The 54,655-nt window shown below is 60.8% G+C and carries 62 protein-coding genes, 1 tRNA gene and 5 pseudogenes (2 of these 68 only partly in view); 39 read left to right on the forward strand and 29 right to left on the reverse strand.

Annotated features, from left to right (window positions below; all coding sequences use genetic code 11):
• On the reverse strand, window positions 1-101 hold the start of the coding sequence (locus tag N181_RS04900) for a hypothetical protein (RefSeq protein WP_060563277.1). It extends 412 nt beyond the left edge of the window; only the first 101 of its 513 coding nucleotides appear in the window; it begins with the start codon at window positions 99-101; its stop codon lies off the left edge, out of view.
• Window positions 98-328 (reverse strand): helix-turn-helix domain-containing protein, encoded by a 231-nt coding sequence (locus N181_RS04905; protein ID WP_060563278.1) that lies wholly within the window; start codon window positions 326-328, stop codon window positions 98-100. The genes N181_RS04900 and N181_RS04905 overlap by 4 nt, the downstream gene beginning before the upstream one ends.
• Before the next feature lie 219 nt (window positions 329-547).
• Between N181_RS04905 and N181_RS04910 the strand changes: the two genes are divergently transcribed.
• From N181_RS04910 to N181_RS04920, 3 genes are read left to right on the forward strand one after another with little or no spacing between them, the layout of a single operon-like run.
• Entirely contained in the window at window positions 548-796 is a 249-nt protein-coding gene (locus tag N181_RS04910) for a hypothetical protein (RefSeq protein ID WP_060563279.1), read from the forward strand.
• Window positions 793-1,173: a hypothetical protein gene (locus tag N181_RS04915; RefSeq protein WP_060563280.1), complete on the forward strand. Its 381-nt coding sequence runs from the start codon at window positions 793-795 to the stop codon at window positions 1,171-1,173. The genes N181_RS04910 and N181_RS04915 overlap by 4 nt, the downstream gene beginning before the upstream one ends.
• Entirely contained in the window at window positions 1,170-1,448 is a 279-nt protein-coding gene (locus tag N181_RS04920) for a hypothetical protein (RefSeq protein WP_060563281.1), read from the forward strand. Before N181_RS04915 ends, N181_RS04920 begins: the two co-directional genes overlap by 4 nt.
• Before the next feature lie 92 nt (window positions 1,449-1,540).
• Here N181_RS04920 and N181_RS04925 read toward each other — a convergent pair.
• Window positions 1,541-1,616 (reverse strand) — tRNA-Lys (locus N181_RS04925).
• 270 nt (window positions 1,617-1,886) lie between these two features.
• On the opposite strand from N181_RS04925, the gene N181_RS04930 reads away from it, so the two are divergent.
• The 4 genes from N181_RS04930 to N181_RS04945 all read left to right on the forward strand — a co-directional run bounded on the left by N181_RS04930 (window position 1,887) and on the right by N181_RS04945 (window position 5,856).
• On the forward strand, window positions 1,887-2,657 hold the full coding sequence (locus N181_RS04930; RefSeq protein WP_037397200.1) for a Stf0 family sulfotransferase: 771 nt from the start codon (window positions 1,887-1,889) through the stop codon (window positions 2,655-2,657).
• A 171-nt stretch (window positions 2,658-2,828) separates the two neighbouring features.
• Window positions 2,829-3,839: a glycosyltransferase family 2 protein gene (locus N181_RS04935; RefSeq protein WP_050984085.1), complete on the forward strand. Its 1,011-nt coding sequence runs from the start codon at window positions 2,829-2,831 to the stop codon at window positions 3,837-3,839.
• Between the two features lie 128 nt (window positions 3,840-3,967).
• On the forward strand, window positions 3,968-4,960 hold the full coding sequence (locus tag N181_RS04940) for a TIM44-like domain-containing protein (RefSeq protein ID WP_080577606.1): 993 nt from the start codon (window positions 3,968-3,970) through the stop codon (window positions 4,958-4,960).
• Between the two features lie 143 nt (window positions 4,961-5,103).
• A complete protein-coding gene (locus N181_RS04945) occupies window positions 5,104-5,856 on the forward strand; it encodes a pentapeptide repeat-containing protein (RefSeq protein WP_014328806.1) in 753 nt (250 codons plus the stop codon).
• 17 nt (window positions 5,857-5,873) lie between these two features.
• On the opposite strand, the gene N181_RS04950 is transcribed toward N181_RS04945, so the two are convergent.
• From N181_RS04950 to N181_RS04965, 4 genes and pseudogenes are all read right to left on the reverse strand, one after another.
• Complete coding sequence (locus tag N181_RS04950) at window positions 5,874-6,368, reverse strand: hypothetical protein (protein WP_037397235.1); 495 nt, start codon at window positions 6,366-6,368, stop codon at window positions 5,874-5,876.
• Window positions 6,369-6,402: 34 nt separating this feature from the next.
• Window positions 6,403-6,681 (reverse strand): hypothetical protein, encoded by a 279-nt coding sequence (locus N181_RS04955; protein WP_037397205.1) that lies wholly within the window; start codon window positions 6,679-6,681, stop codon window positions 6,403-6,405.
• Entirely contained in the window at window positions 6,678-7,004 is a 327-nt protein-coding gene (locus N181_RS04960) for a hypothetical protein (protein WP_037397208.1), read from the reverse strand. Before N181_RS04960 ends, N181_RS04955 begins: the two co-directional genes overlap by 4 nt.
• Before the next feature lie 173 nt (window positions 7,005-7,177).
• Window positions 7,178-7,866: pseudogene (locus N181_RS04965) on the reverse strand (LexA family transcriptional regulator).
• A 316-nt stretch (window positions 7,867-8,182) separates the two neighbouring features.
• Here N181_RS04965 and N181_RS04970 point away from each other — a divergent pair.
• The 3 genes from N181_RS04970 to N181_RS31100 all read left to right on the forward strand — a co-directional run bounded on the left by N181_RS04970 (window position 8,183) and on the right by N181_RS31100 (window position 10,103).
• Window positions 8,183-8,803 carry a hypothetical protein gene (locus tag N181_RS04970; RefSeq protein ID WP_037397210.1) on the forward strand — a complete coding sequence of 207 codons (621 nt, stop codon included), beginning with the start codon at window positions 8,183-8,185 and terminating at the stop codon, window positions 8,801-8,803.
• Window positions 8,804-8,989: 186 nt separating this feature from the next.
• On the forward strand, window positions 8,990-9,481 hold the full coding sequence (locus tag N181_RS31095; RefSeq protein WP_014328797.1) for a BA14K family protein: 492 nt from the start codon (window positions 8,990-8,992) through the stop codon (window positions 9,479-9,481).
• 220 nt (window positions 9,482-9,701) lie between these two features.
• Window positions 9,702-10,103: a BA14K family protein gene (locus tag N181_RS31100; RefSeq protein ID WP_080577609.1), complete on the forward strand. Its 402-nt coding sequence runs from the start codon at window positions 9,702-9,704 to the stop codon at window positions 10,101-10,103.
• 28 nt (window positions 10,104-10,131) lie between these two features.
• On the opposite strand, the gene N181_RS04975 is transcribed toward N181_RS31100, so the two are convergent.
• The 4 genes from N181_RS04975 to N181_RS04990 form a co-directional block, all read right to left on the reverse strand.
• Complete coding sequence (locus tag N181_RS04975; RefSeq protein ID WP_014328794.1) at window positions 10,132-10,311, reverse strand: hypothetical protein; 180 nt, start codon at window positions 10,309-10,311, stop codon at window positions 10,132-10,134.
• A 206-nt stretch (window positions 10,312-10,517) separates the two neighbouring features.
• The gene (locus N181_RS04980; RefSeq protein ID WP_014328792.1) at window positions 10,518-10,712 is read right to left on the reverse strand and encodes a hypothetical protein; all 195 of its coding nucleotides are present in this window, start codon (window positions 10,710-10,712) and stop codon (window positions 10,518-10,520) included.
• A gap of 1,143 nt (window positions 10,713-11,855) precedes the next feature.
• Window positions 11,856-12,296, reverse strand: a complete 441-nt coding sequence (locus N181_RS04985; protein WP_014328791.1) for a hypothetical protein — start codon at window positions 12,294-12,296, stop codon at window positions 11,856-11,858.
• 126 nt (window positions 12,297-12,422) lie between these two features.
• Complete coding sequence (locus N181_RS04990) at window positions 12,423-12,830, reverse strand: hypothetical protein (protein ID WP_060563287.1); 408 nt, start codon at window positions 12,828-12,830, stop codon at window positions 12,423-12,425.
• Between the two features lie 278 nt (window positions 12,831-13,108).
• Between N181_RS04990 and N181_RS04995 the strand changes: the two genes are divergently transcribed.
• Window positions 13,109-13,507: a hypothetical protein gene (locus tag N181_RS04995; RefSeq protein ID WP_037397240.1), complete on the forward strand. Its 399-nt coding sequence runs from the start codon at window positions 13,109-13,111 to the stop codon at window positions 13,505-13,507.
• Here the strand turns inward: N181_RS04995 and N181_RS05000 are convergent, their stop codons facing one another.
• Window positions 13,508-13,912 carry a hypothetical protein gene (locus tag N181_RS05000; protein ID WP_060563283.1) on the reverse strand — a complete coding sequence of 135 codons (405 nt, stop codon included), beginning with the start codon at window positions 13,910-13,912 and terminating at the stop codon, window positions 13,508-13,510.
• A 322-nt stretch (window positions 13,913-14,234) separates the two neighbouring features.
• Here N181_RS05000 and N181_RS31105 point away from each other — a divergent pair, with 322 nt between their 5' ends.
• On the forward strand, window positions 14,235-14,390 hold the full coding sequence (locus N181_RS31105; RefSeq protein ID WP_014328787.1) for a DUF3309 family protein: 156 nt from the start codon (window positions 14,235-14,237) through the stop codon (window positions 14,388-14,390).
• A gap of 144 nt (window positions 14,391-14,534) precedes the next feature.
• Here the strand turns inward: N181_RS31105 and N181_RS05005 are convergent, their stop codons facing one another.
• Window positions 14,535-14,876 carry a GFA family protein gene (locus N181_RS05005; RefSeq protein ID WP_014328786.1) on the reverse strand — a complete coding sequence of 114 codons (342 nt, stop codon included), beginning with the start codon at window positions 14,874-14,876 and terminating at the stop codon, window positions 14,535-14,537.
• Window positions 14,877-15,050: 174 nt separating this feature from the next.
• Between N181_RS05005 and N181_RS05010 the strand changes: the two genes are divergently transcribed.
• The 14 genes and pseudogenes from N181_RS05010 to N181_RS05075 all read left to right on the forward strand — a co-directional run bounded on the left by N181_RS05010 (window position 15,051) and on the right by N181_RS05075 (window position 28,629).
• Window positions 15,051-16,481, forward strand: a complete 1,431-nt coding sequence (locus N181_RS05010) for a terminase large subunit domain-containing protein (protein ID WP_060563284.1) — start codon at window positions 15,051-15,053, stop codon at window positions 16,479-16,481.
• Entirely contained in the window at window positions 16,481-18,535 is a 2,055-nt protein-coding gene (locus N181_RS05015; protein WP_014328784.1) for a portal protein, read from the forward strand. The genes N181_RS05010 and N181_RS05015 overlap by 1 nt, the downstream gene beginning before the upstream one ends.
• A gap of 548 nt (window positions 18,536-19,083) precedes the next feature.
• Complete coding sequence (locus N181_RS05025) at window positions 19,084-19,320, forward strand: hypothetical protein (protein ID WP_014328783.1); 237 nt, start codon at window positions 19,084-19,086, stop codon at window positions 19,318-19,320.
• A gap of 159 nt (window positions 19,321-19,479) precedes the next feature.
• Entirely contained in the window at window positions 19,480-20,433 is a 954-nt protein-coding gene (locus tag N181_RS05030; RefSeq protein ID WP_014328782.1) for a hypothetical protein, read from the forward strand.
• Window positions 20,434-20,594: 161 nt separating this feature from the next.
• Entirely contained in the window at window positions 20,595-21,590 is a 996-nt protein-coding gene (locus tag N181_RS05035) for a DUF5309 domain-containing protein (RefSeq protein ID WP_014328781.1), read from the forward strand.
• Window positions 21,591-21,656: 66 nt separating this feature from the next.
• The gene (locus N181_RS33955) at window positions 21,657-21,833 is read left to right on the forward strand and encodes a hypothetical protein (RefSeq protein WP_014328780.1); all 177 of its coding nucleotides are present in this window, start codon (window positions 21,657-21,659) and stop codon (window positions 21,831-21,833) included.
• Entirely contained in the window at window positions 21,830-22,153 is a 324-nt protein-coding gene (locus N181_RS05040; RefSeq protein ID WP_014328779.1) for a hypothetical protein, read from the forward strand. The genes N181_RS33955 and N181_RS05040 overlap by 4 nt, the downstream gene beginning before the upstream one ends.
• Complete coding sequence (locus N181_RS05045; RefSeq protein WP_014328778.1) at window positions 22,150-22,746, forward strand: phage adaptor protein; 597 nt, start codon at window positions 22,150-22,152, stop codon at window positions 22,744-22,746. The genes N181_RS05040 and N181_RS05045 overlap by 4 nt, the downstream gene beginning before the upstream one ends.
• On the forward strand, window positions 22,743-23,345 hold the full coding sequence (locus N181_RS05050) for a hypothetical protein (protein ID WP_014328777.1): 603 nt from the start codon (window positions 22,743-22,745) through the stop codon (window positions 23,343-23,345). Before N181_RS05045 ends, N181_RS05050 begins: the two co-directional genes overlap by 4 nt.
• Entirely contained in the window at window positions 23,345-24,955 is a 1,611-nt protein-coding gene (locus N181_RS05055) for a hypothetical protein (protein ID WP_037435746.1), read from the forward strand. The genes N181_RS05050 and N181_RS05055 overlap by 1 nt, the downstream gene beginning before the upstream one ends.
• Window positions 24,952-25,404 (forward strand): GNAT family N-acetyltransferase, encoded by a 453-nt coding sequence (locus tag N181_RS05060; protein WP_014328775.1) that lies wholly within the window; start codon window positions 24,952-24,954, stop codon window positions 25,402-25,404. Before N181_RS05055 ends, N181_RS05060 begins: the two co-directional genes overlap by 4 nt.
• A gap of 59 nt (window positions 25,405-25,463) precedes the next feature.
• Entirely contained in the window at window positions 25,464-26,822 is a 1,359-nt protein-coding gene (locus N181_RS05065; RefSeq protein WP_037435736.1) for a tail fiber domain-containing protein, read from the forward strand.
• A gap of 114 nt (window positions 26,823-26,936) precedes the next feature.
• The gene (locus N181_RS05070; RefSeq protein WP_014328773.1) at window positions 26,937-28,148 is read left to right on the forward strand and encodes a hypothetical protein; all 1,212 of its coding nucleotides are present in this window, start codon (window positions 26,937-26,939) and stop codon (window positions 28,146-28,148) included.
• A 2-nt stretch (window positions 28,149-28,150) separates the two neighbouring features.
• Window positions 28,151-28,629, forward strand: a pseudogene (locus N181_RS05075) (hypothetical protein).
• Between the two features lie 129 nt (window positions 28,630-28,758).
• Here N181_RS05075 and N181_RS05080 read toward each other — a convergent pair.
• A complete protein-coding gene (locus N181_RS05080; protein ID WP_037397226.1) occupies window positions 28,759-29,601 on the reverse strand; it encodes a glycosyltransferase family 2 protein in 843 nt (280 codons plus the stop codon).
• 384 nt (window positions 29,602-29,985) lie between these two features.
• Between N181_RS05080 and N181_RS05085 the strand changes: the two genes are divergently transcribed.
• The 5 genes from N181_RS05085 (at window position 29,986) to N181_RS05100 (ending at window position 32,756) form a co-directional block, all read left to right on the forward strand.
• Window positions 29,986-30,744, forward strand: coding sequence for a TylF/MycF/NovP-related O-methyltransferase (locus N181_RS05085; protein ID WP_014328770.1), 759 nt, complete (start codon window positions 29,986-29,988; stop codon window positions 30,742-30,744).
• Between the two features lie 490 nt (window positions 30,745-31,234).
• Window positions 31,235-32,053, forward strand: a complete 819-nt coding sequence (locus tag N181_RS05090) for a lysozyme family protein (protein ID WP_037435734.1) — start codon at window positions 31,235-31,237, stop codon at window positions 32,051-32,053.
• Complete coding sequence (locus N181_RS31115) at window positions 32,050-32,295, forward strand: hypothetical protein (protein WP_153451468.1); 246 nt, start codon at window positions 32,050-32,052, stop codon at window positions 32,293-32,295. The genes N181_RS05090 and N181_RS31115 overlap by 4 nt, the downstream gene beginning before the upstream one ends.
• Window positions 32,195-32,425, forward strand: coding sequence for a hypothetical protein (locus tag N181_RS34580; protein WP_234885858.1), 231 nt, complete (start codon window positions 32,195-32,197; stop codon window positions 32,423-32,425). Before N181_RS31115 ends, N181_RS34580 begins: the two co-directional genes overlap by 101 nt.
• Entirely contained in the window at window positions 32,418-32,756 is a 339-nt protein-coding gene (locus N181_RS05100) for a DUF1515 family protein (RefSeq protein WP_014328767.1), read from the forward strand. The genes N181_RS34580 and N181_RS05100 overlap by 8 nt, the downstream gene beginning before the upstream one ends.
• A 178-nt stretch (window positions 32,757-32,934) precedes the next feature.
• Here N181_RS05100 and N181_RS05105 read toward each other — a convergent pair whose 3' ends face one another.
• The 4 genes from N181_RS05105 to N181_RS05120 all read right to left on the reverse strand — a co-directional run bounded on the left by N181_RS05105 (window position 32,935) and on the right by N181_RS05120 (window position 34,381).
• Complete coding sequence (locus tag N181_RS05105) at window positions 32,935-33,225, reverse strand: hypothetical protein (protein ID WP_037395332.1); 291 nt, start codon at window positions 33,223-33,225, stop codon at window positions 32,935-32,937.
• 83 nt (window positions 33,226-33,308) lie between these two features.
• A complete protein-coding gene (locus N181_RS05110; protein ID WP_037395334.1) occupies window positions 33,309-33,581 on the reverse strand; it encodes a hypothetical protein in 273 nt (90 codons plus the stop codon).
• A gap of 145 nt (window positions 33,582-33,726) precedes the next feature.
• Window positions 33,727-34,023: a hypothetical protein gene (locus N181_RS05115; RefSeq protein ID WP_014328764.1), complete on the reverse strand. Its 297-nt coding sequence runs from the start codon at window positions 34,021-34,023 to the stop codon at window positions 33,727-33,729.
• Window positions 34,024-34,090: 67 nt separating this feature from the next.
• Window positions 34,091-34,381, reverse strand: coding sequence for a hypothetical protein (locus N181_RS05120; RefSeq protein WP_014328763.1), 291 nt, complete (start codon window positions 34,379-34,381; stop codon window positions 34,091-34,093).
• A gap of 438 nt (window positions 34,382-34,819) precedes the next feature.
• Here N181_RS05120 and N181_RS05125 point away from each other — a divergent pair, with 438 nt between their 5' ends.
• From N181_RS05125 to N181_RS05140, 4 genes and pseudogenes are all read left to right on the forward strand, one after another.
• Complete coding sequence (locus N181_RS05125; protein ID WP_014328762.1) at window positions 34,820-36,595, forward strand: SLC13 family permease; 1,776 nt, start codon at window positions 34,820-34,822, stop codon at window positions 36,593-36,595.
• A 167-nt stretch (window positions 36,596-36,762) separates the two neighbouring features.
• Window positions 36,763-37,323 carry a DUF924 family protein gene (locus N181_RS05130; RefSeq protein ID WP_014328761.1) on the forward strand — a complete coding sequence of 187 codons (561 nt, stop codon included), beginning with the start codon at window positions 36,763-36,765 and terminating at the stop codon, window positions 37,321-37,323.
• A gap of 120 nt (window positions 37,324-37,443) precedes the next feature.
• Window positions 37,444-37,906, forward strand: a pseudogene (locus tag N181_RS05135) (GFA family protein).
• Window positions 37,907-38,267: 361 nt separating this feature from the next.
• Window positions 38,268-38,738, forward strand: a complete 471-nt coding sequence (locus tag N181_RS05140; protein ID WP_014328759.1) for a hypothetical protein — start codon at window positions 38,268-38,270, stop codon at window positions 38,736-38,738.
• 47 nt (window positions 38,739-38,785) lie between these two features.
• Here the strand turns inward: N181_RS05140 and ppk2 are convergent, their stop codons facing one another.
• The 4 genes and pseudogenes from ppk2 to N181_RS05160 all read right to left on the reverse strand — a co-directional run bounded on the left by ppk2 (window position 38,786) and on the right by N181_RS05160 (window position 43,124).
• Window positions 38,786-39,652 (reverse strand): polyphosphate kinase 2, encoded by an 867-nt coding sequence (gene ppk2, locus N181_RS05145; protein ID WP_014328758.1) that lies wholly within the window; start codon window positions 39,650-39,652, stop codon window positions 38,786-38,788.
• A gap of 43 nt (window positions 39,653-39,695) precedes the next feature.
• Window positions 39,696-41,392, reverse strand: a pseudogene (locus tag N181_RS05150) (SulP family inorganic anion transporter).
• Between the two features lie 16 nt (window positions 41,393-41,408).
• Entirely contained in the window at window positions 41,409-42,638 is a 1,230-nt protein-coding gene (locus N181_RS05155) for an HlyD family secretion protein (protein WP_014328756.1), read from the reverse strand.
• Between the two features lie 3 nt (window positions 42,639-42,641).
• Window positions 42,642-43,124 (reverse strand): hypothetical protein, encoded by a 483-nt coding sequence (locus N181_RS05160; RefSeq protein WP_014328755.1) that lies wholly within the window; start codon window positions 43,122-43,124, stop codon window positions 42,642-42,644.
• Window positions 43,125-43,315: 191 nt separating this feature from the next.
• On the opposite strand from N181_RS05160, the gene N181_RS05165 reads away from it, so the two are divergent.
• Window positions 43,316-46,018 carry a mechanosensitive ion channel family protein gene (locus N181_RS05165; RefSeq protein WP_369986493.1) on the forward strand — a complete coding sequence of 901 codons (2,703 nt, stop codon included), beginning with the start codon at window positions 43,316-43,318 and terminating at the stop codon, window positions 46,016-46,018.
• A gap of 265 nt (window positions 46,019-46,283) precedes the next feature.
• Here the strand turns inward: N181_RS05165 and N181_RS05170 are convergent, their stop codons facing one another.
• Window positions 46,284-46,916 (reverse strand): TerC family protein, encoded by a 633-nt coding sequence (locus tag N181_RS05170; protein WP_014328752.1) that lies wholly within the window; start codon window positions 46,914-46,916, stop codon window positions 46,284-46,286.
• Window positions 46,917-47,273: 357 nt separating this feature from the next.
• On the opposite strand from N181_RS05170, the gene N181_RS05175 reads away from it, so the two are divergent.
• The gene (locus N181_RS05175; protein WP_037395347.1) at window positions 47,274-47,537 is read left to right on the forward strand and encodes a hypothetical protein; all 264 of its coding nucleotides are present in this window, start codon (window positions 47,274-47,276) and stop codon (window positions 47,535-47,537) included.
• 66 nt (window positions 47,538-47,603) lie between these two features.
• Here N181_RS05175 and N181_RS05180 read toward each other — a convergent pair whose 3' ends face one another.
• The 5 genes and pseudogenes from N181_RS05180 to N181_RS05200 all read right to left on the reverse strand — a co-directional run bounded on the left by N181_RS05180 (window position 47,604) and on the right by N181_RS05200 (window position 51,186).
• Entirely contained in the window at window positions 47,604-48,023 is a 420-nt protein-coding gene (locus N181_RS05180) for a CBS domain-containing protein (protein ID WP_014328750.1), read from the reverse strand.
• A 141-nt stretch (window positions 48,024-48,164) separates the two neighbouring features.
• A pseudogene (locus N181_RS05185) lies at window positions 48,165-48,795 on the reverse strand (dihydrofolate reductase family protein).
• Window positions 48,796-48,975: 180 nt separating this feature from the next.
• Window positions 48,976-49,383 (reverse strand): GFA family protein, encoded by a 408-nt coding sequence (locus N181_RS05190; RefSeq protein ID WP_014328748.1) that lies wholly within the window; start codon window positions 49,381-49,383, stop codon window positions 48,976-48,978.
• 69 nt (window positions 49,384-49,452) lie between these two features.
• Window positions 49,453-49,695, reverse strand: a complete 243-nt coding sequence (locus N181_RS05195) for a hypothetical protein (RefSeq protein ID WP_014328747.1) — start codon at window positions 49,693-49,695, stop codon at window positions 49,453-49,455.
• Between the two features lie 81 nt (window positions 49,696-49,776).
• Window positions 49,777-51,186, reverse strand: a complete 1,410-nt coding sequence (locus N181_RS05200; RefSeq protein ID WP_037395351.1) for an adenylate/guanylate cyclase domain-containing protein — start codon at window positions 51,184-51,186, stop codon at window positions 49,777-49,779.
• A 187-nt stretch (window positions 51,187-51,373) separates the two neighbouring features.
• On the opposite strand from N181_RS05200, the gene N181_RS05205 reads away from it, so the two are divergent.
• Both N181_RS05205 and N181_RS05210 read left to right on the forward strand, forming a co-directional pair.
• On the forward strand, window positions 51,374-52,207 hold the full coding sequence (locus N181_RS05205) for a response regulator (protein ID WP_014328745.1): 834 nt from the start codon (window positions 51,374-51,376) through the stop codon (window positions 52,205-52,207).
• Between the two features lie 285 nt (window positions 52,208-52,492).
• Window positions 52,493-53,824 (forward strand): GGDEF domain-containing protein, encoded by a 1,332-nt coding sequence (locus tag N181_RS05210; RefSeq protein WP_037395355.1) that lies wholly within the window; start codon window positions 52,493-52,495, stop codon window positions 53,822-53,824.
• Window positions 53,825-53,874: 50 nt separating this feature from the next.
• Here the strand turns inward: N181_RS05210 and N181_RS05215 are convergent, their stop codons facing one another.
• On the reverse strand, window positions 53,875-54,655 hold the 3' portion of the coding sequence (locus tag N181_RS05215) for a GlxA family transcriptional regulator (RefSeq protein ID WP_012708387.1). 224 nt of this gene lie beyond the right edge of the window; only the last 781 of its 1,005 coding nucleotides appear in the window; its start codon lies off the right edge, out of view; its stop codon occupies window positions 53,875-53,877.

A 54,655-nucleotide genomic window follows, 5' to 3' on the forward strand; every position in this document is an offset into this window, starting at 1 on the left:
AAGTGGTCATAGGTTTCCTTCGACCAGAGGAGATATCGCTCGCGGGCTTTCTCGTCTGCCCAGAGGTCGGCGAAGTGTGTATTGCCGTCTTCGTCGATCATCGGAGCCTCACGCCAAGCCCACCGCCGGCTGACGTCTCACCATCCGCGATAAAGACGAGGCCGGCGTCTTCCATGGCTTTCTGCATCTTCTCAACGCTGCTCACGCGAGCGTCTTGACCAGCCTCAAAGCGGTTGACGGTGTTGGGCCCCAAGCCCGCCCTGCGAGCGAGTTCCTGAGTGCTCCAATTGAGGGCTGCACGGCCCATGCGGCATTGATTTGGCTTCATATGGTGCTTTTATCACCAAATCTGGTTGACAGCAAATCGGTAATGATATTATCGTTAGTGGTGTAAATATCACCATTAGGAACACAAACGGGAGACCCGGTCATGTTCGAAGCTCTCGCCATCACAGTGATCGCCTTCGCGGTCGCTTGGTTCATGCAGGACATCTACCTGGCCTGATAGGCCGCACACTACGCAACCATACAATCCGGAGTATCTGAAATGCTTGATCGACCGATTCAGGCAGCCGCCGAAGGCTTGCCGAAAAACCGCATCTCATCCACCGATCTGCTTGTCGTCGACGACCTCCTCGGCGCCATCGCCTGCTTGAATGACGCCATGTTCCTGGCCGCCGGCTCGATCGAGGAGCCCCGCCATTGCAATGCCCTGCAGGCACTGTCGATGCAGATCAACAAGGACATCGCTTCGTTGCGCGACCGCATCGAAGATCTGAGGGAGTTGCTGAAATGAACGAGCTGATATTCGCGCCGATCCCGGCTGAGAACGTCCGCTCCGACAAGCTCCGCGTCCATTTGGTCGACGGCGACGGTATGGAGCCTACGCTGATGAACAAGCGCGACTATGTGTTGTTGGCGCCGATCTCGCAGTTTGTCGGCGACGGCGTCTACGCGATTGTCTCCCACTTCGGTGTTATCGACCTCTTTCGCGTCCAGTGCGTTTTCGACGGCAAAGGTAGCGTGATGCTCTTTCGGGACAACAAGCGATACGAGACTAAACACGTCTTGAGCGTTCAAGAGTTCGAGGAAGTCGTCGCCGGTTATGTGGTCGCGGACATCAAAGTGAAGGACCATCGCTTCCTCCGGATGGCAAGGGAGGGCCAGCTATGACCGATCTTCCGACCGTCCAGGCGCTGATAGACGCCCACAAGGCAGCTATGCAGCGCTACGACGACCTCCCGGACGGCGACGTGCCCGATGAGGTCGACGCTGAAATGACGAAGGCTGCTGAAGCTCTATGCACCTATCGCCCTGCCACGATCGAGGGCGTCCACCGTAAGGCGGAATACATGATGAGCTGTGACGTCTTCGTAGGTGGTGAAAGCGGGGAACCCGAATTCACCCAGGCGCAATTGATCAGCGGATTCTTGCCAGTAGGGGCTTAGCGACGTTGATCTCTGGTTACCCGAGGTGTTACCCCGACGCGAAATTGCATCAAGCTTTACATGAGGTGTTGGCAGCAAGCCTTTGAAAAATTTGGTGGGTGATCACGGGCTCGAACCGTGGACCCGCTGATTAAGAGTCAGCTGCTCTACCAACTGAGCTAATCACCCGTCCAAGACCGCGTCGCAGCGGTCTGGTGGGGCGTATAATGGCCTTCGCCTGGCTTGTCCAGCACCCTCTGCAAAATTCTTGGGAAAAATTATCGTCCTCATTGGGCGAACCGACGGGCGAGTGCGCGCTCCGATTTTCGTGACTGGCCCCAACGCTCCAGATCGGCAGTTCAATACCTTTGGCGAACACGATGCGCCCCAAAAATCGCCGACATTTCTCTTTAGCACCCGGCCGGCTGGAGCGTTGCAAGACGGATCTGACGGAGAATTATGCGCGGGTATCTACTTTTGACCGAGGCGAGAAGCGGCTCGAATTGGCTTGGCTCCCTCATCAATAATTCGGGAAACATGGGGCGGTCGAGCGAATGGCTGTCGCCAAAAATCCATCGTCTCGACACCAGTTCCTTGTCGTGGGAGGAATTCTTCGAGGAAATCATCAGAAAGAGTTCTACCGAAAATGGTAATTTCGGGCTGAAGATATTCCCCAACCATCTTTTCATCACCCGTGAAGTCTACGGGATGGACTTCATTCAATATTGCCTTTCCGTACACGATGTGGCGCTTGTCTTCCTGCGACGCGACGACACCCTACGACAAGCCATTTCCTATGCCAGGGCAAGACAAACCCGCAGTTTCGCTGCCCATATTGGGGGAAATTCTGATCCACAATACGATTTCGAAGAGATCGCGAAATGCTTTTTCTATATTCGCGACAGCTATAGTTTCTGGAGGAGCTATCTGGAACTTACGGGCGCGAAGTCTACCGAGTTTGTTTACGAGAACCTGGTCCCGGACCCTTCGCCTTTCGTCTCTTGCGTTGCGGAACACCTGGGGGTGCCCGCGCCGGGCGCGCTCCAAACGACGATGGCGGTTCAGCGCGACGGGGTGACCGATGAATGGGTTGCCCGCTTCGACGAGGATCGCAGATCCGCACACTTGCTGGACGCCTATGATCGCCGGGAACACATACCCGGGAAGGTCAAGAACTTCTTCAAACTGGCGACGCGGAGCCTTGAGCCGCGATATCCGTTCGCGTTCTGACGGACGGGTTCGGATCGTTTGGCTGGCGGGCAGCGTGTGGAGTTGAATTCTCGAGGCGATATCGATACACGCTGGTATCGTGGCGGCCGACTGGAGCGCATATTGGGCGATCTTCACTATCCTTTTCGTCTTTCTGACACCCGGCGAAACCACAGGAGTCTTCTAGATCGGTTGATGACCCGGTATGAGACTTACAAACTCGCCGCTCGAGTGCGTAAAAGGAAACGCGAGATCGCGATGGTCTGCCTGCGGGAAGGTGGTCAACGACCCCTCGCCAAGGATGATATTCCGCTCGTTTTCAATACGCACAACGACCTAAAGCTGATGCCGCCCTTCCTGGCGCATTACAGGAAGCTCGGCGTTTCCCGTTTCATCTGTGTCGATGACGTCTCATCCGATGGCACACGCGAATACCTGCTTTCTCAAGTGGACGTCGACGTGTGGAGTTCGCCTCTGCGTTATCGCGATGCTCGCCGCGGCCGTGAGTGGCGCGAAGCCCTATTCGACCGCTACGGGGGGGATAGGTGGTATCTCAATGTCGATTCAGATGAATTTCTGATCTATCAGGACTCCGAGCATCAGCGCCTCGACAAGCTGATCCAGGTACTCGAACGGCGGGGCGACAAGCGTCTCGCTGCTCCCATGCTCGACATGTATCCGACCGGGCCGCTCGGTTCGGCCACGCTCGACACCGACGATCATCGCATGCCGTGGGAAATCGCCGACCATTTCGACGGCGTCGGGTATGAAATCAGTTACACCAAACGAGCCATAAGCATCACGGGCGGCCCGCGGAAGCGCAAGTTCGCGCATGTGCTGGAGCTCATCAAATATCCGCTGATCTTTTGGGACAGGAATTGCAGTCTTAGTGTCAGCATTCATCAGCCGCTGCCGTGCGAGAGAAACTTCCTGGACATTTCCGGGGTGCTGCTACACTTCAAATTCTTTTCCGATTACCGTGAGAAGATAGAGCAGGCGGTAAGCGACGGACAATATTTCGACGGGGCGGCCATCTACCGCAAAATGTTGAATGACCTGCAGAAAACCGGCGAATTCGATTTTGCCGATGAGCATTCCGTTCGGTTTTCCGGGTCAAGGCAATTGCTTGAGCTCGGTTTCATCGCGCCTATTCCCTTTGCATCGGAGCCGACCGCGCCGCGGGAAGCAAGCAAGCAGGTGTGACGTCGCGATTGTTGCGCTCCGCGTCCTTTTATAATTGGTACCAAAACCCTTAAACTCTCGCCCCGCAAGCGCTATATGCGCCTTGCATGGCCGCATCGCGGTCGGGAGTTGAAATGGGAAGCACAAAGATGCAGCGTATTCTGTCGTTAATGGCGGTTGCCCTCGTGGTCATGTTGGCGGTGGTTGACGTCGCCGAAGCCCGGCGCGCCGGCGGTGGATTCGGCTCGCGTGGCAGCCGGACCTTTTCCACCGCACCGGTAACGCGCACGGCGCCCACTTCGGCCGCGCCGATCGAGCGGACCATGACGCCGCGGCAGAACGCGCCGAGCGCCGCCAGCCCGACCACGCAGAACCGGACGGCAAACCGTCCCGGCTTCTTCAACAGTTTCGGCGGCTCGATGCTGGGCGGACTGCTGATGGGCGGGCTGTTCGGCATGCTGCTCGGTCACGGGTTTGGCGGCGGCATCGGCTTCCTGGGCCTGCTGCTGCAGCTTGGCCTGATCTTCCTCGTCGTTACCTTCGCGATGCGGCTGTTTGGCCGCGGGCGGAGCCCGGCCTATGCGGGGTCTTCGGTACAGTCTTCAGCAGCCGCAACAGCGCCGTCGTCCTTCCGCATTCCAGGAATCGGCGAGGGGTCGGGTGGCCTCGGTGCGAGCGCCGCCGCGGCCTCTACGACAGCGTCCGCGTCCGCCGTGGGAGCGCAGACGGACGAGATCGGCATCGAGCAGCGCGATCTCGACCGGTTCGAAACGATGCTGAAGGAATTGCAGGCGGCCTACGCGGCGGAAGACTATGCCGCATTGCGCCGGCTGACGACCCCGGAGGCCATGTCCTACCTTGCTGAAGAGCTCGGCGAAAACGCGACCAATGGGCTTAAGAATGATGTCCGCGACGTTCATCTGGTTCAGGGCGATGTCGCCGAGGCCTGGAACGAGAGCGGCGCCGACTATGCAACTGTCGCCATGCGCTATGAGAGCATCGACGTGATGCGGGATCGGGCAACCGGCCGGGTCGTCAGCGGAGATGCCGAGCATCCGACCGAAGCAGTGGAGTTGTGGACTTTCGTGCGCAAGCTGCGCGGCGACTGGCAGGTTTCCGCGATCCAGGCGGTCGAGGCATAGGGAAGCGGCAAGAGCCGCGATGGGTACTCCCAATCCGGCGGATGCTGGACGCCTTGGTCATCCTTTTCTCGGCACAGGAAGGCAACCGGCTTTCGTCGCAGCGCGTTGGATAATAAAATGACATCCCTTGGGGGCGGATTGACATGGTCTTGTGGGCAGCGGCATCGACCAAGCATGCAGGGGGGGCAAGCGGGGCCGTGAAACGGCGCGGCATCATTTTATGCCTGGTCGCGCTCGCCGCATCGGGCCTTGCCCGCAGCGCGGAGGCAGCGGATTGCAAGAGCCTACCGGGACCTGGGGCGGATTGGCAGGATTGCAACAAACGGCAACTGATGCTCGGCGGCAGCGATCTGAAAGGCGGCAATCTGGTCGATACGGATTTTGCCTCCACGGACCTGAACGGCGCTGACCTCACCGCGGCAAATCTGGAGAAGGCCACATTGGTGCGGGCCTCGCTTGCCGGCGCCAAGGCCGATAAAGCGAACTTTTCCAGAGTCGAGGGCTATCGTGGCGACTTCTCCGGCATTTCCGCCGAGGGTGCGTTGTTCGTCAGTTCCGAGTTGCAGCGCGCCGATTTCACCGGGGCGCGGCTGACGGGAGCCGATTTCGAGAAGGCCGAACTCGGCCGCGCCAATTTCGGCAAGGCCGTTGTGACCGGAACGCGCTTCTCCGTGGCCAATTTGTCGCGTGCCGATTTGAGCGGCGCAGTTTTCGAGGGCCCGATCGATTTCGACCGCGCCTTTCTGTTTCTGACGAGGATTGAGGGGCTAGACCTTTCGGCTGCAAAGGGTCTTACGCAGGATCAAGTCGATCTCGCTTGTGGCGATGCTGCAACGAAGCTTCCCGCTGGCCTTACTGCGCCTGACAAGTGGCCGTGCCCTCCGGACGATGACTGACCGACCGGAACTTTAGGCTAGTTGATGCGCTTGCTAAAGGAACTCTCGGGGAACAGGCAGAACACCGGCTTCTGCCGTAGGGCGACGGCTGATTTCGCGCTGGAGGCCAGCCATCGACGCACGGCGTCCTCGGCGCTTTCGCCGCTGACCACTTCGATCGATCGGCCCATGACATCAAGGCGGCGGCCGGAATAGCCGAGATCGTCGGGATGTCTGCCGAAGCGCGTTGGGCCGAGATCGCTGCACCATCGTTTCCTGTGCGGAAACGGTTTTGCGGGACCGGCCTCGAAGTAGGCCCAAACGTCGAAATCTTTTATGCCGTTCGTGCCGTTGAGGTAGTGGAGCGCGCTTCCCTGCGCGAGGGCCAGCAGGAGCAGACGATTGCGATAGAGGCCGGCCACTCTCGCGCGATCAAACACAGCATTGAGACTTTGCATGGCGGCCGAGGCAATCATCCTCAGATCCGCTAATGCCAATGGTTCGTAGGATCTTTCCGAGACGTCGCCGATCATGTCCGCTCCAGCCGCGACCTTGGACATGGCGCAACTATATCTCAATCTTCCTTTCATGAGGCATGGGCACGAGCCTCAGGCCGGGATGGGCAGAAAAGCAACCTTCCTTAGGGTCGTCTACGGCTTTATCGGTGCATACGGCCGTGGCCACTTCGTATCCCAATGCGGCGGCGACCTTCTTCAGCATCTGGCGCGCGCGAAACTCGTGGCGGGCGGCAGCTTCCTCCTCGGTGACATAATAGGCGGCGCTAATCGCCTCGATGAGGTTCAAGGCGGCGAGATTGACGACGGCATAGGTCTCGGCGCGCATCAGAAGGACCTCCCGAACTGCTGACGATGATTATGTGTTCCATGTGAGCTTTCGGCGTTGTCGGCCCGCGCGCCTGCAAACTCGCGCTCGCGGACTATTTCAAAGAAAGCGTCGTCGGTGATTTCCGACGCGGGTACGGCTTCGCGCTGAAAAACGTCACCGTCGGCGCCCAAATGCCATGCCAGGGAGGCGAGGCTCGAATAGGTGGAGGAGAGAAACGTCCTTAGCGCCGACTGGTTTTCGGCGTCGCTCGATCGCAGCAAATCGGCCGAGAAGAGTTCCTCCACGTGATCGTGGAGATTGGATTTTATGCGTGGGATGGACATCTGCCGTTCCTCCTTGTCTCAGCCGGCAGCGTCCGCTCCGCGGCTGTGATGTTTGTTCATCAAGAGGCAACATCGATTACAACACGAATAATGTCAACACGTTTTGTGTTGTATCACCATGAGTGAGGATTGCAAAGCGTGAAAGTTGCATGGCGCGAGAGACGCAATGATCTTCAGGCGTTGCCGGCGAGCGCGATGTAGTGGACGGAGTGCACCGTGTGGGCTTCGAAACGCAGTTCTTTCTGAGGATTGAACTGCTCAAGCACCAGTTCGGAACTGTTGTGTCGAATGAACTTCTTGACGTAAGCGAGCGGGGCGCCGCCTTCTTCCAGGCGAATCTGGGCGATCACATAGTCGCCCCTCTTCACGCGACGACTGGGGTCGACGAAACAAACTTCGCCGTCTTCGTAACGGGGAGACATCGAATCGCCGGATATCGAGACCGCATAGGCTCCGGAGATGTCCGAAAGGATCGGTGGCGCAAGGACATCGTACAACACATTGCCATTCATCAGAAATTCACCATCTACACCGCCTACGGCCTGGCCGAAGACAGGGATTTTCCTGGCCTGTCCGACCACCTTTTCGATAACGGTGGCGTTCGGTGGATCGACCGCTCGCGGTTTAGGGGTCGGGATCGGGATGCCGATCTCTGCGCCCGCTGCGTCACCCATGAGCCAAACGGGATCGACGTTAAACTTGCGCGCGTAGATCTTGGCCTCGGCAAACTCAAATTCGTTCTGGCCGTTCTCGTGGGCGCGATAAGTCGAGGCGACGATGCCAAGGGCGTTCGCCGCATCGGAGGCAAAGCGGTACCCCGCAGTAATGCGTGCCTGGCGCAATGTTCAGCTTTTTCGTTCATGACATGAAGCATAGCAACACGTGTAACATAAATCATGTTGACATTACAACATGCATGGTGTCATTCATGGGTGGAACGGTCAAGGGGAGACAATCGCCTATGAACTACCCATATCCGATCTCCATCTTTCATCGCGACCACACGACGGTGCTCGCAGCCGTGAATCGCCCTGTGCCGTGATCGGCCGCCCATCGCCGCTTTAAAGCAATTCATCACCTGCAGCGCATCCTGATGCCCGCCGGCTCCCGATTTAGAGCGCGCCGGGGACCCGGTCGCGCTTTCTTCCTCGCCCCGATAATATCGAAAGGACAAATCAATGATGAGCAAGGCTCAGAAACTCCGTGCGAAGCGCAAGGCGCAGCTCGGACGTCCGCGCAAATCGAATGCCGAGCGCTTCGCCTGCGGCAAGATCAAGCCGGACTGGTCAAAGCGCGAAAGCGAGAAGGAGGCCATGGCGGTCGCGCTGGCGGCGAGGAAGCGCATGCATGGGCTCGAAACGAGCAGCTGCTTTGCCGGCTACACGCTGGGACGCCTCTTCCTCGATGGGCGGATCACGGAAGCGCAGCGGGCAGCGGGCGATGACTATGGGAGAGTGATGGCAAGATACTATCACCTGACCGGCATCCCTTTCCCGAGCATACGCGCTCAAGCGATCGACCGGGTACAGGGGCATCCCGCCGAGACGACCGAGGAGCACCATCGTCAGATAAAGCGGGCGACAGAAAGAATGATGCGGCTCGATGGCGTGTTGCTCGGGTGCGACGAGGGGCGGCAGGTCAAAACCACGGTCTTCAACGTCTGCGTGATGGACTACGAAGGCCTGCGAATGATGCCGGAGGCACAATTGCTGTGGCTCAAGCGGGGTTTGAACGCCCTCGTCTTCGAAAAGGGCCTGTGCGATTACGGGGAGAGGGATCATTTGCTTGCGCAAGAATAGGATTATTATCCTATTTCAATGCTGGTGCGTGTGCCGGACTGAAGGCTGAACCGAACCAGTCCGGTCGAGCCAACGGTAATGAGGGAGATCAACACTTCGTGATCGCTCTCCAAGCGCTGGCACAAATGCGGAATTCAGCCATTCTCTCTTTCGAAGGGATGACAGATCCTAAGAAAGGTGATGGCAATGAAGAGGCTAGCAATCATTGCCCTGTCGCTGGCGACGGCGATGAGCAGCGTTCCGCCGCCCGCAGGGGCGTTTCCCACCATGCCGACGGTAAAATCGGAAACCGCCGATGTTCAGCGGGTTCAGTTCTCCTATGAACGGGGTGAACAATTCAAAGGGAGCGGGTGCCGATATCCCTGTTTTCGCGGGCGCGACTATCGGCGTGGGCATTATAGCAACCGGTACTATCGAAACGGATACCGCCGCCATCACTACCGACACTACGATGACGACGACGATGATATAGGCGCACTGTTCGGCGGTCTTGCGGCCGGCGCGATCATCGGCGGGCTGCTGGCGCAGCCAAGGTACAATTCGGCACCGCGATATTATGCCGGAAGTAACCCCCATGTCCGCTGGTGCTATGGGCGCTATCGGTCCTATCGGGCCTACGACAACACTTATCAGCCCTATTATGGGCCGCGTCGACTGTGCGTTTCGCCTTACCTATAAGCAAGCTATAGGCGAGTCTTCGTTATAGTGACTGCCCGCCTCGGGAACGAGGCGGTCAGCGTCGTCCGTGTCGATTTGCGTTTCGGTGTCGCCGCCATGGGCCAGCTTAACAAATTGAGGGGCGGGACGGTCGACATTCTGCTACTATCGACCAAGGCGCCCTCCGGCGCGATCCCTGAAGAGGCGCGCGTAGCGGGACTGTTGCGCGAGACAGAAGCCAGTGAGAAGAGCATTTATCATTGCCTTGGCGCTTGGGAGTGCGGTGGCCGGTGCCGCCCCGGGAGGGGCTCAAACGTGCATCGGCATTTGCGGCGGGCCCTCCAAGCATGAGCTCTTCGTCGAGCGACAATACAGGGACTTTATCCTGCCGCGCTATCCAAGCTATGGCGCGTCGCGCTATCAGGGGCAAAGGCCCGACATCGGCGTAGGGCCAGGAGCGACGGTTGGCGGGCCCTTGCCGGGAACAGTCGGGCCGCGCATTCGCCCCCGCCGCGAGATTCGCCTCGATTTGAATGCCCATCTGCGCTGGTGCCTCGAGCGCTACGGCTCGTACCGTCCGGACGACAACTCCTACCAGCCGTTCAACGGCCGCCGCCGTCAGTGCAATTCGCCTTACGACTGACACGCATGGCGAACCGGTGGGGGCCGTTTCAGCCCCGCCTCTCAAGCAATTTCATCGCGGCCTGGGCCGCAGCTTGCGCCTGCAGCTGGCTGCCAAATTGGCCTTGGGCAGGGTAGGTCACGCCGCGATAGGTGAGCGCGAAGGCCCAGCGGCCGTTCATGCGCTTTTCGACCCTGATCGTCGCAGCGGGCTTCTCGTCAGAATTCAAGGCAGGCTCCCTCGCTTCTCGCGCCGGCCGGATGGGTCGGCGCCAGTACCTTGCCCATCCGCCGACGAAACGCAAGGGCACTGCAGCGCCGCGCGTCTTTTCAGACGTAGAGGTCGCTGCAGCACTTTGAATTGCTGCATCTTCTTATCCTTGAATCGGCGACGATTTAAGGAAACATGCAGGAGGGCGAGGCAGCCGTTGAGTTGCTACTCTACCGCCCTGGCAGGACCGAAGCGCTCCATCACGAAAGACGTCTGGATGGTGGGGGCTTGCAGACGACTGGTCTTTTCGAGCTTTAGGGTGACTTCCTGGACCGGCGGCGTCCGCTGCCAGGCGGTGGAGAGAAACAGTGCAGCGCCAGCGACAAATCCGATGGCGACATAGATCCAATGGTTGCGCATGTGAACAACTCCTTCTCCCGCGAAGGCAATGCGTTGAGGGCCTTTCTGTTCCCGGCGCGGCCGGGACGCGGGTAATATGTTTTGGTTCTAAAATAATTGCGGTTCGCACCGCGTCTTGGCAGTCAGTTCAAATATGACTGTCAGCTTTCAAGCGTTGGCTGCCAACAGCATTCAAATGATAGTACGGCTCGCCGGAGCGAGCATCAGGCCAGCGTCCGCAAATCGTGCGATGCCGGGGGTATTAGATAGCGTCATGCGGTTTGAAGCATTCTTCAAAAGACCTAGGCCCAGCCCTTGTGCATCAGCCGTTTGGCGATTGAAACAGAGCCTAAAGTATTATGCAAGTAGTTTATAATATACGTTTGTATAATAAGATGCTTGGACGATTTTGCTGTTTCGGCCCGGTGAGGAACGTGGATCCCATTGGGGCGGCATTCGCGATTGCGGGGTTTACACCGGAGCACAGAATTCTGTGGCTAAATCCCAAATTGAGCGTCCCGCCGCTGAACGGGGCTTGCATGAGAAGGTCTGCTGGAGTATTCCATAAATCAAGGATAGGAATTTTGTCCTCATCTCGCTGGTGCCTTCCCAGTGATTGATGCAGGCACCCCGCCTCTAGCGAGGGGCGCACCAGACTTCCTCTCAAGTGTTATCAGATCAAGCTTACGGCGACCTGCGCGTCTTGAGACGTAGCGGCGTCGTATGCGGCCGGCGATGCGCCTTTCGCGTCGACCCGAATCCGCAGGGCGGTTCGGAAGCGTTACGACGCGAGTTCATGCATGCCTTCCAAGAGGGCAGGTGAGCTAACGGCAGCATCGCCGGCCGCGACGATTGCCAGAGTGCGGATTGCGGGCGGAGAAGCAAAGCAATGGTTGTTGAGTAGGGGTAGCCAGGATTGAGAGGCATACTCTGCTTGCCCCGGGACCTGGCTATATGAGCCCGGCGGAAGCAAGGGCTTACGCTGAAAGCTTGCTTGAGAGTGCTGTTCGGACCGAACTCTTACTTGCCGGAGGGCACTGCAGCGCCGCGCGCCTTATCAGGCGCGCAAACGTGCTGTAGCACTTTGAATTGCTGCATGTCTTTGTCCTTAAATCGAAGTCGATTTAAGGAGACATGCAGTAGGAAACCTCTCGGCGCTCGTGCTTACAGGCGTAAAGCCGGCGTTACCGGATTCGGCTTGTTCAGGACCTCGACCGCAATGATAAGCCTGCCGAACTGGGTGACGCGAACTTCGCCCCGCTTATAGGGTGGGTAGAAGAGCACGGCGACACGAGGGCTACCGCTTCTGAGCCATATCTGGAAGGAGCCGTCGCGGAATATGCAGCAGGGTTTAGGCTCGGGGGGAGCGGATTTGAAGGAAAGCAGATAGCTGTCGCCCGACACCTCACGCAGTTCTATCATATGCTCCGCAATCGGAAGCAAACAGAGGTCGTTGCCATCGCACCAACCGGTTGCGTGCTCGAAACTCTTGTCGGCCTTTTGGAGCCAGGCCTTGACGAAGTAGCGCGGTTCGCCGCTCTGGTTCGCCGCGAAGGCGGGCGCGAGTGAAGCGGCCATAAGGAAGGCAGCCAAGAGCGGACGCATGTTTTCGATCTACCTATGTCGGGTGGAAGCATCGCAGACCGCTGCTTCTCGATTGAATTTGAGGGAGCATCGACATGGTCGCTATCGAAGTGCTGCCGGTTGATCAACTGCACGGCCGTTTCGACCCTAGTACAGGTCCTCGACGACGATGATGAGCCTACCGAACTTCGTGACTCCTCGGCCACCCAATATCTCCGGTCTGTAATAAAGTGTTGCAACACGAGGGTACTCGCTCTCAAGACGCGCCTCGCGGGAGCCGTTGCGGAAGACGCAGCAGGGAGTGTCCTCCGACGAAGCGGAAATGAACCTCAGATGGTAACTGGAGCCGGACAACTCGCGTAGTTCGATCATGTCCTCCCCGATTGGAAGCAAGCAATGCTGGTCGGGACCGCACCAAATGGTCGTGTGCTCGAAGGTCTTGTCGGCCTTTTGAAGCCAGGCCTTGACGAAATATCGCGGCTTGCCGGATTGACCTGCGGCGGCGGCGGAAGCGGTCGTGGCGGCAATCAAGAGGACGGCAAGTATGCGGCGCATGTTTCCCTGCTGATGGCGAAATGGTTCGACGAAGACAGGCAATGCTGGTCTTCGGTATTCAATCTGAGTCGCGATTCTGGCGCAATTATGGGTGGCGACGCGTGCATCGGATGCACGCGTCGAAAACTCCGCATACTCAGATCCTTTCATCGTTTCGCTGACACAATGAAAGGATCTAACGTCTTGAAACTACGCAATTCCGGACGGAAAGCCGTGACACACTTTTCCTGGAATTGCTCTAATGAGGCGGAGCGATGGACAACCAAGCGGAGAGCGCGATGCTTGATAACGAAAACGCCGCACCGCAGACGGAGTTGCCGGACGATGCAGCGGCTGGATCCGTCACGCCGATGGGAGCAGCCAGGTGGCGTGGCCAGTTGGGGAGCGCGTTCCTCGACGCGGTGCGGGCGGATTTCGCGGCGCACGGCGTTGGCGTGATCGCCCGCATTCGGGCGGAAAAGCCCGAGACCTACCTGAAGCTCGTCGCCTCGCTTCTGCCCAAGGATTTGAACGCGGCTGCGGGCGGCATGGACGAGCTTTCGGACGAGCAGTTGATCGAGCGGATCCGCGCGCTGGACGCGGCGATCCGGCCGCTGCTCGATGCGGGAAAAACCCGGGCGCGCCGGCCGAGGCGACCGGCGCGCGACGGTGCCTTGCGCTTGGAAAAGGCGCCCTGATCAGCGCGCCGGCGATGTTGCGGTCGTCACAGCCGCTTCGCTGTTCGAGAAGATGATAACGGCGAACAGCAGAACACCGGCAAAGGCGATGAGCGACGAAACGGCGACAATCGGCTCCATGGCGGCGTTGCCGGAGAGCAACAGGTAGAGCGACGGGATCAAGACGGCCACACCGAAGGTGTAGACGGCGTATTGGATCGATGCCAGGCGCCTAGCCGCCTTTTGCGGATTGAGCGCATGGTAGCCGCCGAAGATTGCCATCGTTACCCAGCCGAGCAGGTTGGCATGCGCATGCGCGCCGGTGGCGGCGTGATTGCCCGAGATCGACATGTGCAGGCCGATCGAGATGCCCAAGATCAAAAAGATAATGGCTGTCTTGAAATAGAGGTTCGCAATACGTGGCATTTTGACTTCCCCCCTTTTGCCAGTGAAAGTTTAGCATGTTCTCCAGGTGCCGAGAACGAACCCATAGAAATGCCTTTGGAACTTGCAAGCTGTTCCCCTCGGTACACGCAGATCAATGCCGCCTGAGGACCGAGCCCGCCCTGCGCGCGTTCCGGCCTGCTTTAAGATCGGAACCAACAGAGACCTTTCAGCATTCGATAGGATGTGAACGCAGTTTGCAGCGTTCTTCGTCCTTCAAGACGCGAGAAAATCGCTGCGGTAACTTGAATAGCTGCATGATCTTGTCGCCGTAGCAGCGAATCGTGCAGCGGAGGATCGCGATATGCTTGGAACTGTTCTTCTCGTTATTCTGATCCTGCTCCTGATCGGAGCGGTTCCGGCCTGGCCCTATTCGGCCAGCTGGGGCTATGGCCCTTCCGGGCTTCTCGGAGTGGTGGTCGTCATACTCTTGATCCTCTTGCTGATGGGCAGGATATGACGCCTACAGCGCCGCGCGCCTTATCAGGCGCGCAAAAGGTCGCTGAAGCACTTTGAATTGCTGCATGTCGTTGTCCTAAAATCGAAGTCGATTTAAGGACAAAGACATGCAGTTAGCGGGTACCATCGAGGCGCCCGCCGGCTTTCACCAAGCTGCGCCATCGATGAGGCGGTGCGGGATATCCTCCCAGACTGAGCGGTCGAACATCCGCAGGTTCACGCCCATCTTCGCCGAACCGCGGCCGATCGGCGACCAGTGCGTGGTGCAGCCGCAGATGCCGCAATGGAAAGCCGTAAGCGTCTTGTCGCCCTGCACGTAGCCGACGAGGTGCTTGTTTTCGTCACTTACCGTGACGTCGCTCGGGGCGTAGTAGCCCCAGAGCGCGCCGAGCCGGCTACAGAGCGAGCAATTGCAATCGCCCAAGGTTTCGGGACGGACCGGTACCGCGATGCGGACCGCCCTGCAATGGCAATGGCCTTCGATCATGAGCACGTCTCCTGGTCTGCGTCCGAGCGATCCGCGCCGTAAGCGCGCCGGAAACCATTATTGAACTTATTCGATCGCAGTCCAGCGGCGACACTCCCGCCGACCCTTCTTCTGATCGTGCATCAGAAATGCTCCAAGCGCGGACTCTAACCAGAAAACGGGAAATCGCCACGGATGACACCACCGAGCACATCCGGTGCGACTGCGCCCGAGATATCGGCGATGCTGAAAGAGCAGGTCGTGCTGATGGCCGAGCTCGACCGGCGGCGGCGGACAGACATTCTGACGCGCTACCGACCCTATGCCAAGCAACGGGAATTTCATGCGGCCGGAACCAGCTATCGAGAGCGGCTGTTCATGGCCGGCAATCAACTCGGCAAGACCCTGGCCGGAGCGGCCGAAGCGGCGATGCACCTGACAGGACGTTACCCGGACTGGTGGCAGGGGAGACGCTTCGACAAGCCGATCGTCATGCTCGCCGGCTCGGAGTCCTACGAGCTGACGCGCGACGGCGTGCAGCGATTGCTCGTCGGGCCGCCGCTCAACGAGGAGGATTGGGGCACCGGCTTCATTCCGAAGGCGGCGATCCAGGCCACGACACGGCGCTCCGGCGCCTCCGGCGCGCTCGACAGCGTGACGGTGCGGCATGCCTCCGGCGGAACGTCGACGCTGCTTTTCAAGGCCTATGAGCAAGGTCGCGGCAAATGGCAGGCGAACACGGTCGACTATGTCTGGTTCGACGAGGAGCCGCCGGAAGACGTCTATTTCGAGGGGATCACCCGCACCAATGCGACACGCGGCTCGATTGCACTGACCTTCACGCCGCTCAAAGGCCTGAGCTCGGTGGTGGCGAGGTATCTCATGGAGAAATCGCCGGATCGCGAGGTCATCACCATGACGATCGAGGATGCGGAGCACTATTCGCCGGAGGAGCGTCGGAGGATCATCGACAGCTACCCCGCGCATGAGCGTGAGGCTCGCACCAAGGGCGTGCCCAGGCTTGGCTCCGGCCGGATATTTCCGGTGACGGAGGAGACAATCCGCGTCGATCCGTTCGACATACCGAAGCACTGGGTGCAGATCGGCGGACTCGACTTCGGCTGGGACCATCCTTTCGCCGCCGCCGGCTGCGCCTGGGATCGTGACGCCGACGTCTTCTACGTGACCAGGATCTATCGCGAGCGCGAAGCGACGCCGATCATCCATGCGGCGGCGCTGAAACCCTGGGGCGCCTGGCTTCCCTTTGCCTGGCCGCATGACGGCCTGCAGCACGACAAGGGAAGCGGAGAGCAGCTTGCCGCCCAGTACCGCGCCCAGGGGCTGCCACTTCTTGCGGAGCGGGCGACCTTCGACGACGGCACCAATGGCGTCGAGGCGGGGCTTTCCGACATGCTGCAGCGAATGCAGACCGGGCGCTGGAAGGTGTTTTCCCCCTGCGCGGAATGGTTCGAGGAATTCCGCCTCTATCACCGCAAGGACGGCAGGATCGTCAAGGAGCGCGACGACCTGATCTCCGCCTCGCGCTACGCGCTGATGATGAAGCGATACGCGAGAGCCAACAACGGCAATGCAAACTGGAATTTCACCGCCCGAAAGGTTCTCTGATGGCCGCAATGACCGATGAACGCCTCTGCGCCCTTGTCAGCCAACTGGTCAAGGACTGCGAAAACTATCGTGACGAACTCGCCATCGATCGCATCAAGGCGATGGAATATTACGACGGCACGATGAAGGACGTGCCGGCGGATGCCAACCGTTCCAAGGTCGTCTCCCGCGACGTGCGCGCGGCGATCAAGAAGGTGCTGCCATCGTTGATCCGCACCATCCTCGGCAACGACAAGGTGGTGGAATACGCGCCGGTCAACGAGGGCGACGAGGCAGCGGCCGAACAGGCGAGCGACTACATCAACTATGTCGTCTTTCCCGAAAGCGACGGCTACGACGCCGTGCAGGATGCGGCGCATGATGCGCTGAAGCTCCGCAACGGCGTGATCCGCTGGTGGTACGAGAAGCAGACTTCGGTCGCGGTCTCGACCCACACCGGCCTCGACGAAGCGGCGCTCATTCAACTCGTTGGCGACGACGCGGTGGAGGTGCTGGAGCAATCCCGAACGACTGAAAGGATCGAGACGCCGCAAGGGGTGGTGGAACAGCCGAGCTACAGCGTGAAGATCCGCCGCCGTCTGGAGCGGGGCACGCCGCGGCTGGCGGCCGTGCCGCTCGAGGAATTTCTGATCCACCCGGAAGCTATCTCCATCGCGGACAGCCCGATTACCGGCATTGCCACGCGGATGCGCCGCTCGGACCTCGTTGCCATGGGCTACGACCGTGATCTGATCGAAGGCTTGCCGGCCTCGACCGGCGACAGCAGGCGCGACGACGAGGAATTTGCCCGGAGACGCGACGCCTTCGAGGCGAAGGACGCCGTGCCGAAGGCGCTGGAGGAGGTGGATTACTATGAGCTCTATGTAAAGGTGGACGCCGATGATGACGGTATCGCCGAGTTGCGGCGGCTCGTCCTCGCCGGCGGCACGGGCGAGGAGCACCTGCTTTCCAACGAGGAATGGGACGAGGTGCCGTTTGCCGACCTGATCATCGAGCGGCGGCCGCACCAGCGCGAGGGCGGCTCGGTTACCGACGACATGGCGGAGATCCAGCGGGTCAAGACCGTGCTGATGCGCCAGACGCTCGACAATCTCTACTGGCAGAACAACCAGCAGCCGATCGTCCAGGAAGGGGCGATCGCCAACCCGGAAGCCGTCCTCAACCCGAAATTCGGCCAGCCGATCCGCGTCAGCCAGGGCATCGATGCGCGGGCGGCGCTCGGCTACACGATGGTGCCCTTCGTGGCGAAAGAATCCTTCGCGATGCTCTCTTATCTCGACCAGGAGGCGACCGACCGCACCGGCATTTCCGACGCTTCGAGCGGACTGGCGCCGGATGCGCTGACCAACATGACGGCACGGGCGACGGCGCTGATCGAGCAGGCGGGGATCGGCCAGACGGAACTGATGGTGCGCACCTTTGCGCAAGGCTTAAGGCGCGTGTTCAAGGGGCTGTTGCGCCTCGTCATCAAGCACCAGGACCGGCCGCGCGCCGTGCGGCTGCGTGGCCTATGGGTAACCTTCGATCCGCGCCATTGGAACGCCGAGATGGACGCGACGGTGAATACCGGCCTCGGCGCCGGCACCCGCGAGCGCGACATGATGATGATGCAGATGATTCAGCAGCTGCAGGAAAAGCTGCTGATGACGCTGGGGCCGGATAATCCCTATGTCTCGCCCGACAACCTCTATAACGGCATCGCCAAATCGGTCGAGGCGGCGGGGCTGAAATCGCCCGACCTCTACTTCACCAAGCCGACGCCGGAGGAGATCCAGCGCCGCATGCAGGCGAGTGCCAGCCAACCGAACGCCGAGATGCAGAAGCTTGAGATGCGGGCGCAGGCTGACGCCGAGAAGGCGCGGCTTGTCGCGGAAAACGACCGGCGCAGGCTGGAGATCGAGCGCGAGCTGAAGCTTGCAGAGATACAGCAGAAGGGCGCGTTGAGGCGCTACCAGATCGACGCCGAATTGGATCTGAAACGACAACAGAGCATGGCGGAGGCGGTAAGCGGCGAGTCGGTAACGGCGGTCCATATAGGAGGGCTATCAGGATGAGAACTTGGGGGGTTGAAACCTGCCACGCCTCAGAATATGGCTAGCGCATGAAAACCGTTCGCTACCTCTGCTTGTTCCTTGCTATGCTTCCGCTCGTCCTTTCGTCTTGCAGCGAATCGGCCGCGCCAGCGGTGCCCGCACGCGCATCGGTCAAGGTCCAAGCACCGGCAACCAAGACGGCCGCCAAGCCAGGCCCACGACAATGCTCGACACCGGCCCAGGTCTGCTCCTATGGCACCGGTCCCGCCGGCGAGCCATGCTCCTGTTGGGCAACCGACGGCACGCCGGATGTAGGCATCACGAAGATAGGAACGAAGCTTTCCCTCGAGCGGGACTAGAAGCGGCCCGGAGGCGGCTGGTCATCTTCGGTGCGTACCCACTCATCTTCGGCAATCGACGACGCTTCTATCCGGCTCGCATCCCCGCGCAGCGGGGGTGGCTGCACGACCCCCCTCCCGACAGCCGGCAAAAACTCAAGGCAATAAACAATCCTGCCGTGTGCCCCGCTCGGTTGGTCGGTCGGGCTGCTCGCAAGAAAGAGCGCTGAGATGAAGCCAGAGGAAAAACAGGCGGCGGCGCGGGCGCTTCTCGACAATCCGCTGTTCGAGCGATTGATGCAGGAGTTGGAGGCGGCGGCCATCAACGGCTGTATCAATGCGAAATTCACGGACCACGAAGCGCGGGCCGCCTTCGCGGCCGAAGCGCGGGCGGTCCGCAACTTCTGCGCAAAGCTGAAGTTCCTGGCGGAGCAGGCCAAGGCCGAAGGCACGAACGTGCCTGTGTGAAGCGCGCGTAGATCGAGCGCGGCAGGCCCGCCGCCCTCAAGCGCCTTATGCCAAATTGATTCATAAATAGGTGCAGCATTTTGAAAAGTCGCGAATTTCTCGCTGCGGGAAAGCGCGAAAGCGGCACCTCCGCGCTGAATTCTCTCAAGAGGTCTTTCCATGACGCACGATAGTGCCAACCCGCCTTCCGGCGGGAGCAAAACCATTGTCGGCTCGCATGAGCCTGCAAGCTTCGACAAGCTCGACTTCCGGGAGCCGCACGAGGCCAAACTGCCAGATGAGGAGCAGGACGGCCTGGACCGCGAGACCATAGAGGACGTTCACGAGCCGGATGATCCTGCCGGCGAAGGCGATGAACCAATCCTTGCTGACGAGGAGGAGGCAAACGATGAAGTCGAGAACACGATCGTCACGCTGGAGGGCGGGGAAGAGGTTTCGTTCGAGGAACTGAAGCTCGGCTACATGCGGGACCGGGACTACCGGCATAAGACACAGGATCTCGCCAACCGCGAGCGGATGCTCGAAAGCATGAGCAGCCGGGTCGCGGTTGCGGCCAATGCCGTTGCGGAACTGATCTCTGCCCAGATTCCCCCGAATCCGTCGGAGGAGCTGAGGCTTCACGATCCGGAGACCTATCAGCGACAGTGGGCGCTACACCAGGCGGGGCTAGCGCAGCTTGCGCGGGTAATGGCGCTGGGCGAAGGACCGGCTGCCGTTGCGGCCGAGCTTCAGACCGCGGCGAGTGAAAAGAGGCTGGAGGCAGAGAACGCCAAGCTCCTCGAGGCCTTTCCGCAGACCGGGCAGGATGAAGGGCGGCAAGCCTTCTTCGCAGACGCTTTCGAGGCGGCGAGAGAACTCGGCTTTTCCGACGAGGAGATTCGCGAGGTCGTCGACCACCGGCTCTTCAAGCTTGCCCATTATGCCAGGCTCGGGCTTCTTGCGGAGCGAACGAGGGCAAAGGCCTTGCAGAAGGTGGCCGTGGCACCGGCTGCGGCGCCGCGGATGAAGGCGAAGAACCAAGCACAACGTCAGCAACGTGAAAGTCGCGAGGCAATGCGGCGGCTCGTGAGAAGCGGGTCGATCCGCGACGCGATGGCGGTCGATTTCGAATAGCGACCGGAAGACCTGGGCGGACAGCGCCCCCCTTGCGTGGCGGAGGGTAGACGGCTGCGAGAACGGCTACCCAAGGCAAAGGCAACCCATCAGAATCATCGGCATCCGCGCCTCCTCGGCCGAGCGGCCGGTGCGTCTCATCATCATAGAAGGATCAGGAAGTGGCAGTTCTAACCAATACATTCCAGACGACGCAGGCCGTCGGCAATCGCGAGGAGCTTTCCGACGTGGTGTCGCGCATCACGCCGGAAGACACACCGATCTATTCGCTGATCGAAAAGGGCAAGTGCACCACCTATCACCCCGAATGGGAGACGGACGAGCTCGCCGCGCCCGGCGCCAACATCCGCGAGGAGGGCGAGGAATATGCCTTCGGCGCCATCACCCCGCCGAAGCGGCTCGGCAACTATACCCAGATCATGCGTAAGGACTGGATCATTTCCGCCACCCAGGAGGTGACGGCGGAGGCCGGCAACGTGCAGAAGCGCAAGTACCAGAAACTGAAGAAGGGCGTCGAAATTCGGAAGGACGTGGAGTTCGCGATCGTCGACACGAACGCAACGGTCGCCGGCAGTACGCGTGAATTCGGATCGCTCAGCACCTGGATCGCCAGCAACGCTTCCAGGGGCGCCGGCGGCGCCAATGGCGGCTTCAACATCGGTACGGGTCTGACCGTGGCGCCGACCGACGGCACGCAGCGTCCCTTCACCAAGGCGATCCTCGATTCCGTGATGCAGCAGGGCTACCAGAACGGCGCCAACTTCCGTCACGTCTCTGTCTCTCCCTATGTCAAATCCGTCTTCGTCACCTTCATGTCCGACAGCAACGTCGCGCCGTTCCGCTATGCGGTGTCGCAGGGCGGCGAGCGCAACACCATCGTCGCGACGGCGGACTATTACGAAGGCCCTTTCGGCACGGTGATGATCCACCCGAACCGGGTGCAGGCCGTGAATGGCGGAGTCGCCCGCAACGCCTTCTTCATCGACACCGACATGCTCTCCTTCCTGTGGCTGCGCCAGATCCAGGAGGACCGCGACGTCGCCAAGACCGGCGATGCTGACAAGGGCGTCATCATCGGCGAGGGCACGCTGAAGGTACACAACGAGAGGGGCCTTGGCGTTGCCGCCGATCTCTTCGGGCTGAGCTCCGCCAGCTAGCCCCGAGTTCCAAGTTCGGCTCAAGCGCACCGACTGCGCGTCGGTCCCTGTCTTCGGGAGAAATGAATGGCAGACACAAAGACGACCACGGTACCCGTCAGGCTTCTCTATGATACCTGGGCGATCGACGAGGAACGGATTCCAGCCGGCACCGTACTCGATTTGCCGGTCAAGGCGGCAAAGATCCTGATCGCACAGGGCAAGGCCGAACGCAACGATCCTCTTCCAGGTGACGAAGGATGATCGTGCGCGACGGCAACTGGAAGCTCTTCGATCATGATTTTCTGACCGGCCGCTCCGTCTGGGTGATGGAGGACGGCAACAGGACCCATTGGCGGACGGACTATCCGGTCGAGAACCTCGTCCGCCAGAACGAATTCAGCCGCAACACCACCGCCGGCAATGCCTTCGGCGAATGGACCAAGGTCGCCTCGATTCCGCTCAACCTCGCCCATTCCGAAAACCTGGTTCGGGCGCATTCCGAAGGTGACGACCGCTATGTGAAGCGGTGGCTCAACGACGGCGACAACCGCGCATGGCGCAGCTTCGAGGGACATCTATGATCATATCCGACTATGCGTCGCTCCTGGTCGACGCCGGCGACTATTCCGGCCGCGACGACGTCGCCCATCTCTTCCCGCGTTTTCTTGCGCTCGCGGAGCTCAAGCTCAATCGTGTGATGCGGACTGCCGACATGGAGAAGACGGCGACGGTGCCGCTGGCGGAGGGCGAGGGCAGCCTGCCGGCGGATTTCGTCGAGGCGCGGCAGGTACTATCCCCTGACAGCCGGGCGCTCCGGGCGCTGCCGCTGCAGGAACTGAGCAGCCACGTGATCTCCGACTGTCCGCCGATTGGTTATGCAATCGTCGGCAGCGCCATTCAGGTGCGGCCGAAGGGCGGCGGGGACATCCGCCTGACCTACTACGCGAAAATTCCGGCGCTGACACCCGCGGCGCCAAGCAACTGGCTGATCGAAAAGGCGCCGGACGTCTATCTCTACGCGCTCGTCGAGGAGATCGCCATCTGGGAACGCGATGCCGACAAGGCCGGCGCTGCCGAGGCACTGAAGCGCCAGGCGATGGCCGGGCTCGGGCTTGCCGACGAGCGCCTGCGCTGGGGCAACGCCGAAATCGTCATCGGAGGGCTCACGCCATGACGCTGCTGACCGTGATCAACAAAGTCTCGGACATCGTCTCGCTCGACCGCTTCGACAGCGTCTACGGGACGAATGATCCGAATGCGCAAACAATGGTGGCACTCGCCGAGGAAGCGGGCGCGGAGATCGCCCGACGCGCCGACTGGAAGCGGATGCTGAAGACGCATGCTGTCTCCGCTTCGCCGGAAATCCTGCCCGCCGACTACCAGCGGCTGGCACCCGGCGGGGGGGTGCGGGCCGCCGCCGGCGGCTTCTTCCGGCCGGTCAGCAACGGGGCGCAATGGGCGGTGATCGTCGGCGTCGGCTCGGCGGAGCCCTATTGCCACCTCAGCGGCAGGGAGATGCTCTTCTCGCCGGCTGGTTCCTCCGCAGACGCGACGATCGACTACGTCTCGAAAAATTGGGTGCTCGGCGATCCTTACGAGGAACGCGACGCGTTTCGCGCCGACGACGATACGACGCTCTTTCCCGAGCGGTTGCTGAAGAAGGGGCTGATCTGGCGCTGGAAGCGCCAGAAGGGCCTTTCCTTCGAGGACAACCTCGCCGAGTTCGAGGCGGATCTCCTGCAGGAGATCAATGCGGACAGGGGGATCTCATGATGAGAGTTCGCCCTGGCCGCCTGCCGCAAACCAACCGCGGATCGGTGAGCATCGGCCGATCGCAGGCCTCGCAATCTGTGACCTTCCCGGCGCCGAAAGGGGGACTGGTGACCAGCACCGACATGGCCTCGCAGGCACCGGGCTCCGCCACCGTGCTTACGAACTTCCTGCCGACGCTTGCCGGATGCAAGATACGCGGCGGCTCACGCAAGGTCGGGCTCGCAGCCGATGGGGGCGCCATCCGCAGCGCCTTCAGGTACAAGTTCGGCAGCAACGAAAAGCTGTTCATGGCGACGGCTACCGCGATCTACAACATGACAGCCCCCACAGTCCCGCCGGCGACGACGGCCGCGGCAGTGAGCGGGCTTGCCGGCGGCGACTGGTGCGCCTTCCAGCACACCACCGCCGGCGGCTCCTTTCTCGTCTGTCTCAATGGCGCCGACACGCGCCGCATCTATGACGGCACCGTCTGGACAACGACGCCGACGATCACCTTTTCCGACAGTACGACGATGGCGGAGCTCAACTACGGCTGGCTGTTCAAGAACCGCGAGTTCTTCCTGAAGAACGCGACGCTCGACGCTTACTACCTGCCGGTGAACGCGATCGGCGGCGCGGCTGCCGTGTTCCCGCTCGGCGGCGTGATGAAGAAGGGCGGCTCGCTCATCACCGGCTTTTCCTGGTCGCTGGAAAGCGGCGACGGCCTTTCTGATCTCTGCGTCTTCGTCTCGACGGAGGGCGAAATTGCGGTCTATGCCGGTTCCGACCCTTCGAGCGCCAACGATTTCGCGCTGAAGGGCGTCTACCAGATCGGCAAGCCGCTTGGAAAGAATGCCTGGATCCGCGTCGGCGGCGACGTGCTGATCGCGACCTCGGACGGGCTGACGCCGATGTCGCAGGTGTTTCAGCGTGACCGGCAGGCGCTGAGCCAGGTTTCGGTCTCGCGGCCGATCGAGGACGACTGGAGGCAGGCGGCGAACGCCACCGGCGCCGGCTGGACAATCAAACCCTGGGCCGAGCAGAACCTGGTTTTCGTCGCCTTTCCGGACAACAGCGTCGTCAGCGACACGACTTTCGTGTTGAATGTCTTGAGCGGGCGTTGGGCGACAATCAGCAACTGGCGGGCCAACTGCTTCGAGACGCTGCAAGGCGGGCTCTTCTTCGGCTCCCGCAATGGCTATTGCTGGCAGGGCGACACCGGCGGCACCGACGACGGGCTGACTTTTGTCGCCAGCTATCTCTCGCAGTTCACGCCGGCCGGTCAATTCGGCCAGCGCACGGCGGCGACGATGGCGCATATGTATTTCCGCGCCAAGACCCGGCCCAAGGTGCAGCTCTTCGCCCGCGCCGATTTCGACCGGACCACGCCACCCTTCGACCGGGTGACGGAAGGCGACACGGCGTCGCCGGAATGGGACGTGGGCCTTTGGGAGGTGGCGCGCTGGGACGGCGTGTCGCAAGCGCTGCGCTACGACTTTCGCCAGAACGTGCGCGCCAGCGGCGACATGCTGGCGGTCGGCTGTGTGATCACCTCCGGCGGCGCGGTGAAGCTCGACATCGAGGTCGATCTTGCGACGCTGCAGGTCGCAGCCGGGGAGGCGAGTGCTTGAACATCATCTGGGGCGGGGCGGGCGACCCCGCGACCAACCATGCGATCGCCGGATTCGTCGCCGCCCATATCGACGGCTGCGAAAGGGGCTTTGCCGACTTCACCACGCTGGGCGTGACGGAGGAGGGAAGGCTCGTCGCCGGCGTCGTCTACCACAATTATTCGCCTGAAGCGGGCGTCGTCGAGCTTTCGGCCGCCGCCACCAGCAAAGGCTGGCTGACGCGGCCGGTGCTGAAGGCCATGTTCGGCTATCCCTTCGACGAGATCGGCTGCCAGATGGCGGTGCTGCGCGTCTCGGAGGAGAATGCTGGCATGGTCTCGATCGCCCGGCGCTTCGGTTTCACGAGCTACCGCATCCCCCGCCTTCGCGGGCGGGATGAGGCGGAGATCATCTTCACTCTGACAGACAACGACTGGCGGGCGCATCCCGTCAATCGATTCCAATCGTAGCGCGGCATGCGAGCGGAAAACCGCGCACACTTTTCCTCATCCCGCTCAAAAGGTGTTCTATGGGAAAATCAAAAGCGCCCGCTCCTCCGGATCCGAAGGCGACGGCAGCGGCACAGACCGCGACCAACATTGGCACGGCGGTTGCCAACGGATACATGGGCAATGTGAACCAGGTGACGCCGGACGGCAGCCTCACCTACAGCTATACGACGCAGAAATGGACGGACCCCTTGAGCGGGAATGTCTACGACCTTCCCGTCGCGACGGCGAAACAGGAGCTTTCCGATGCGCAGAAGGCCATCAAGCTTCAGGCCGACGCTGCCGAAAAAAACCTTGCTACGCTAGCGAACACGCAATCGAGCCGGCTGAACGATCTGCTCGGCAAGCCGATGGACATTTCGAAGGCCCCGGCCGCCGGCGACCCTTTGAAGCTGACACTGCCGCAATACCAACAATTTTCCAGCGGACCCGAGCTCGCAACGTCCGTCGGCAATGCCGGCAACATTGCGCGCAGCTACGAGACGGACTTCGACACGTCGAAATACGAGAATGCGCTGATGGCGCGGCTCAACCCGCAGTTCGAGCGCGACCGGGCGGCGCTGGAAACGCGGCTTGCCAACCAGGGCCTGCAGCCGGGATCGGAGGCCTATAACCGGGCGATCGACGAGGCGAACCGGACGTCCAACGACGCCCGCATCGCTGCCGTGCTGAACGCCGGGCAGGAGCAGACGCGTCTCGCCAATCTCGCCAACCAGAAGGCGAGCTTCGAGAATGCGGCGCAGGCGCAGGGCTACGCCCAGGCTCTGCAGAACGCCGACTTCGGCAACAGCGCCAAGCAGCAGATGCACCAGAACGGCCAGTCGGCGACGGCCGCCAACAATGCGCTGCAAGACCAGAGCTTCAACGCACGACAGGCGCAGATCAATGCCGAGAATACCGCGCGCGCGAACCATCTCAACGAGCAATATGCGTTGCGCAACCAGCCGATCAACGAGATCTCGGCGCTGCTTTCCGGCGCGCAGGTGACGAACCCCAACTTCGTGCCGACGCAGGGGCAGTCGATCCAGCCGGTCGACTATGCCGGGCTGGTGCAGCAGAACTATCAAAACCAAATGTCCGCCTATAACGCCCGGCAGCAGGGAGGCGGCAATCTGCTCGGGAATGTCCTTGGGATGTTCGAGAAGATCCCGCTATCCGATCGCCGCGCCAAGAAGAACATCGAGAAGGTCGGCAGGCTCAAGGGGCACAATCTCTACGAGTTCAACTACAGGGGCGAGCAGGGCCGCGGGCCGAAGCATATCGGCGTGATGGCGCAGGAGGTGGAGAAGACCCGCCCCGACGCGGTGAGCCGCGGGCCGGACGGCTTGCGCCGAGTGGACTACGGCCGGCTTTTTGCGGCCGGGAAGGGGCGGTCCTGACGTAACATTTCATCTCGCTGCAATCCAAAGATGCACGTGTGGAGGTGGCAGGCGCCAGTCCGCCCCAAGCTACATTCCAATTGTTTCGCGGCCTCCCATCGGGAGGCTTTTTTCATGGAGGCTGTCTTGCCAAGAACAGGCGGAGTCTATTCCCCACCGGCGGGCACCAAGGGGGTGCCGAACACGACGATCCAGAGCGTGCCCTATAACGCGCTCATTGACGACCTGACGGCCGACGCCAATGCGGCACGACCGATCACTGCGGGCGGAACGGGCGCCACAAGCGCCAGCGCGGCCCGCACAGCACTCGGCGCCCAGGGAGCAAGCGCGGCGCTGACTTCGATTGCCGGCCTTGCGACGGGTGCGGACAGGATGATCTACACGACCGCGGCGGACGCCTATGCGACGACGACGTTGACGCCGTTTGCGCGGACGCTGCTGGATGACGCAACGGCCGGCGCCGCGCTTACGACGCTCGGCGTTTCCGCTTTTGCGCAGACCATGCTCGACGATGCGGATGCCGCGACGGCGCGTGCGACGCTTGGTGCCAACAACGCCGCGAACCTTACGACCGGCACGATACCCTCAGGCCGGCTTGGCGGCGCCTACGTCGATTTCACTCAGATCGCCGTAACCACGGATGGTGAGGCCGTCAAACTCATCGGCTCGGCGACGGGCGATCCTTATGTCGGATTCTGGAAAGCCAACGACCGCAAGGGCTATATCCAGCACCGGGACGGCACGGCGAACGGCGATGGCATCCGCGTCTCGAACGACGATACGGGTGACTACCTGTATCTGTCGAACGTGAACAGTGTTGACGCGTTGAAATTCTATGACAACTCAGTGGCAGCGCACAATACGATCTGGCACTCGGGCAACCTCGCAGCTCCCGACATCAACACGCTCTACGGCTATACGCCTGCAAGCAATGCGGTCCAGGTGATAGCCGGGAATGGCCTGGCCGGTGGCGGTGCTATTTCCGCAAACCGCACCCTGACATTGGGAACACCCTCGGACATTACGAACGCGACCACGAATTCAGTTAGCGGGACGACCCATACGCATGCGTTGGGGTTCGTGGCGGCGGAGGTTTACACTGGAACATCATCCACTAACACCAGCTTCCCAATAGGGACAGTCCTGGCGATGGCGCAGAATGGCTCCAACCCCGCGCGACAAGCTGCAGTGATCCCCTGTTTGTACAGCACCAACGCTTACGTTCAGAGCGGCTATTCCGGGGCCGGTTCAGCGCTTTCAGGAACTTGGCGTGTGCGAGGGATCGTCACTTCGTCAGATTGGCTTATCATCCAAAGGACCGCATAAGTATGATTAGCTCCACCCAAGGCAGAATGGCGCTCAATGAAGTCCGTGCGATCAGTGCGACCGGAGAGCCGGAAGTTTACGAGCTCTCGATCAACCTGACTGATATAAGCGGTCAAACCTACGATTGCGACTATCTATCGAGACCCGATGATACGTTCGGCCTTAATCCTACCATTCGCAAGTGGCTCGCCGACAATCCGAAATTCCTAATCCAGCCGTACACGCAGCCGACAGGAGAACGCCCTCGCTTTCAGCACGACAATTGCGTCTGGGGCTTGTCAATGCGGGGATTTCTCCGGTCCAGGTAATGGCTGCGATTGATACCATGCCGGTCGGCCCCGAAAGGGACCGCGTCCAGATCGAATGGGAATACGCCACCTCGTTCAACCGGTTGCAGTCATTGATTGCAGTCATCGGAGGGGCGCTCGGCTTAACCGAGATGCAAATTGACGCAGTGTGGACCGCCGCGCTCGATCTTTAACGCTTTCGCAGCTCGCTACTAGCAAATACTGCGTAGGTCTAGCCGCGACTTGTCTTTGTTGTCGCTCCCTGGCTGTGGGCAATAGTGCTCAGCCGTGGAAGACGAACTCGCCATCAGTCCATGCATAGTTCAAAAAAGCCAGAAAAGCTTGTAACGCGTCTTCCTCCGTGCATCATTCCAGCACATTTTGAAGAACTTTAACCTTGTTAGAAATCTCACCGGAGGAAGTTTTCTTGCTAGCTTATAGCATCCAAATGTATACCTTAGCCGTTGATCAAGCTTGTTACGGAAACTCTTTGCTCCATAACGTTGCTCCGAACCAGAGCCCTCAGTAAAGTCGTATGTTGGTCCTTGCACGTACGCGACCGAGTCACGAACGACAAACTCTGCCACGACATAGGATGCGAGACACCAGGGATTGCCGAGTTCGAACCAGCGTGTCATCAATATGTCTTTGGCGCTGGCCCTAAACAGGCCGTAAATCCATTCTGCCGGGAACGTTAGGTTTCTTGGCACACGCCCTGAAACGTACGATTGGGTGAAGTCAAGGGTGGCTTTATTGGGAGATTTTATTCTGCTTCCGTTCGGCCCGACCACCTTTGTAGAGCATGCCGCAAGTAATTTGGTGGGGTCCCGGTCAAGGGCCTCGACCAAGCACGCCAAAAAATCTGGAGAAGAATGGTCATCGCATGCGCGCAGGCAGAAATATTCGCCACGCGTTGCGCCGAGTTGGAAAGCGCGAGCGAAGTTCTCCGGTGCACTGACATGCTGTTCGTTTCTCACAATGGAGAAGCGACGATCCGATCTACAAAACTGCTCAGCGACGGCTAGTGTGTCGTCTGTCGATTTATTGTCGACAACAATCGCTTCGAAATCTCGAAACGTCTGATCGGCGATGCACTGTAGACTGCTGAAGAGAGTCCTTTCACCGTTGTAAACAGGAAAGACGACCACGACCTTCGATTTGGCCATTAATTTGTCTCGGAATTGGATTCTTGCTGCTCATATCGAATGTTGCCACGGCCCGCAACCGGGCACATCCAAGGGCAACAGGACAGCGACGTTGGCAGTGCATGTTGCGAGTCGCCCAGCATATCTCGGCTTCGTAATGGTTCTCGCTGAGTGGTTAGACGCGGAGGCGCGATTGCTGTTTGCCACTGATTGACGTTGACTTGGTATCTTCCTCCTACCCCTAGCGAGGACGGATTTCGAGTTCATTGGCAAACGGCTCACGATTGCGGCTAAACTAACGGCGCAAACCGGCCCCACTCGGAGTTGGAACGCTGGCCGCCTCATCTTAGGCCGTCCGCGACCTATGGCCCTTGCGCAGGCGTGGATATAGTGGCGGAGTGTGAAATGGGTATCCGCGAAGTCAAGAAGCGCCTTCGGTTCCTTGCAGAAGGCGAGGACTCTCTACCCGGTTACAAGGCCGACGGCTTCAGGGTCATAAACAAGAACACGGATTTTCTGAACGAGCCGCGATTTGCCGCTGCTTGGCGCTTCGCTGAGGCGGGTAACAGAGCGGCGTGGCAGAAGCGCAAGCGTGTCCCTGACATTCGTTGGCGGGCTCACACGTGCTGCTTTGCCGCACTTCGAGCGCTCAAACTTCAAGGCGATTTCGTCGAATTCGGCGTGAACGCCGGCCTGCTTTCGATGACCGTTTGTGAGTATCTTAATTTTTGCGTGCTCGACCGGAAATTCTGGCTCTTCGACACCTTCGCAGGCATTCCCGAAGGCGAGATGACTGTTAACGAGGCAATGCTGGCAAAGCAGCGTAACTCGGGCATCTATTTCGATGTTCATGAGATCGCAAAGCGAAACTTCTCCAAGTTCGAGAATGCAATTTTGGTAAAGGGACTTCTGCCGGCAACCCTGGATGGCGTACCGATCGAAAAGATTGCCTATCTCTCAATCGACCTCAATGTCGCGAAATACGAGCAAGAATGCATAGAGAGGGTCTGGGATAGGGTCGTCACCGGGGCGACTATCGTGCTTGACGACTACGCCTTTAGAGGGTGCGAGCAGCAGAATGCGATGTGGAATGAGTTTGCTGCTGCCCATGGGCAATCAATATTGACCATACCGACCGGTCAAGGACTATTGGTGAAGCAGTAAAGGAACGTTCTGTCGTCGTTCATCATTTGCCTTCTAGAATCGTCTAGCGTAGCGAGGAGAATGCAAATGGCAGCGTTATCGTTTAAACTCTTGTTGGCGGCCGCAACAGTAGCTACCTCGATTGCCGCGCCAACAGGCGGCTTTTCTCAAGACTTCGACATCTATATCGGCCGCACAGGTCCACGTTACCACGATGAGTATCCGCCGAGGCGATATTATCGAGAGAACTACCCGGAAGAATATCAGTGCACGACACGTCAAGCCCTCCATCTGGCTCGCCGGTATCTTCGAAATCCCAGAATCGGGCGGACATCGAATAGCGCCATCGAAGTAAGGGGCATCGGTCGTCGAGGGGAACGCAACCGCGTCGTCTTCGGAGCCGACCCTGGCTGCCCGCGAATCGACTAGCCGTCGCGACGGCGCCTGATGACCAAACCCTGAACCCCCGCGATAAGCGGGGTTTTCCTTTCCAAACACCAAAGGTACCACCATGACCCACACCATGCCTCACGGCGCGGCGCTTCTGCTCGCCTTCATCCGCGAAGCGGAAGTCGGGCGGAACGACCGCGCCTCCTATGATGTGATTTATGCCCACAGGCAAGGCGGCCTGACGAAGCCGCTGACCGCGATGACGCTCGGCGAGGTGATTGCGGCCCAGAAGACCTGGTCGAAGGCGCATGGGTCGAGCGCTGCCGGCGCCTACCAATTCATGCGCGCAACGCTGATCGGGCTGCTGCGGGAAATTCCGTGGCTCAAGGAGGAGCAGATCTTCGAGCCCGCACTTCAGGACAGGTTGGGGCTTCATCTCCTGAACCGCCGCGGTTTCGCAAGCTTCGTTTCCGGCGAGATCAGCGCGACCGAGTTCGGCCGGCGGCTGGCGATGGAATGGGCATCGCTTCCTGTGCTTGCCGACACCGACGGCGACCGGCGGCGGGTGAGGCGCGGGCAGTCCTATTATGCCGGGGACGGGCGCAATAAGGCGCTGGTGAAGCCGGATAGGGTCGAGGCGGTGCTCCGCCAGGTACTTGCTGCCTCTCGCTCCTCGGATGAGACATCGGAACCGGCGGAGGACGTGTCGCCCCCAAAGGTGCGGTCCGAAGTGCGGCACAGGCCCGTTGCCCGTTCCGGGCGGTTCTGGACATGGCTGTTGACCGCCGGTGGAACGATCATCACAGCGCTCAAGGAATTGAACCTCGTGGCGCTCGACTGGCGGGTGCAGCTTGCCATTCTGGCGACGATCGTCGGCTTTGCGATCTACGCAATCTCGTCGATGCCGGCGGTTCGGGAAGCCCTGGGGCTTGGGCGGTGAAGATTCCATGGAGCAAATTCCTGGGCGGTCTGCTTGTGTGCGCCGCCCTTTCCTGGGCCGTGCTGGAAATTCGTGAAAACGGTGCGCAGGCGGTCCGCAACGCAATCGAAAGGCAAAACAATGAAGCGGCGGATAGGGCTGATGCGAAGCGCCTTGACTATGATGCCTGCTCTGTTTCTGGCGGGTTGTGGAACTTCGGCGCCGGCAAATGTGAGCGGCCTGCGCGCGGTGGTCGGTATTGACCTCGCCGGGGCTCGCGGTGCCACGGCCGCAGACCAGCGCAGGATAGACCGGACGGTCGTCGGGCTTTGTGCCGCGTCCGTCTGGACAAAGGGTGAATGCGCGAAGCACGGGGAGCGGCGGGATGGTTGACGCCACGGTTCACCAACAGCTCGGGACCCTGATCGCCGAGGTGAAGAATCTGCGCGAGGATTTCCGCCGGTCGGAGGACCGGTCCGATGCCGGGCGGACGTCGATGAACCGGCGCATCGACGAACTCGTCGAACGGGTCGGAACGCTTGAGGGATCGTTGACGCTCGTCAAAGACGAAATTGCCGAGATGAAGCCGGTGACCGAGGACGTCCGCAAATGGAAGCTGATAGGGATGGGGGCGCTTGGCGTCATCGGCCTCGGCGGCGCGGCAATCGGCGTCACCTTCGCCGATGTGGCCAGACGGGCGGTCATGCTGCTCAGGGCAGTATGACGTCGCGTTTGCCAGTGCAGGCGCAGCGCGGTCAGACATCTATCTTCGTCGCGTCGGCTGAACGCCCGCTACTACAGCGCCGCGTGTCTATCAGACGCGCAAGGGTCGCTGTAGCACTTTGAATTGCTGCATGTTTTTATCCTTGAATCGGCGACGATTTAAGGAAACCTGCAGTAGATCAATCGTCGTCGAAGAGGAGGAAATCCCGGTAACGTCGGCTGACCAGCAGCAACGAGCGATCCGGCTCGATCACGTAGGTCTCGTAAACGCGTCGACCGAACCGGTCGATGAACTGATGTGGCACGATGCTGCCGACCGGCGCCTTGGTGAGCTTCGTACGCGGCTGGCCGCGATAGGTGATGCTGCCGGGAATGGGCTCAAGGTAGGGCGAATAGCCCACCGAAGACGTCGTCACCTCACAGCTGGTGAGCAACAAGGCAGTGCAGAGAGTGGGAAATAGGTGTTTCATGGCAATCTCCGAATTGTAGAGTTCCTAGCGCCTCAGTCGAAGCTGCCGCCCAAGCTCGAAGCGGGCAGGATGGCGCAATCTCGTCAATCGCGCCTCGTGATGAAGTCGTAATCTATGTAGCGGCGAACCAGCTTCAATGAGCGGTCGGGCTGGATCACATAGGTTTCGCGGGCCAGCCCGCCTTGCTGCGTGAAGAACTGGTGCGGGACGATGCTGCCGACCGGCGCCTTGGTGAGCTTGGTGCGCGGCTGGCCGCCATAGGTGATGCTGCCGGGGATCGGCTCCAGTTCGGGCGGCGTGGTGGTGCAGGCCGTGAGGAGGAGTGCGGCTGCGCAGGCGATAGAAGCGAGTTTCATCGTGGCGAACCTTGGTTGGCCATTGCATGTTTCCCTAAATCGGAGCTGATTCAAGGAGAAAAACATGCAGCGACTCAACGTGCTACAGCGATCTTTGCGCGTCCGGCAGGACGTGCGGCGCTGTCGTCCGAAACCGAACCGACCGTCAATCGTCCATGTCGCCGAAGATATCGTAGTCGATGCGGCGGCCTACGAGGCGCAACGAGCGGTCCGGTTCGATCACATAGGTCTCGTAGACCCGGTGGCCGAAATTGTCGAAAAACTGGTGCGGGACGATGCTGCCGACCGGCGCCTTGGTGAGTTTCGTGCGCGGCTGGCCGCCATAGGTGATGCTGCCGGGAATGGGCTCGAGGTAGCGCCCATAGCCGACCGACGGCGGCGGCGTGGCCGTGCAGGCGCCGAGCAGCAGGGCGGCAAGTAACGCGGGCAAGACATGTTTCATGGCGATCCTCGCGATTCCAATACTTCGAGACGCGGCGCGGAAAAGCCGCGCGCAGTTTCCTGATCCCTTACCGGTCGGTCATGAGATCATAGTCGATGCGGCGGCTTATCAGCCGCAGCGAGCGGTCAGGTTCAATGACGTAGGTTTCGGAGACCTGACGGCCGAATTTATCGCGGAAGCGATGCGGGACGATGCTGCCGACCGGCGCCTTGGTCAGCTTGGTGCGCGGCTGGCCGCCGTAGGTGATGCTGCCCGGAATAGGCTCGAGGTTGCGCGAATAGCCGACCGACGGTGGGGCGGTGGAGGTGCAGGCGGCGAGCAGGAGACCTGCGCAGATGGCGGGTAGGGCGGTCTTCATGGCTGTTTTTTCCTTAGCTCCGGCGATTGCGTCCTCTCCGCTGCGCGAAGGTCCGTTTGGCACACGTTAAACGGGCTGCATCATCTTATTCCTTCTTCAACTACGATCAAAGGAACCAACAAGTTTCGGCGCAGTTTCCTGGTGATGCGCAGCGCTTCGACACGAATTTTCCGATATTTCAGTTGCATCCGATGGACGCTTTGAAGGATGTAATGAGCCGGACTCGCCCGGCGGGCATGCGACCCCGCGCACGCCCTTGCGGGATTGCGCGTCTCGTGACGCTGGCGCGGGTCCTTTCTGCAGCGCCGTGCGCCTTTTCAGGCGAAAGGTCGCTGTCGCACTTTGATCTGCTGCATGCTCTTATCCTTAGATCGGTTCCGATTTAAGGAAACAGGCAGCAGGGCCCTCGTTCGACCCGTGTTGCTCCAGGTATTGCCCATGACCGCCGAACAGTCGCTTTCGTTTCTCGTCATCGGCACCATGATGGTCTTCTTCATATGGGACCGCTTTCGGTATGACGTCGTAGCCTGTTCGGCGCTGATGCTTGCGGTCGCAGTCGGCATCGTACCGTTCGACCGTGCCTTTGACGGCTTCAGCGACGACATCGTGATCATCGTCGGCAGCGCGCTGATCGTGAGCGCCGGCGTGGCGCGGTCCGGCGTCGTCGATGCGGCGATCCAGCGGTTCCTCCCGGATGTCAACTCGGTGAGGGCGCAACTCGCACTGCTCGTAGTAACCGTTACGGTGCTTTCGTCTTTCATCAAGAACATCGGCGCGCTCGCGATCATGATCCCGGTCGCCTTCCAATTCGCCCGGCGCTCGAATGTCCAGCCATCGGTGTTTTTGATGCCCATGGCCTTCGGCGCGTTGATCGGCGGGCTTATGACGCAGGTGGGCACCTCGCCTAACGTTGTCGTATCGCGGATGCGACAGGAGCTGACCGGCGAGAGTTTCAGCATGTTCGATTTTACTCCCGTCGGCGCTTCGCTGGCGCTGGTGGGGGCGATCTTTCTGCTCTTCGCCTATCGGCTGGTGCCGGAGCGGAAAAGCCAGCAAGTCTCGGTGCAGCAGGCGATCGAGATCACCGACTATACGTCCGAAGCCATGGCTGCGCCCGGTTCTCCGGCGATCGGCAAGTCGCTAAGCAGTCTCGTGAAGCTCGGCGACGGCGGCGCGGTCGTCATTGCGATCTTCCGCCGCGGCACCCACCTGGCACCGCTGCCCGACGTGGTGATCGAGGCCGATGATATCTTGCTGCTCGAAGGCGGGCCTGCCGCGCTCGACCGCATCATCTCCCAAGCGAAGCTGAAAATCTCCGGCGACCGATCGCCAACGTCCGCCGAGACGGCGCGCACCGAGATCGAAGCGATCGAGGCGGTGATTGCCAGCGGTTCGCCACTGGTCGGCATGTCGGCGGAGCGGCTCGCGCTCTTTCACAATCACAATATCAACCTGCTTGCCGTAAGCCGCCAGGGTGAGCGGCTCAAGCAGCGCCTCGGCAGCATAAGGTTGCGGGCAGGCGACATCGTCGTTTTGCAAGGGGCGCGGGTGGACCTGCCGGCCTTCCTTCAGGATTTCAGCTGTCTGCCGCTTGCGCAGCGGGACATCCTGCTCGGGACCATCCGACGCGCCCCCGTGCCGCTGCTCGTGCTGGCAGCCGCGATGGGGGCGACGGCGGTCGGCATCCTGCCGGTGCAGGTCGCCTTCTTCGCAGCCGCGCTTGCCATGGTGATCTTTCGCGTCATCCCGCTGCGGGAGGTCTATCGGGCCGTCGACGGGCCGATCCTCGTCATGCTGGCAGCGCTGATCCCGGTCAGCGACACATTGCGCACAACCGGCGGTTCAGACCTGATAGCGGGCTGGTTGAGTGGCATGGCAGTCAACCTGCCGCCCGCCGGCGCACTCGCGCTCATCCTGGTCGCGGCCATGGCGGTCACACCCTTCCTCAACAATGCCGCCACCGTGCTCGTCATGGCGCCGATCGCCGTGAGCTTCGCCGCCGCGCTCGACTACAGGCCGGACGCCTTTCTGATGGCGGTCGCGATCGGCGCCGGCTCCGACTTCCTGACGCCGATCGGACATCAGTGCAATACGCTGGTCATGGGGCCGGGCGGCTATCGCTTCAGCGACTATCCGCGGCTCGGCCTGCCGCTGTCCATCGTCATCGTGATCGTCGCGGTACCGATGTTGATGTGGGTCTGGCCGCTGCGGTAGGACAAGGTTGCAAAGCCTGCGTGCGTCAATGCCGATGCACACGCTCGGCCGCGCTGCGGAGCAGATCGCCCAGCCGCAACTGATGCTGAATGGGTGACATTGAAGATCGGCAGTGGAAACCGCAAATTAGGCGCCTATCTGAAGAGCGAGTCACGAGAGGCAGCCAAATGCGCGATGAAGCGGAAATCTGCACGCCGGAAGAGGTGTTAAAGTTCTGGTTCACAGAGCTTTCCTACGACCACTGGTTTACGCCAAGTGCCGACCTCGATCAGCAGTGCGCGCAACGGTTTCAGGCGTCACATCTGGCGCTGTCGAGAAATCGCGACGATATCTGGCGCCAGACGCCGAGCAACTGGCTCGCGGTGATCATCCTGTTCGATCAATTGCCGCGCAACATGTATCGCGGCTCGCCGCTCGCCTATGCAACCGACTGCCTTGCGCTGCGTGAAGCGAAGCTCGCCATCGGCGCCGGTGCCGATATTGCGGTTCCGACGGAATGGCGCGCTTTCTTCTACATGCCCTTCGAACACTGCGAGAATTTGACCGACCAGACGATGTCGGTGAAGCTTTTTACTGCGCTCGGCGACCCCGGCTATCTCGATTATGCCATTCGCCACCGGGAGGTGATCGAACGGTTCGGACGCTTTCCGCATCGCAACGCGATCCTGGGGCGGACCTCGACACCGGCCGAGGAGGAATATCTCGCGCAACCGGGCGCCGGGTTCTAGATCCGCTGCCGCCGGGTCTACCAATCGGAGCCAATGCAAGGAAATTCGAAGTGTTGCAGCGGCTTTGTTGCCTCTGAAGCAACGCACGACGTTTTAGGGATCAGGTCGGGAGGAAAGATCATGAAGATGAAAACGCTGCCGTGGGAAGGCGGGTGCCGCTGCGGACAGGTTCAAAGTCAGCGCCGCGCCGCTTCTCACCATGGCGTGCCATTGCACGGGGTGTCAGCGGATGACGGCGAGCGCCTACTCACTGAGTGTCGCGATCCCCAGCGAAGGTTTTGCGGTCACCAGGGGTGACCCGGCAATCGGCGGACTGCACGGCGCGACGCGCCACTACTTCTGCCCGCACTGCATGAGCTGGATGTTCACGCGGCCCGAAGGAATGGACTGGTTCGTGAACCTTAGGGCGACCATGCTGGACGATGCCGGTTGGTTCACGCCTTTCATAGAGACCTGGACAAGCGAGAAGTTGCAATGGGCGACCACGCCTGCCGTCCACAGCTACGAGACGGTGCCGGCGATGGAAGATTACGAAGGACTGCTGCAAGGATATGCGGAATCGGTCGCGAAGCAGGAGGCGTGAAGCGTTCGATCGGAGGAGCCCGCGCACGCGGAATACGGCCACCCGCCGAGTTGTCATCACGCAGGCACAGTTGTAGAATTTGCCGTAAACTCTCGGGTGAGGGTGAATGCCGTGCGACGCCTTAATCCGTTGCATTCTTACCGTCGAAAGATTCAGGTATCGTCGACCAGATGGCTGACAAGCGCGCTGCTCTGGGGTGCCAGAGGCGCAGGTTATTCTGTCCGGAAAATGAAGAGTTGAGAGAACGCCGATTCCACCGGAGTCGGTCGTACACTTGGAGGGAAATAGTCGGATGTCCGTTGTTCCGGCGTAGGACCTGCGGACGACAGCCTTTCCCGTTTTCTTGAAGTGGATCAACGTGATGCCGGAGAAGCATGATATTGATGCAGGTGCAACACCTCTGAGCGCGGAGGCGCTTCGCAAGCAGGTCCTCCAGCGGGAAATGGAGGAAATGGACAAGGAGCGCAAGCTCAAGGCGATCCAGGAACAGAAGCACGCGGATTTTGCCGCGGATTTCCTCAAGAAGCATGTGACGGAGGAAGAGATCGCCATGGTGCGTCGTCTCGTGGCGAATGCGGTCCGGGACGGCAAGTTCGAGGCGATGGTCTATAGCTTCCCGTCCGAACTCTGCAGCGACAGTGGTCGGGCGATCAACAGCGCCGACCGGGACTGGCCGGAGACCCTCCAGGGCAAAGCCAAAGAGTTCTTCGAGCGCTACCAGACCTACGGCAAGCCGCAGGGCTACAAGCTGAAGGCGATGATCATCAATTTCCCCGGCGGCGTACCCGGCGATGTCGGTTTCTTCCTGAACTGGGCGCCCGATAAGGTCTGAACGGCCCTGACGGGTTGCGCGCTCCGCCGGACCGCGCAACCTTCTCGTCAGTACACATTCGGCACCAATCGGCGGGCGCGCATGGTTTCGACATAGTCGTCGGGGCGCTTTTGCCGCTTGCCGAGCTCGGGCTCGTCAAATTTGACGTGCTCATAGGGGATCGACGCCAGAATGTGCGAAATGCAGTTGATGCGAGCCTGCTTCTTGTCGTCCGAGGGTACGATCCACCAGGGGGCATATTCGGTGTCGGTCATGCGGATCATTTCGTCATAGGCGCGAGTGTAGTCCCACCAGCGGCGATAGGATTCGACGTCCATCGGGCTGAGCTTCCACTGACGCAGCGGGTCGCCGATGCGCTGGCGGAACCGACGTTCCTGCTCCTCCTCGCTGACATCGAGGAAATACTTCAGCAACACGATGCCGCTCTCGACCATGGCCGCCTCGAAACGCGGTGCAAGCTCCAGAAACCGCTTTGCCTTTTCGTCGGTGCAGAAGCCCATCACACGCTCGACGCCCGGCCGGTTGTACCAGGAGCGGTCGAAGATGACGACCTCGCCGGCGGCCGGCAGCTGCTGAATATATCGCTGCATATAAATCTGGGTCTTCTCACGATCGGTCGGCGCCGGTAGTGCGACGACGCGAAAGACACGTGGGCTGACGCGTTCTGTGAGACGCTTGATCACGCCGCCTTTTCCAGCCGCGTCGCGCCCCTCGAAAACGATCACAATGCGGGCCCCGGTCTTCTTCACCCAGGCCTGGAGGTGGGCAATCTCGATCTGTAGGTGATCGAGGTCTTTTGCATAGTGGCTCGACGATTCCTCCTCAGGCGGTTGCGCTGCAAGTCTGCGCCCGCTGTCCTTGCCTTTGTTTTTGACCTTGTCCTTTTCCCTGCCTTTTTTCCCGTTCTTGGCCATGTCTTCCTCCCACTTGCCGAATTATTGCTAAGGCCGATGCGCTTCACTCGGCCGCGCGGTCCGCTCGAGCCGCGAAGGCGGCGAGCGCATCCTCGATGCTCTCGAACACCATGGCGGAGCCGATTTTATCGATGACGCCGGCCCGATTGAGCATTGCCCGCGCATGCGTATGCAGTTCTGCGAGGCCAAGCGCGATGCCGCGTTTCTTCAATTCCTCTTGAACCTCGTCGATCATAGCGGTTGCCGTGCTGTCGATCTGCGGGATTGCGCTGGCATCTATAACCAACCAGACGGTGCCCGCCGGCAGCGCTTCAGCAATGGAAAGCAGGCGGGTTCGGACGTAGTCGGTGTTGAAGAAAAGTAGGCTGCCCTGGATCATGCAAGCCCCAAAACCCGGCACCGGACGGGCCGCAGGTTCGCGATGCAGCTTGTAAAACCCATCCCGGTTAGGAATGCGACCGAGCAGTGCATCGTGCGGGTACATGCTTTTGCGCAGAATATAGACCAATGTTGCCGCGATTGCGATGACCACGCCATTCAGGACGCCGAGCCCGATCGGCCCCCACATCGCGATCAGTGCGAAGATGAATTCCATGCGGCTGACCCGCCAGATGTGCTTCAAGGCCGCCAAGTCGATCAGACTTAAAGCCGTTGCCGCCAGGATCGCGCCAAGCGCGGGGATCGGTAGGATGCGCAGGATGCCACCTAAGAAAAGCAGCACCGCCATCAATGTCGCCGCCGCGACGAGGCCGGCAATTTGGGAGTGGCCTCCGACGACGAAGTTCACGGCCGTTCGTGAATCGGAAGCCGTCACCGGAAATGTGCCGAAGAGTCCTGCGGCGATGTTCGCGGCGCCGAAACCCGTGAGTTCACGGTTCGGGTCGACCTGGTAGCCGCCGAGCGTCCCAAAGCTGCGGGCCGTGATGACGCCCGAGCCGAAGCTTACCAGAAAGAGGCGGCTGCGCCGACGAGCATTGTCGCGAAGGGAAGATCTCCCATCCGCGGCAGCGTCAAAGTGGGCAGCCCCTCGGGAATGTTGCCAACGATCGCAATGCCGCGCGCCTCGAAATCGAAGAGGAACGAAAGCAGCACCGAGAGAGCGACGACGATCACGGGACCGGGCACGGGGGAATTGATGGCCCGAGCCACCTGCAGCAGGGCGAAGCATCCGAGGGCCAGCACCAGCGACGGCCAATGGATCGACCCCGCCTCGCGTAGAAGTTCAAGGACGGGTGCGATCAGGCCATCCGCCTCGATATCGACCCCGGTAAACCGTTTGATCTGACCGATCAGAATGGAGAGCGAAATGCCCGCGAAGAACCCGATCAAAATCGGGCGGGACAGAAAGTTTGCGAGCACGCCGAGATGGACCGCCCGCGCCGCAAGACAGATAGCCCCGACGGTTAGCGCCATGAGCGCCGCCACGGTGACCCGGTCGGTCGTTATCTCCGGCGTCGCAAGGATCGCCGCCAGGACCGCGGCGAGCACCGTCATCGTTGCCGCATCCGGCCCGACGATGAGCTTCCGGGAGGGGCCGAAAAGCGCATAGGCCACCAGCGGCGTGATGCTGGCGTAGAGTCCCGTTTCGGGAGGAAGGCCAGCGATCGCGGGGTAAGCGATGGCGCTTGGCAGGCCGACTGCAGCAATCGCCAGGCCGGCAGAGACGTCGCTGCGCAAGGCGCTCGTTTGGTAACCGTCGAGACCGGCGAGAAGGGGCAGTCGGGGGATGTTCAAGGGCATCCGGGCGCCCTCTGGGTCAATGTCCGGTCAAAACGAGCGTCTGCACGGGCAAAAGCAGCGCCTGCAGCCTAAGGATCATGGCGTGCACCAGGCCGACGGCATCGATCACGTGCAGGTATACCCAGCGCAGAGTGCTGATGTCCGGCGCGTGCAATTCGTCGTGATTGCTGGTGTAGGCATTTGCGATGCAACTGCTTCCCGGCGGAATGCCGGCGAGCTGGCCTTCGAAGAGCGGCTCGAGGAAGGTGGTGAGCGTTCCGCCGCGCGCCATTTGCTGCACATCGATGAGCTGTTCCGTCGCGCGAACCTGGCCGGCGGCGATGACGTCCTGAACCTCGGTCACGACCAGCGGGATGATCGTGAAGGGCTTGCCGATGCAGGTCGCCTCGGCAATCATGCCGGGCTTCATCACCTGGGCCTCGATCTGGCCGAACCCGGCAATCAGCCCTATACGGCGATCATCGGGCACCAGGACACCGGCCGAGCGGATCATTGGGTTGACGATGTCGCCGGGCCGCAAGGTGAACTGCTGGACCATGCCGCCCGTACCAGCGCGCACGACAGTCTTGTCGAGCTCGACCTGGGCCTGGGCAAGCGCGGCCTCGGCGCTGGCCTTCTGCGCCGGCAGAAGCGAAGCGATCTTCGTCTCCAGGGTCTGCTTGTTCGAAACTGCGGCAGCGAGCGCGCCCTTGCGCGCGTCTGCGGCGACCTGGCGCCTCTCGATTTCCCGCCTTGCCACAATATTAGGATTGCGCTGATTGAGTTCGACCTGTGTCTCGAGTTCGTCCTGGGCCTGCAGGAAGGCGCCCTCTGCCTGGGCGATCAGGCCATCCGCTGCCGCCAGTTCGGTCGTCGCGACCGTCGTCTCGGCATCGATTTCCGCGATGCGCCGCCGGGCGGTTTCAATGGCTGCCTGCTGCTCCTTATCGTCGAGGCGGAAAATGGGAGCGCCTGCTGCGACTTTCTCGTTGGTGCCGACGAAGACTTCCGCCACCCGACCCGTCGATTCGGGCATAAGCGTCACGGTGCGGAACGCGGCCGTGACGTTCTTGGTGGAGGGGTGAAAGTAAAAAATGAGGGTGATCAGCGACAGCGTGAGGATCACGCAGGCGGTGATACCCCAACGCAGTTCGAACCACATCGAATAGAGATTGATGTCCCGCCCGATCCGCTTCCCCTGAACATAGCGGCGGAAGAGGAAGTCCGGAAGGATCGTCAGCATCGAGCAGATCATGAACTCCAGCATGGCTCATCTCCTCCGCTCAGATAGCGGGTCGCTCGCCGAAGCTTCCGGTTCGAACGGCGTCCACTGAGGTTCAGGTTGCACCGGATGCGGTCTTGTCGGCATGAGCGGGGCTTCCGACGGCGCGGCCTCGAGTGGCTTGTCGTCCCGATCCGCGATCTTGCGAAGCGAGTCTGCCATGGAACCCATGGGCGTCGAAAAGTCTGGAAACTCGATCAGGGCCAGCAGCAGCGCGGCGATCCAGAAGAGATGGTTGTGCGTGAAAAGCGCAACCAGCGACAGGACGGCTACGAGCTGCAACTGCACCTTGCTGGCGCCGTGTGCCATATGTTCCGGCAGGGCGTGCAGCCGCAGGTACAGGACGCCGACGAGCAAGATCAGCAGCACCACGAACACCGCCATGACGTTGAAGAGAATGTCCGTGTCGCCCGGTGCGGTGATGAACACGGGTAGATGATCGACTGCGGCTGGATGCAATGACTCTGCCAATTTCCAATCCCCCACGCAGACCGCGCTCGTGCGCAGTTCATCATACCTCTTTCTCGTTTCCCAGTCTCCCATTTGGGCTATGCATGGAGGGTTTCTTGCGGGGAGCTGCTGAAGGCCTGTCGCGTTGCGTCGAGGCGAAATATTTGTGAACTGGCGTGGATTCACGTAGAAATCATCGCTCCGGCTCGGCTTTGCATCTTTTTGCCGTGTTGCGTATGCACATCGGACGAGATGATCGCTTCTGCGACTTCCTCTGTGGCTCCCGGATTTCGAAGGATATCGAATTGCATTCCGCTGGTAAGTTGACCGTTCTCTTGGTTGCCGTTTCGTTTGTCGTGCTGACTCTAGCCGGCGGAGGGGCGGCGATGGCCCAGCAAGCGGCGCAACCGCAACAGGCCGCGCCTGCGCCGCAGACGCCCTCGCAGCAACCCCAGCCGGCTGCGCAAACCAGGCCTGCGCAGCCCGCTCAACCAGATCAAGGGGAGGCAGACGATGCCGGGGCAGCAGCTGGTTCTCCATTGCTGCAGCAGGCGGAAGAGCAGCTCGCCCAGGCCGAACGCGACCTCAAGCGGCTTACCGACCGCGTCCAGAGTGTCAAGGATGACGATACCCTGCTCGCCGAGCTGAAGGTGCAGATCGATGCGCTTTCCGGGCAGATCCTCGCCGCTACCGTCGCAACGCGGCCCCGACTGGAGGAAATCAAGGCGAGGCTTACCGAACTCGGCGATCCGCCCGGCGAGGGGCAACCGCCGGAAGCGGCCATCCTGACCGAGGAAAGGAAGCGTCTGCTTGCCGAGCGCGGGGCGATAAACGCGCTGACTGGTCGTGCGGAGAACCTCTCGGTCGAGGCGAGGAAGCTTGCCAATGCCGTTACGGCGACCAGGCGTGCGCTCTTCTCGAACACGCTTCTGAAGCACACTGAAATCTCGGCGGCAACGCTGGGCGAGGCGGTCACGACGACGATCGGCGAGACCCAGGCGCTGTCGCGCAGCGTCGGCAGCTGGCTGACATTTGCCTGGAACTACAAGCGTGTGCCCTTTCTCACCGCCATTTTCCTCTCGCTCTGCGCAGCGCTGATCTTCCTGGCCGGCAGCCGCCGGCTTTTCTCGCCCTTCCTCCGGCACGACGGCGACGAGGAGGAGCCGAATTATTTCAGACAGCTTTCGGTCGCCTTCTGGTCCACTGTGATCCCGATGGTGTCGGCGACCGCCTTCGCCGCGTCGAGCTACTTTTTCCTAAATAGTTTCAATGTATTAAGGCCGGATATCGCTCCGATCATAGCGGTCACCCTGGCTGTCGGCGTGGTGCTGCTGTTTGTGACCAGCCTCGCCCAAGCGGTGCTGTCGCCCCGGCATTCGAACTGGCGCCTCGTGCGGGTTTCGGATCGCGGCGCACGCATGCTGTTCATCTCGATCTTCGCGATGGCACTGGTCAACGTCCTCGACTACCTGGCCGGAAGCATCAGCGAGTCTCTCGGCTCGCCGGTCATCCTGACCGTCGCCAAGAGTTTTGTGGCCTCGATCATCATCGGCCTCATCCTGATGTCGATGGCTTGGATCCGGCCGATGCTGAGACCAGACGAGCCCTTCGACGCGCCGGGCCGCCCCTGGCCGCGGCCCATCTGGGTTTCGCTTCTCCTGATGGGCGCGGCGCTCGTCGCCGTCGCGCTTGCCGGCTATGTCGGGCTTGCCCGCTTCATCGGCTCGCAGATCATCGTCACCGGCGCAATTCTGGTGACTATGTATATCGGCATTCTTACCGGCAAATCGGTCTCGAAGCAGGGCGCCTTCGCAGAAACGATCGGAGGACGCTATCTCGAACGCCGCTTCAACATAGAGCAGGTGGGGCTCGACCAGATCGGGCTTGCGGCTGGCCTCGGCATCTATGCCCTCGTCCTCTTGTTCTTCATTCCGCTGATCCTGTTGCAGTGGGGCTTCCAGATCGCCGATATCGAATCCTGGACCTACCGCGCCCTGACCGAGATCCGGATCGGCACGATCACCATCTCGATCGTCGGCCTGCTTGCCGGGGTCCTTTTCTTCGCGCTGGGCTTTGTCGTCACCCGTTGGGTGCAGCGCTGGATCGACGGCAACGTCATGGCGCGCAGCCGCGTCGATGCCGGCGTGCGCAATTCCATCCGCACCGGCATCGGCTATATCGGCGTCGGCCTCGCCTGCCTCATCGGCCTGTCGGCGGCGGGCATCGACCTCTCGAGCCTCGCTCTTGTTGCCGGTGCTCTCTCGCTCGGCGTCGGTTTCGGCCTGCAGAACATCGTCTCGAACTTCGTCTCCGGCCTTATCCTGCTTGTCGAGCGCCCCTTCAAGGTTGGCGACTGGATCGTCAGCGGCACGACCGAGGGTTTCGTGCGGCGCATCTCGGTTCGCGCGACCGAGATCGAGACCTTCCAGCATCAGTCGATCATGATGCCGAACTCGCTCCTCATCAACGCGTCGGTCGGCAACTGGACCCATCGCAACAAGCTGGGACGCTCCGAGATCACCGTCACGCTCGGCTATGCCAGCGAGCCGCGCCGGGTGATCGAGTTGCTGCAGGAAATTGCCGCCGCCCATCCGATGGTCCTCAAGAACCCGGCGCCCAATGTCGGCTTCACCGCCTTCGGCGACGAGCGCATGACCTTCGAATTGCGCATCTATGTCGCCGACGTGCTGACAGCCGGTAATGTCCGCAACGACATTCGTGTCTCGATCTACGAGCGTTTCCGCGACGAGGAGATCGGCTCCCCATTCCCGGTGAAGGTAGAGGACACCACGCCGGAAGAAGCGACGCCGTCCGACATCGACTTCCCGGCGGTAGAGGAAGATAAAGCCGAGATGCAGGCAGAGGAGAGTGAGACGCGCGGCCGGTCCGTTGGAAAGCGCAGTAGCAGTCGCTGAAGAATCCGGACTTCGCTATCGCCGCCATGGGCGGGGTCGGCGGTGAAGGGCTCGCGGAATGCTCCAGCATACGCCGACCTGCATCACCAAGGCAATTTGCTGCGCCTTTACAGCGCCGTACGTCTTGTCAGACGGACAAATGTCGCTGTAGCACTTTGAAGTGCAGCCTGCCGGAAGTGGGCCGGCGCGTTTAGCGCACCGGGTCCGGGACGTGGTGACAAAATACGAACGAGGCGGCGCAAGGCCGCCCCGTCAGAAGCCGCGCTTACACCCCGGCCAATGCCTGGGCGACCGGCACGACGTGTGGCCATACCTCCAATGCGCCGCGATAGATCATATCGATAGCGACATAGAGGATAATCGCCAGACCGACATAGGCGATCCAGTGGTGGCGGGCGAGCAGTTTGGCGATGAAGGTTGCCGCAACGCCCATCATCGCGATCGAGAGCATGAGCCCGAAGACGAGGATCGTCGGATGCTCGCGCGCGGCTCCCGCCACGGCGAGGACGTTGTCGAGCGACATCGACACGTCGGCCACGACGATCTGGGTCGCGGCCTGTGAGAAGGTCTTCTTCGGCGCGTTAGCGTCGTCCAATCCAACCTCTTCATGTCCGCCCGAACGGATCTCACGCCACATCTTCCAGCAGACCCAGAGCAGGAGGATGCCGCCGGCGAGGAGGAGTCCGATGATGGCCAGAAGCTGGACCGTGAAGGCCGCAAGCACGATGCGAAGTACGGTGGCCGCGATAATGCCGACGAGAATAGCCTTCTTGCGTTGCTCGAGCGGCAGGCCGGCTGCCGCAAGGCCGATAACGACGGCATTGTCCCCGGCAAGCACGAGGTCGATGACGATAACTTGCATAAGCGCCAATAGTCCGGCGGACGTGAAAATCTCCATAAGCGGTAATCCTTGTATACCCTATATCCCCGAAACGCCGGGCCGGCGTCGGAAACGCATAGACCGTCAACAATCGCCGGATCAAGGGGAAGGGGAGATCTCGACCAAAAGATATTCCAGAGGTGATCAATTTGTCGCCGCATCGGACGCCCGTTCGTAGCGTCGAACGAGTGCTTCTGAACACTATCTCAACGCGCCATTCAGCGCTTATTCAGCACTTCTCCCATAAAAAGAAGGCAATTCACCCCGCCAACGCCCAATCTGGCGTCGGGGCTGAAGGGGGTGGCCGGTAGTTTTGCCACGGGCGAAAGGGTGACCGGCCGTAGGGGGCGGCGCGCGGGTAGCGCGCCGAAGGCCATGAAGACAGTTGTTGCTGCCTTGCTTTGCGGCGTGCTCGTCGCCGGCAGTGCGAATGCTGCGATGGTGACCAACAAGGATGGCGAATCCGCCATACTCGTAATCGTAGAGGGGGAAAGCCGGATGGAAGTGGTCGTCAATTCCGGCGCTACGGAAATGATCTGCCCAAGCGGCTGCTTCGTGACCGCGCCAAGCGGCGATCACATTGGTCTCCAGGGCGACGAAACAATAGAGATCGTCAACGGGTCCGTTGTCGTCAAATAGCGAACGGCGGGACCATTGCCCGCCGTCGTCTCGTGCTATGCACCCAGACAATTTTCCGGGTGCGGCTCAGGCGTGGTGAGCACTGACCGCCTTGACCAGTTCGCCTGCCATTTGCTGGCTGGTGCAGTGGGAAATGTCGCCCAGTGACAGCATGCCGACCATGCGCTTGTCGTCGTTGATGACCGGCAGTCGCCGGATCTTCTTCGACTCCATCAGGTGAATGGCGTCTTCGACGGATTCACTGGTGCGGCAATAGACGATTTCCCTGGTCATGACGTCGCGGGCCGTCAACGAAGAAACATCCCTGCCATTCGCCAGTGCGCGCAGCGTGATGTCGCGATCCGTCACCATCCCGATCAGGCGATCATTCTCACCGACCGGCAGCGCGCCGATATCCTCTTCTTTCATGATGCGCGCGATCGTCCGCAAATCCGTTTCCGGGCCGATCCAACGAACACCGGAATGCATGGCTTCTTCGGTTCTCATCATATCCTCCCATCTTTCTCCAAGCCACATTATACGCCGGAAATCGTGGCTAATCGTTGGAATCTGGGCACCCGACAGGAATTCCGCACGGGTGTGCAAGCGCCCAGAGAGGTGATGCGCCCCAAAGTGCGAACGGGGCGCTCACGTTAGTTTCCGCCGCCGCTCCAGCTCTGCTTCGCTGGGCTGGTCGAATTCGAACGAACCTGTGGCGACCGGCCCGCCGCGGGTATATTTGTTGACCGTGACGCCGGTTCCGGAAACCCTCGAACTGACCAGCTTGAGCGCCATCGGCGTCGCATCTTCGCCGAATAGCTTCTTGCCCTTCCCGAGAATGACGGGAAAGTACGAGATGTACATCTCGTCGACCAGGTCATTGCGAAAAAGGGTCTGGAGGAAATCGGTAGAACCTTGCGTCAACAGATCCGGTCCTTCCTCGCCTTTCAACTCTCCGAGCGCAGCGAGCACGTCGCTCCCCAGCGTCTGGCTGTTTTGCCATTCGAGCTTCGGGGCCGGATTGCGTGTCGCGACATATTTGGTGATGCGGTCGAACAAGGTGCCGATCGAGTCGCCGGCACCCGCGTAGGGCCAGTGCGCCGCGAAGATGTCATAGGTTTTTCGGCCAAGCAGCAAGTCAAACGGCTTGGCAAACATCTCGTCGACCGCCTGTCCAGCCACCATACTTGAAGCCGCCGACGGGATCTTCATGCGGCCCGCCGGGCGCCTGCATGATTCCATCAAGGCTTACGAATGCACCAACGATGATCTTTCTCATCTCAGCTCTCCCTGGTCGCATGTTGCTTGATCTAGGACGTATGGCGGCGGCCGGTTCCGACAGTCGCAAGGCGATTTTCGATTCTTGTGCGTGGATCCTCGCCGCAAGTCATCATAGCGGCGCTGCTAGTGCAAAAGGGGTCGGCGGTTTTCTTCGGCGATGCCCCAGCGAAAGCGGCGATCAGGCGGGGTCCGTTTCGTAAATTGTCGTCTCGGGCGGCAGTTGAACCCAGGAGTGCCGGCGGCAGTCGTAGACCGAATCCTGCGGCGGCGGAAAACTTGGGTCGGCAAAGGCGCCGACGGCGACGCCAACGGACGAATCTTCACGGCCTTCCTCGGTGTGGAACAGGTTCGTCCCGCAAACGGGACAGAAGCGAAATCTGAACTTCGCGCCCTTGTCGCCAACGCGAACGTATTCGGTTGCAGTGCCGAAGACCTTGTAGGGTGCCGCGAAGCCGGCGAGGGCCGCAAAGACGCTGCCGGTTCGACGTTGACAGGCGAAGCAATGGCAAAGACCGACGCCGAGCGGCTCGCCCTGAACCTCGATCCGCAGCTGGCCGCAGGAACATGTGGCTGTTCGAGAACGCATTGGGCATCACCTCGCAGGATGCTGTCGATGTTCCGGGGGATAAGCCGGCGCCTTCTTCAGAAGGTCTGCTCAGTCGTCGTGATCAAAATAGCGGCGCCATTCGCCTTCGCCGCGATTGCGTCCGTCGCGGTATGTCCGGCGAAAAACGCGGCGTTCGCAGTAGCCGTCTTCGCAATAGGTGTCGACGATCCGCTCGTTCACGACCCCGTTGTTGGACGAACTGTTCGAGCTTGTGTTCGATGATTGGCTGCCGGCTTCGGCCGTGCCGGTCATCATCGCCGCGGCGGCAAATAGAATTGGTAGGATACGCATGGCTTACTCCTTCACCTGCCACCACATTGAGCCGTCAAGCCTGAACCTCTACTGAACGATGGAGGTCTGGTTTGGCCGACCTCACGGAATCGCGAAAATGCTGATCTCGTTGGCGATGCCGCGCAGCGTGACGTTGTGCGACATCGGACTTAAGCCTCGGTCCGAAAGCAAGCCGGAGGCGCGCGGGTCTTCGAGCACCGAGCCGGTCGCGAAGATCTCGCGCGAGGTGGCAAGGTGCTGGACGCGCGAAGCGATATTGACGGTCTGGCCGAAATAGTCCTGCCGTTCGTTCAAGTTGACGGCGATACACGGCCCTTCGTGGATGCCGATCTTCAAGAGCAGGTCTTCGCGGCCGCGCTCGTCGTTCAGATTTCGCATGGCGTCACGCATCCGCATGGCCGCGGCGACTGCCCGGTCCGGTGTCGGGAAGGTCGCCATCACAGCATCGCCGATCGTCTTGACAACGGCGCCGGCCTCGGCCGCGACGATCTCGTGCAGGACCCGGAAATGCGCCCGGACGAGATCGAAGGCCGCCAGATCACCGACCCGCTCGTAGAGCTCGGTCGAGCCGCGCAGGTCGGTAAAGAGGAAGGTGAGGCTGGTGATCTTCAGCCGCTGGTCGACGTCGAGCATGTCGGTGCGATAGATGTCGCGGAAGGTCTGATTGGAGAGCAGCCGCTTGGCGGTGAGCAACGGCCGCCGGCGGCCGAGCATGCCATGCAGCGCCTCGTTGGCGATGCAGACCGAGGGGAGGGTGCGGACCTCCGCATGGTTCTCCACCTGGATGCGAAGCGGCCCGGGCTGCATGTTCAGTGTTTCGGCATGTCGGTGCGCACGGTCGAAGACGAGGGCAAGGTTCCGCCGCTCCCTGGTCGGCTCGCCGCTGACGTCGAGGAACTGCGCCGCATGCGTCACTGGCTCGAAGACGATGACGAACTCGGCCGGAAGCTGCAGCGAGATGACCGCCTTTTCGCCCGGCGGCAATTCCAGCGTTTCAATAATGAACTCGTCGAACTTTTCTTCGTAATCGTCCTCCGGCAGGTCGATGCCGGAGCCCCAATACATCTGGCGGAAATATTCGATCGCCGGCATTTCATGCGGGTTATGCGCCTCGATGTGGCGTACCCGCGGGCTCACTGTGAACGTCACCTCGACCATTTCGTCGAGGGTCGGCTCGTAGCCGGCGGCGCAGAGCGCGCAGGTATATTCCGTGCTCTGCACCGTCTTTAAGGATGTATTGGCATCGAGCACCCCGCCACAGCCGGGGCAGAGCACGTTCCAGGAGAGCTCGAAAATGCCGAGCCGCGACGCGTGCAGGAAGCCCGCGATCGTCTCCTCCTCGTCGAGCCCTTCGGAGGCGGCGAAGACAAGCGCATTGATGCGGCAAAGCTTGCGGTCCGGCGCATCCTTCACGAGCCGCTCGAAGGCATCGACAACCCCCGGCTTCACAGACTGGCGGAGCATTTCGAAGAGAGTCTGAGCTTCACCCATGCAGACATTCTATACGGAAAATGCCGTGCGGTCAGGCGATTTGATGGGATGACGGGCGAGGCGCGTGATTTGTCTGCGTCAAATAATAGAGCGCGTAAGATCGATGGCCGGCGATCGTTCCATTAACACCCAATAAAGTCTCTTCCCCTACGATGCTTGCGGGGAAACTCTTTCACATAGGCGATCAATGTCCTTCTTCGGCGTTTCCGGAATGTATTATTCCGGCGAATCCCTTGGCGAGCACCGCATTGTGCTTGCCGAGGACTCCAACCTGTTCTCATCGATGGTCTCGAAGCGACTGAAGGAATTGTTCGATATCGACGTGATCGTCTGCCGCGACTACGAGGATTTGCAGTTCGCCGTGGAGAATGCGTCCTTTCCGGCCTCGCTCGCCATTTCCAACATCAACCTGCCGGGGGCGGAGAACGGTGAGGCGTTGAACTATCTGATCGAGATGAGCATACCGACGGTGGTTTTCACCGGCTCCTTCCAGGAGAAGACGCGCGAGGCGATCCTTGCCAAGGATATCGTCGACTACGTCATCAAGGACAGTGTCTTTGCGGTCGACATGCTGGCGGAATCGGTCTGCCGGTTCCTCACGAACAAGAAGCATCACGTGCTGATCGTCGACGACAGTCCGACGGCCCGGGCGCTGCTGACCACGCAGCTGAAGCGCTACAATTTCCGCACGAGCTCAGCCGACAGCGGCGCGGCCGCACTGGAAATCCTCAAGAACAATCCCGATATCGCGCTGGTCATCACCGATTACAACATGCCGGATATCGACGGCTTCGAACTGACGCGCCGCATCCGCTCGGCCCACGGCCCGCATCAGTTGCGCATCATCGGCGTTTCCTCATCGACCAACCGGTTGCTTTCGGCGCGCTTCCTCAAGGCCGGGGGCAATGATTTCGTGGTGCGCCCCTTCGTCAACGAGGAGTTCTATTGCCGCGTCAATCAGAACCTCGATACTTTGACAAAGATAAAGACATTGAGCGAAAGGGTGAAAATTCCCGCCTGACGCTCGCGCGAATTTTCAGGCAAGCGGTTGAAATTCCATGCTGGTGGTTGCTTTGTTAACGAAATTGCAACCGCCAGCCCGTTCAATCGCGGCAAATAGAAATGGGGAAATTCCCGGATACGCACATCTGACCGAAGGGGCCTCGGTCTGCGGCGCGAACGGGCGCAAATGCATACTGGGGCACCGGAGACCCCGCCAAGGGAGCGGTTCGCGCAGAGGCGAGAAGACCTCGACGTCGCTGCACCGGGAGCATGGGTTGCCGAAGGGGATGGGGTTGCAGGGGTCGTGAGATTGCGCCGCGCGTCGGGACGGGCGAACCATATTCAGAAGCACCGCGACAAGCGTCTGCTGCTCGTCGAGGATTCGCGGATGTTCGCGGCCGCTCTCAAGCACGGTCTGGAGCTGACGCACGGGATAAACGTCGCCCATTGCGCCTCGCTCGCGGCGGTAAAGGCCGAGGTCGCTGCTGCGGGGGAGTGGGCGTTTTCGCTCGCGGTCCTCGATCTCAACCTGCCCGACGCGCCGAATTGCGAGGCATTGGACTTCATCCTTGCGAACAATGTGCCGGCTATCGTCTTCACGGCCGCCTTCAACGACAGCACCCGCGATCAGATCCTCAATCGAGGTGTTGCCGACTGCATCGTCAAGAACGAGCCGGAATCGATCGAGCGACTGATCGCGGCGGTCGACCGGGTCCTCACCAAAGGACGAACCACGGTGCTGCTCGTCGACTCCTGCGCCGCCTCGCGACAGGACCTCGCGAGTATTCTGCGGCGTGGCTTGTTTGCGGTGATCGAGGCGTCGGAGGCTTGGGAAGCGTTGCAGGTTCTGGACCAGGGCGAAACCGTCGACGTCATCGTCACAGACACGGGTCTTGCCGACCTTGCGGGGCTCGCGCTGCTCGGGGAGGTGCAGAAGCGTCAGGGAGAGGATGCCGTACCGATCATCGGTCTATCGGAACAGGGTGACGCGCGCGTGGCGGCGCGCTTCATCGAGGCGGGCGGAGCGGATTTCATCCGCAAGCCGTTCCTTGAGGCCGAGTTCAGCGGACGCATCCGGCACGCCGCCATGCTCCAGAAGCGCATTCAGGCACTGAAACTCGCGGCCGCGAGCGACTACCTGACGGGAATCTTCAACCGCCGGCACTTCTTCATGACCGGGCCACGCCTGATCGATCAATATCTAAGACGCGGCGAAGGGACATCGATCGCGGTTCTCGACATCGACCATTTCAAACGCCTTAACGATACTTATGGCCACGAGATCGGCGATCTCGTGCTGAAGCATGTCGCCGGGCGATTGAAAGCGCTGGTCGGCGACCAGCATCTGCTGGCGCGTCTGGGTGGCGAGGAATTCGGCATTCTTTTCGATGGCCTCGACGTGCGCGAGGCTTTTGCCTTTTGTGAGAGGCTGCGGGTGGAGCTTGCGAAATCGAAGATCGTCGCCGACGACGAGGAACTGGCGATTACCGTCTCGATAGGTCTTGCGACGATTGAAGCGCCGGAAGCCTTCGAGAACTACCTGCACGCTGCTGACCAGTTCCTCTACATGGCGAAGCATGCAGGACGAAACCGCGTCATTTCCGAGCTTGCGCTGCTCGATGCACTCGCATCTTAAGCGCTAGCCGGCCGAGGGCCGGCCACTTCCAATCCCGAGTGTGAATCAGTTCAGCGCGCCATCTGCAGCGTCAGCTTGCGCTCGGCTCGCTCCTGCTGCGGCGAGCGGTTGTAGAGCTCGCGATAACACTTGGAGAAATGGGAAGCCGAGACGAAACCGCAGGCGACGGCCACTTCGACCACCGGCATCGACGACTGGATCAACAGGTGCCGGGCGCGATCGAGGCGAATCTCCAGATAGTATCGCGCCGGCGAGCGGCCCATCTCCTGGCGGAACAGTCGCTCGATCTGGCGGCGTGACAGGTCGGCGCTTTCGGCGATCTCGAGCAGCGAAAGCGGCTCGGAGAGGTTGGCCTCCATGAGTTCGATGATCGACAGGACCTTGGCATTCTGCACGCCGAGGCGGGCGCGGAGCGGAAGCCGCTGGCGGTCATGCGGACCGCGAACGCGATCGGTCAGGGCCTGCTCGCAGACCCGGTTGACCAGGCTCTCGCCGAAGTCCTGGTCGATCAGGTTCAGCATCATGTCGAGGGATGCGGTGCCACCGGCGCAAGTGTAAATGTTGCTGTCGATTTCATAGAGGTCCGCATAGACCTCCGCCTGCGGGAAGCTTTCGGAAAAGCCGGGCAGGTTTTCCCAGTGGATGGCACAGCGCTTACCCGTGAGCAGGCCCGCGGAGGCCAACACATGGGCGCCCGTACAGAGGCTGCCGACGGCAATGCCGCGATTGTAGACCTCGCGCAGCCAGGCGTTGACCGATTTGTTCTGGAACTCTTCGACATAGACGCCCGAACAGACCAGCACCATGGAGGGGCGGTTCTCGCCGGCCAGG

The sequence above is a fragment of the Sinorhizobium fredii USDA 205 genome, from assembly GCF_001461695.1.
Taxonomy (GTDB): domain Bacteria; phylum Pseudomonadota; class Alphaproteobacteria; order Rhizobiales; family Rhizobiaceae; genus Sinorhizobium; species Sinorhizobium fredii.

Bases quoted from the DNA above. Each gene is read 5' to 3' on its own strand.
- N181_RS05005 (WP_014328786.1), bottom strand. From the start codon at position 14,876: ATGATCGAAGGCCATTGCCATTGCAGGGCGGTCCGCATCGCGGTACCG.
- N181_RS05130 (WP_014328761.1), top strand. From the start codon at position 36,763: ATGCGCGATGAAGCGGAAATCTGCACGCCGGAAGAGGTGTTAAAGTTC.
- ppk2 (WP_014328758.1), bottom strand. From the start codon at position 39,652: ATGGCCAAGAACGGGAAAAAAGGCAGGGAAAAGGACAAGGTCAAAAAC.
- N181_RS04915 (WP_060563280.1), top strand. From the start codon at position 793: ATGAACGAGCTGATATTCGCGCCGATCCCGGCTGAGAACGTCCGCTCC.
- N181_RS04970 (WP_037397210.1), top strand. From the start codon at position 8,183: ATGATGAGCAAGGCTCAGAAACTCCGTGCGAAGCGCAAGGCGCAGCTC.
- N181_RS05045 (WP_014328778.1), top strand. From the start codon at position 22,150: ATGATCATATCCGACTATGCGTCGCTCCTGGTCGACGCCGGCGACTAT.
- N181_RS05200 (WP_037395351.1), bottom strand. From the start codon at position 51,186: ATGGGTGAAGCTCAGACTCTCTTCGAAATGCTCCGCCAGTCTGTGAAG.
- N181_RS05175 (WP_037395347.1), top strand. From the start codon at position 47,274: ATGAAGACAGTTGTTGCTGCCTTGCTTTGCGGCGTGCTCGTCGCCGGC.
- N181_RS04960 (WP_037397208.1), bottom strand. From the start codon at position 7,004: ATGTCCATCCCACGCATAAAATCCAATCTCCACGATCACGTGGAGGAA.
- N181_RS04930 (WP_037397200.1), top strand. From the start codon at position 1,887: ATGCGCGGGTATCTACTTTTGACCGAGGCGAGAAGCGGCTCGAATTGG.
- N181_RS31105 (WP_014328787.1), top strand. From the start codon at position 14,235: ATGCTTGGAACTGTTCTTCTCGTTATTCTGATCCTGCTCCTGATCGGA.
- N181_RS04920 (WP_060563281.1), top strand. From the start codon at position 1,170: ATGACCGATCTTCCGACCGTCCAGGCGCTGATAGACGCCCACAAGGCA.
- N181_RS05030 (WP_014328782.1), top strand. From the start codon at position 19,480: ATGACGCACGATAGTGCCAACCCGCCTTCCGGCGGGAGCAAAACCATT.
- N181_RS05085 (WP_014328770.1), top strand. From the start codon at position 29,986: ATGGGTATCCGCGAAGTCAAGAAGCGCCTTCGGTTCCTTGCAGAAGGC.
- N181_RS05055 (WP_037435746.1), top strand. From the start codon at position 23,345: ATGAGAGTTCGCCCTGGCCGCCTGCCGCAAACCAACCGCGGATCGGTG.
- N181_RS05000 (WP_060563283.1), bottom strand. From the start codon at position 13,912: ATGCCACGTATTGCGAACCTCTATTTCAAGACAGCCATTATCTTTTTG.
- N181_RS05180 (WP_014328750.1), bottom strand. From the start codon at position 48,023: ATGAGAACCGAAGAAGCCATGCATTCCGGTGTTCGTTGGATCGGCCCG.
- N181_RS05065 (WP_037435736.1), top strand. From the start codon at position 25,464: ATGGGAAAATCAAAAGCGCCCGCTCCTCCGGATCCGAAGGCGACGGCA.
- N181_RS05010 (WP_060563284.1), top strand. From the start codon at position 15,051: ATGACACCACCGAGCACATCCGGTGCGACTGCGCCCGAGATATCGGCG.
- N181_RS33955 (WP_014328780.1), top strand. From the start codon at position 21,657: ATGGCAGACACAAAGACGACCACGGTACCCGTCAGGCTTCTCTATGAT.
- N181_RS05120 (WP_014328763.1), bottom strand. From the start codon at position 34,381: ATGAAGACCGCCCTACCCGCCATCTGCGCAGGTCTCCTGCTCGCCGCC.
- N181_RS31095 (WP_014328797.1), top strand. From the start codon at position 8,990: ATGAAGAGGCTAGCAATCATTGCCCTGTCGCTGGCGACGGCGATGAGC.
- N181_RS05115 (WP_014328764.1), bottom strand. From the start codon at position 34,023: ATGAAACATGTCTTGCCCGCGTTACTTGCCGCCCTGCTGCTCGGCGCC.
- N181_RS05155 (WP_014328756.1), bottom strand. From the start codon at position 42,638: ATGCTGGAGTTCATGATCTGCTCGATGCTGACGATCCTTCCGGACTTC.
- N181_RS34580 (WP_234885858.1), top strand. From the start codon at position 32,195: ATGCGAAGCGCCTTGACTATGATGCCTGCTCTGTTTCTGGCGGGTTGT.
- N181_RS05205 (WP_014328745.1), top strand. From the start codon at position 51,374: ATGTCCTTCTTCGGCGTTTCCGGAATGTATTATTCCGGCGAATCCCTT.
- N181_RS04940 (WP_080577606.1), top strand. From the start codon at position 3,968: ATGCAGCGTATTCTGTCGTTAATGGCGGTTGCCCTCGTGGTCATGTTG.
- N181_RS05170 (WP_014328752.1), bottom strand. From the start codon at position 46,916: ATGGAGATTTTCACGTCCGCCGGACTATTGGCGCTTATGCAAGTTATC.
- N181_RS05125 (WP_014328762.1), top strand. From the start codon at position 34,820: ATGACCGCCGAACAGTCGCTTTCGTTTCTCGTCATCGGCACCATGATG.
- N181_RS05190 (WP_014328748.1), bottom strand. From the start codon at position 49,383: ATGCGTTCTCGAACAGCCACATGTTCCTGCGGCCAGCTGCGGATCGAG.
- N181_RS04950 (WP_037397235.1), bottom strand. From the start codon at position 6,368: ATGATCGGCGACGTCTCGGAAAGATCCTACGAACCATTGGCATTAGCG.
- N181_RS04995 (WP_037397240.1), top strand. From the start codon at position 13,109: ATGCTTGATAACGAAAACGCCGCACCGCAGACGGAGTTGCCGGACGAT.
- N181_RS05195 (WP_014328747.1), bottom strand. From the start codon at position 49,695: ATGCGTATCCTACCAATTCTATTTGCCGCCGCGGCGATGATGACCGGC.
- N181_RS05090 (WP_037435734.1), top strand. From the start codon at position 31,235: ATGACCCACACCATGCCTCACGGCGCGGCGCTTCTGCTCGCCTTCATC.
- N181_RS05050 (WP_014328777.1), top strand. From the start codon at position 22,743: ATGACGCTGCTGACCGTGATCAACAAAGTCTCGGACATCGTCTCGCTC.
- N181_RS05105 (WP_037395332.1), bottom strand. From the start codon at position 33,225: ATGAAACACCTATTTCCCACTCTCTGCACTGCCTTGTTGCTCACCAGC.
- N181_RS04945 (WP_014328806.1), top strand. From the start codon at position 5,104: ATGGTCTTGTGGGCAGCGGCATCGACCAAGCATGCAGGGGGGGCAAGC.
- N181_RS05140 (WP_014328759.1), top strand. From the start codon at position 38,268: ATGCCGGAGAAGCATGATATTGATGCAGGTGCAACACCTCTGAGCGCG.
- N181_RS04980 (WP_014328792.1), bottom strand. From the start codon at position 10,712: ATGCGCAACCATTGGATCTATGTCGCCATCGGATTTGTCGCTGGCGCT.
- N181_RS05015 (WP_014328784.1), top strand. From the start codon at position 16,481: ATGGCCGCAATGACCGATGAACGCCTCTGCGCCCTTGTCAGCCAACTG.
- N181_RS05100 (WP_014328767.1), top strand. From the start codon at position 32,418: ATGGTTGACGCCACGGTTCACCAACAGCTCGGGACCCTGATCGCCGAG.
- N181_RS04985 (WP_014328791.1), bottom strand. From the start codon at position 12,296: ATGCGTCCGCTCTTGGCTGCCTTCCTTATGGCCGCTTCACTCGCGCCC.
- N181_RS05025 (WP_014328783.1), top strand. From the start codon at position 19,084: ATGAAGCCAGAGGAAAAACAGGCGGCGGCGCGGGCGCTTCTCGACAAT.
- N181_RS05070 (WP_014328773.1), top strand. From the start codon at position 26,937: ATGGAGGCTGTCTTGCCAAGAACAGGCGGAGTCTATTCCCCACCGGCG.
- N181_RS04905 (WP_060563278.1), bottom strand. From the start codon at position 328: ATGAAGCCAAATCAATGCCGCATGGGCCGTGCAGCCCTCAATTGGAGC.
- N181_RS05110 (WP_037395334.1), bottom strand. From the start codon at position 33,581: ATGAAACTCGCTTCTATCGCCTGCGCAGCCGCACTCCTCCTCACGGCC.
- N181_RS04990 (WP_060563287.1), bottom strand. From the start codon at position 12,830: ATGCGCCGCATACTTGCCGTCCTCTTGATTGCCGCCACGACCGCTTCC.
- N181_RS04910 (WP_060563279.1), top strand. From the start codon at position 548: ATGCTTGATCGACCGATTCAGGCAGCCGCCGAAGGCTTGCCGAAAAAC.
- N181_RS05080 (WP_037397226.1), bottom strand. From the start codon at position 29,601: ATGGCCAAATCGAAGGTCGTGGTCGTCTTTCCTGTTTACAACGGTGAA.
- N181_RS05040 (WP_014328779.1), top strand. From the start codon at position 21,830: ATGATCGTGCGCGACGGCAACTGGAAGCTCTTCGATCATGATTTTCTG.